A 57,671-nucleotide genomic window follows, 5' to 3' on the forward strand; every position below is an offset into this window, starting at 1 on the left:
ATGTCCCGGCGGTTAACCGGAGAATCAACATCGACGTGGCGCACCACCCCAACAAATACGGACATTATCTGTCAGTTATAGATCAGATGCCCTCTCAGAAGCCAGGAACTCGACCAGCCGCACGCCGCCTGCACCCTCATCGGTGATCTTCACCCCACCCGACCGCGGCGGCCGCCTGCTCTGCCCGACCACCGCCGAGCTGGCACCAGCCGCACCCACCTCACCGGCCGCCACACCCAGATCGGCCAACGACAGCGTCTGCACCGGCTTCTTCTTAGCCGCCATGATCCCCTTGAACGACGGATACCGCGGCTCGTTGATCGTGTCCCACACCGACACCACCGCCGGCGCCTGCGCCGCGACCACCTCGACCCCTTCCTCGGTCTGCCGCTCGATCGTCAACAACCCGCCCTCGACGGTCAGCTTCCGCGCACCGGTCAACGCCGCCACCCCCAACCGCTCGGCCAGCATGTGCGCCATCACCTGCACCCGACCATCGGTCGACTCCGCACCACACAACACCAAATCCGGGCCAAGCCTGCCCAACACCGCCGCCAGCACCCTCGACGTGGCCAGCGCGCACGAACCATGCAACCCGTCATCGAGCACATGCACCGCCCGATCCGGACCCATCGACAACGCCTTACGAATCGACTCCGACGCACCCACCGGCCCCATCGTCAAGATCGTGACCTCACCACCATGCGCCTGCTGAACCCGCAACGCCTCCTCAATGGCATACTCATCCATCTCGTTGATGACACTGCTCACCGACCCACGGTCGACCGTATTATCGTCACTACGCAGTGAACGCTCCGCGCTGGAGTCGGGCACCTGCTTGACGAGTACGACGATGTTCATCGCGCTTCCAGGACCTCCTGCTTGGGCTAACGCACGTTAACTGAAAATTACCCACCGTCTAGGTTACTCGCGAGTAATAGTGGGATCCGACACGACTCCCACCGCGGTCTTGACCTTGGCCAGCGCATCTGCTTCCCGGGCGTTCACGCCGTGGATCGCCCTCGCGGCCTGCTCGACGGCGGTCACCACGGCGGCCTGGTAGTTGTCCACCTCGGACGGCGCCTTCTCGCGCAGGATCGCCACCGAGCGCGAGAGCGCCGGCAGCACCAGCGCCTCCACCTCCGCCGCCGAGGCGTGCGGGAGCTTGGGCAGCGGCCCGGTGGTCAGCACCTCCTTGACCAGCCCGGTCGCCCCGGCCAGCGCGCCCGATGCGGCGAAGCTCTCCTTGAGCATGGCGAAGAAGCCCGGGTCGGCGTCGGAGACCAGGTAGACCGCGCCGAACGCGGCCGTCTTCAGCGTGGACTTTTCCTCGGCGTTCAGCTCGGTCACGATCTCAGGTTACGGCCGGCGCCATCGGGATAATGGCAGGCGTGCTGGGCATGATCAGGCGTTGGTTCGACACCGAGGAGGTGCGCCGGGTCGGCACGACCCCCGACTACCGCTTCTCCCTGGCCAACGAGCGCACCTTCCTCGCCTGGATCCGCACCGGCCTCGCGCTCGTCGCGGGGGGTCTGGCCACGGCACAGTTCCTGCCGCCGCTACCGATCGCCCACCTGCGCGAGGTGATCTCGGTCGCGCTGCTGCTGCTCGGCGGGCTGGTGGCCGTCCGCGCGGTGGACCGCTGGGCGCGCACCGAGCGAGCCATGCGCCTCGGCCGCGACCTGCCGGCGTCCCGCTTCCCGGCGCTCCTCGCGATCCTGGTCGGGCTCGGCGCGGTGCTGCTGGTCGTGGCCGTACTCGTGCGGGCGTTCCAGTGAGCGAACCCGGCCTCGCTCGGGAGCGCACCTGGCTGGCCTGGCGGCGCACGCTCCTCGTCGCGGCCGGCGTGGCCGTACTCGCCGCCCGGATGGCCGCCGTCGAGGGTGAGCCGCTGCTCGTCGCGCTGGCGCTGGCCGGCTGGACCGCGCTCTCCGCCGTGGCCTTCCGGCGGTACTTTTCGCGACGCGCCGGCCCTGGCCCCGCCCTCCCCCTGTTCGCGCTGCTCACCGTCGGGTACACGGCCCTCGGCGCGCTGCTCGTGCTGAACCGTTAGCCAGGGTGGCCATATGGGGCCATCATTGCGAGATGGCCCGCCTGTACGTGCTCCTCTTCCTGGTGCAGATCGTCCTCGCCGTGCTCGCGCTGATCAGCTGCCTGTCGGCCGAAGAAGACGAGATCCGCGCGCTCCCGCGCCTCGTCTGGGTGCTGATCATCCTGTTCTTCCCGCTGGTCGGCTCGATCGCCTGGTTCCTGGCGGGCCGGCCGGCCCGGGAGCGAACGGCCGGCGGCGGATGGCGCGTCGGCGGCCACGAGACCAGGCGGCCGGTGGCGCCCGACGACGACCCGGAGTTCCTCAAGTCGCTGGACGCCGGCAAGTCGTCGCAGGACCGGGAGCTCTTCGAGCAGTGGGAGCAGGACCTGCGGCGCCGGGAGGACGAGATGCGCCGCCGCGAGACCGGCGACGAGAGCACTCCCTAGCCGCGCGCACTCGCGGGGGAGAATCGACCTTGTGAAGATCGCGCTGCTGGGTCCGCTCGAGGTGCGCGCCGGCTCCGGCGCGCCCGTCGAGGTGGGTGGCGCGCGCCTGCGTACGCTGCTGATCCGGCTCGCGCTCGACCCCGGCCGGGTGGTCACGACCAGCACGCTGATCGACGCGCTGTGGGACGACGAGCCGCCGGCTGGCGCCGCCAACGCGCTCCAGGCCCTGGTCTCCCGGCTGCGCCGGGCGCTGCCCGAGGGCACGGTCGAGTCGACTCCCGCCGGCTACCGGCTCGCCGTGCCGCCGGAGGCGGTCGACATGTGCCGGTTCGAGCGGGGCGTGACCGCGGGCCGGGCCCGCCTGGCCACCGACCCGGCCGGCGCCGCGGAGCTGCTGGCCGCCGCGCTGGCATTGTGGCGCGGGCCGGCCCTGGCCGACGTCCTGGAGGCCGACTTCGCGCAGGCGCCCGCGGCCCGCCTCAACGAGCTGCGGCTCGCCGCGATCGAAGACCGGGTGGACGCGGCGCTCGCGCTCGGCGACGGCGCCGGGCTCGTACCCGAGCTGGAGTCTCTGGCCCTCGCCCACCCGCTCCGCGAGCGCCTCGCCGGGCAGCTGATCCGGGTCCTGCGCCGCGCCGGGCGGCCGGCCGAGGCCCTCGCCGCGTACGACCGGCTGCGCACCGCGCTCGCCGACTCGCTCGGCACCGACCCCTCGCCCGAGCTGGCCGCCCTGCACCTGGCGCTGCTCAAGGACACCGCCGCCGCGCCGCACGAGCCGCTGCCCGCCACCAACCTGCCGGCGACCCTGACCAGCTTCGTGGGGCGCGACGACGACGTGACCAAGGTCACCAAGGTAGTGGCCGAGTCCCGCCTCACCACGCTTATCGGGCCGGGCGGCGCCGGCAAGACGCGGCTCGCGATGGAGTCCGCGCGGGCGATGGTCGACCAGGCGCCGGACGGGATCTGGCTGGTGGAGTTCGCGCCGGTGACCGATGCCGCCGAGCTGGCCTCGATCGTGCTGGCCACGCTCGGCCTCCGGGAGCACCCGCTGGTCACCACCGGCCGCGGCCGGGTGCCGCAGGAGACCGTCGACCCGCTCACCCGGCTGCACGGCGCGCTGGGCGGCCGCCGCGCGCTGCTCGTCCTGGACAACTGCGAGCACCTGGTCGGCGCCGCCGCCACGCTGGCCGAGAGCCTGCTGGTCCGCTGCCCCCACCTGCGCGTGCTCGCCACCAGCCGGGAGCCGCTGGGCATCACCGGCGAGGCGCTCTTCCCGGTCGAGCCGCTCGCCCTGCCCCCCGACGGCGCGGCCGCCGGCGACGCGCTCGCCTACCCGGCCGTACGCCTCTTCGCCGACCGGGCCGCGGCGGTGCGCCCCGGGTTCGCGGTCACCGACTCGGTGGTCCGCATCTGCCGCGCCCTCGACGGCATGCCACTCGCCATCGAGCTGGCGGCCGCCCGGCTGCGCGCGCTCACGCCCGACCAGGTGGCCGACCGCCTCACCGACCGCTTCCGGCTGCTCACCGCCGGCAGCCGCACCGCGCTCCCCCGCCACCAGACGCTCCGGGCGGTCATCGACTGGAGCTGGGAGCTGCTCGACGACGCCGAGCGCACGCTGTGGCGGCGGCTGGCGGTCTTCTCCGGCCCGGCGACCCTGGAGGCCGTCGAGGAGGTCTGCGGCGGCGAGGCGCTCGACGAGCTGGCCGCCCTGGTCGACAAGTCGCTCGTGGTCGCCGACCCGGACGGCCGGTACCGGATGCTGGAGACCATCAAGGCGTACGGGCTGGAGCGGCTCGACGAGTCCGGCACGACCCGCGCCACGCGTCAGGCGCACGCACGGTACTTCCTGCGCCTGGCCCGCCGCGCGGACCGCGAGCTGCGCGGCCGCGAGCAGCTGGAGTGGCTGGCCCGCCTCGACGCCGACCACGACAACCTGCACGCGGCGGCGCGGTGGGCGATCACCGCCGGCGAGGCGCGGCTCGCGGTGGGTTTCGCGTCGGCCCTCGGCTGGTACTGGTGGCTGAGCGGCCGCCGGGCCGAAGGCGCCGAGCTCGCCCTGGAGGCGCTGGCGCTGCCGGCCACCGCGATCCCGCGGCCGGCTCTCGCCCTGGCGAAGTCGGTCGCCGCGCTCAACGTCGTGGCCGGGCTCTTCCAGCTGGAACGGGGACAGGAGCTGCTCCGCGAGGCGGCCGAGCTGGCCCGCGGCTACGAAGACCGGCACCCCATCCTCGCCCTGATCAGGCCGATCTGCGACCTCATCGCCGGCCCGCCGGCGGACAAGCAGGCGCTGCCCGCCCTGGCCGGCCTCTTCACCCACACCGACCCCTGGATACGCGGTGTGGCCCGGCTCATGTACGGCCACTCCGAAGTCAACTCCGGCCACTCCGACCGCCACTCCGAGGAACACTTCACGGCGGCGCTGGCGGAGTTCCGCGCGCTGGGCGACCGGTGGGGCACCGCCACCACGCTCGGCGGCCTGGCCCACATGACCACCACCGAGGGCGACCACGCGCGGGCGGCGGCCTACTTCGAGCAGGCGCTGGAGGAGATGCTCCCGCTCGGCGCGGCCGAGGACGTACCGGAGATGCAGGCGCGGTACGCGTACGAGCTGTGGATGCTCGGCGAGACGGAGCGGGCGTTCGCGACGCTCGACGAGGCGCGGCGGGCCGCCGAGCGGGTCGGCACCGACGAGGGCCGCGCGGCGGTGGCGTACCACCACGGCGAGATCCTGCGGGCGATGGGCGAGTTCACCAGTGCCCGCGCGGAGCTGGCGCGGGCCGAGGCGGTGGCGAACGGGTTCGGCTCGGCGCAGCAGTGGGTCGCCCTCATCGGCGCCGCGATCGGGCAGATCGACGCCGCCGAGGGCGACCTGGCGGCGGCCCGGGCCCGCCACGACGCGGCGCTGGAGCTCGCCACCTCCTCGCGCGACATGCCGGTGGTCGGGCTGGTCGTGATGGCGTACGCCGACCTCGCCCTCCACAGTGGAGAGCCGGAGAAGGTGGCGGCGTTCCTCGGTGCCGCGCACGGGGTTCGCGGCGGGCCGGACCGGTCCACGATGGACACCCGCCGGCTCGAGGCGGCAGCGCGCGAACGCCTCGGCGAAGAGCGCTTCACCGAGGCGTTCGAGCGGGGCCGGACGACCGCGAAGGCCGTCGACGTGCGCGAGGCCGTCCGCGTCATACTCGCCGCTTGAACGTGCGGACCGCGATCGGGGCGAAGACCGCCGCGATCGCTACCGCCCACAGCAGCGACTGGCCCACCTGGGTCGCCGCGGCACCGCCGGAGAGCAGCCCGCGCACGGCGTCGGCCAGGATCGTCACCGGGTTGACGTCGACCCACGCCTGCAGCCAGCCCGGCATGGTGTCGGCCGGCACGAACGCGTTGCTGGTGAAGGTGAGCGGGAAGACCACCACGAAGGCGAAGATCTGCACCTTCTCCGGGTCGGCGGCGAGCAGCCCCACCAGCACCGCGATCCAGGACACGGCCAGGCTGAAGACGAGCAGCAGCACGAACGCGGCGAGCACGCCCTGCACGCCGCCGTGTACCCGGAAGCCCAGGATCACGCCGAGGCCGAGGATCAGCGCGATCGACCACGCCTGCTTGACGGTGTCGGCGATGATCCGGCCGGCCAGCGGCGCGGAACGGGCGATCGGCAGCGAGCGGAGCCGGTCGAAGACCCCCTTGGTGAGGTCGGTGTTGAGCCCGACGCCGGTCGTGACCGAGGCGAAGAGCGCGTTCTGCACGACGATGCCGGGCAGCGCGAACGTCAGGTAGTCGCCGGTGCTGCCGGAGATCGCGCCGCCGAAGACGTACGTGAAGAGCACCACGAACATGATCGGCTGGACGCTGAGGTCGAGCAGTTCCAGCGGGTTGTGCTTGAGCTGCACGAGGCTGCGCCAGGCGAGCGTGAACGTGTGTCGCAACCCCTCGACCGGGTTGACCCGGCGCGGCAGCGCTACTGCGGCGCCCGTTGCGGCGGTCGCGGCGGCTGTCATTTGGGGGCCCCGCGGAAATGTGGAGCGCAGCGGAGCATTTTCGTGGGGTTTCTCATGCGAGGATCCTCTCGGGCTGGTTCTGGTCTTCGGTCTCGTCCTCGGCCCGGTGGCCGGTGAGCGCCAGGAACACCTCGTCGAGGCTGGAGCCGCGGAGCGCGAGCTCGCCGATCGCCACCTCGGCCTCCTCCAGGCGGCGTACCACGGCCGGCAGCACCGCCGGGTCGGTCACCGGCACGGTGAGCAGCCCGCCCTGCGCCTCGGGCGCGCGGCCGGCCACCTGCGCCACGATCGACTCCACGATCGGGGTGTCGACGGGGTACCGGGCGCGCACCGCGAGGGTCTGCGCGCCGACCCGGCCCTTCAGCTCGTCCGGGGTACCGGTGGCGATGACCCGGCCGTGGTCGATCACCACGATCTCCTCGGCCAGCAGGTCGGCCTCTTCCAGGTACTGGGTGGTGAGCAGCACGGTCACGCCGCCCGAGACGAGGTCGCGGACGATGTCCCACATCTCGTTGCGGCTACGCGGGTCGAGGCCGGTGGTCGGCTCGTCCAGGTAGAGCACCTGCGGGCGGCCGACCAGGCTCGCGGCCAGGTCGAGGCGGCGGCGCATGCCACCGGAGTACGCCTTGGCGGCCTTGTTGGCCGCGTCCTCCAGCCGGAACTCGGCGAGCAGCTCGCGCCCCCGGCCGCGCGCTTCGGGGCGGGAGAGGCCGAGCAGGCGGCCGATGAGGATGAGGTTTTCCAGGCCGGTGAGGGTCTCGTCGACCGAGGCGTACTGCCCGGTGAGCCCGATCAGCCGGCGCACCTGGTGGGCGTCGTGGACGACGTCGTACCCGCCGACGGTGGCCCGCCCGCTGTCCGGCCGCAGCAGCGTGGCCAGGATGCGGACGGCGGTGGTCTTGCCCGCCCCGTTCGGGCCGAGCAGACCGAGCACGGTGCCACGGCGCACGGCGAGGTCGACCCCGTCCAGCGCGGTGGTGTCGCCGAAGCGCTTGACCAGCCCTTCGGCGAGTATCGCGTGGGTGGTCTGTTCGTCGCGGGGGCCCCGGGGAAACGTGGAGCGCAGCGGAGCGTTTTCTTGGGGTGCTTTCATGCCACCACCGTGCGGCACGGCGCTGACGCCCCCCTGACAGCAACGCGGGGCCACTGACAAACCGCTGACAGCTCCCCCGGCGCTGTGATCAAAGCTCCCGTCAAGTAGCTAGAACTACTTGACGGGAGCTTTGATCACGAACGCTGCTCAGGTGGTGGCGGTGCAGGTCGCGGCGGGTACGGCGTTGCTGCCGGTCGACGAGCCGATCAGCCCGAACGTGGTGCTCGCCCCGGCGCCGAGGCTGCCGTTGTAGGCGACGTTCGTGGCGGTCACGCTCGACCCGCTGGAGGTCACGGTGGCGCCCCACGACTGGGCGACGGTCTGCCCGTTCGCGTACGTCCACCGCACCGTCCAGCCGCGGATCGGCGCCGAGCCGGCGGTCACCCGTACGTCGGCCTGGAAGCCGCCGTTCCACTGACCCACGATCGAGTACGCCACGGAGCAGCTGCCGTTGCCCGGCGCCGGCGTGCTCGGCGGCGGGGTCGTGGGCGGCGCGGTGGTCGGCGGAGGCGTCGTGGGCGGCGCGGTGGTCGGCGGCGGCGTGGTCGGGTCCGGTACGCCGCCGAAGTTCACGTCGCTGCAGAAGTAGTAGTTCTGGTCGGCGTGGCTCGCCTTCCAGATCGCGTACACGATGTGCCGCCCGCTGCGGCCCGGCGCGGTGATGTTGGCGGAGATGGTGACGCCGTTGAGCACCGGGTCGGTCTCGCGGGTGCCGACGCCGGGCAGGATCTTGCCGGTGTCGTGCCGCAGTTCGAGGTCGGACCAGCGCAGGCGCTGGGTGAGCGGGTTGTAGCCCTGCCGGGTGACGTAGATCCGGATGTAGTCCGCCCCGTGCAGCGCCTGGTCGTGCATCCGCCACGTGAACGAGGTGCCCACGTTGGTGGCCCGCCAGTTGCCGGGGTTGTCCAGCGCGGCGTAGCGGGTGCCGCCGGTCTCCCCGGCGCTGCACAGCTGGCCGTCCGGCACGTGCCCCTGGTGGTCACCGGCGACGTTCTCGCGGTAGAGCGAGTTCCAGTTCCACATCGCGTTCGGATCGGCCTGCCAGGCCTGCCAGCACATCGGGTCCTGGGTGGCCATGGCCGGGTTCTGGAAGTCGTTGCCCCAACGCTTCCAGCAGCCGTAGTTGCGCGACTCGGGGCCGATCGCCGAGCCGTGGGCGGAGGCGGTGCCAGGGGCGCTCACGAGTGCGGTCGTGAGCAGGATGAGTGCGGCAAACACGACCGTCGCGGTGCGGCGCGCGTGCTTGACTGTCGACATGGGACCTCCACAGTAGAACGATGCGCGGGAAGTTGCCCTGCTCCCCACGATGACTACGCTTCGGCTCCCTTTGTCACGATAGTTTGACGTATCGACAAACTCAAGTACGTAACTACGCCAGGTTGGATGACCTCGGGTAGGCGTCGGCCGGGTCGGTGAGGACGTTGACCAGGTATGGCACGCCCGCGTCGAACGCACGGGCCAGCGCCGGCCCCAGGTCGCTCGCCTTCGCCACGGTCTCGCCCGCGCCGCCCAGTGCCTTCACCACGTCGTCGTACCGCAGCTCGGGCTGGAGGTCGGCGGCCACGTCGTAGCCGTACATCGCGCGCATCGGGTGCTTTTCCAGGCCCCAGATGCCGTTGTTGCCGACCACGACGACCACCGGCAGGCCCTGGCGGGCCAGCGACTCGGCGTCCATCAGCGAGAAGCCGGCGGCGCCGTCGCCCATCAGCACGCAGACCTGGCGCCCCGGGTACGTGATCCGGGCGCCCATCGCGTAGCCCATGCCGGTGCCGAGGCAGCCGTACGGGCCGGGGTCGAGCCAGGTGCCGGGCTCGGCGGGCTCCAGGTACTTGCCGGCGTACGACACGAAGTCACCGCCGTCGCCGATCGTCACCGCGTCGCGGGCGAGTACCTTGCGCAGCTCGCCGTAGACCCGGGCCGGGCGGATCGGGTCGGTCTCGGCGGCCATCTCCTCGGCGTCGCGGGCCTTGGCGGCGTCCTCGGCCACGCGGAGGCCGGCGATCCACTCGGCGTGGTCCTCGCGGACGCCCTCGTAGTCGGCGAGCGCGGAGAGGATCAGCCGCAGGTCGCCGGCGGGGGCGGCGGCCGGCGTGACGTGCGCGGCCCGCTGGGTGGGGGCGTCCACGATGTGCACGACCTGGGCGCCGCCGAAGTCGCCGAAGCTGAGCCGGAAGTCGAGCGGCGTGCCGATCACGACGATCACGTCGGCGCCCTTGAGCGCGGTGCGGCGCGACTTGGCGAAGGCGAGCTGGTGCTCGGGCGGCAGAGCGCCGCGCCCCATGCCGTTGGTGAAGACCGGCACGTGCAGGGTCTCCGCCGCCTCGCGGAGGGCGGCGACCGCGTCCCCGGCGTACACGTCGGAGCCGGCGATGATGACCGGACGCTCGGCGGAGGCGATCAGCTGCGCGGCCCGCGCGACCTCGTCGGGGTCGGGCTCCATCACGGGTACGTCCGGCGTGGCGGGAGCGTCCGCGTCGGCGGCCGAGAAGATCACTTCGAGCGGCAGGTCGAGGAAGGCCGGCCCCCGGTGCGCGGTGAGCGCGGCGGTCAGCGCGGCGGCGACGGCACCCGGGATCTCCTCGCCCGAGCCGACCGTGGCCGCGTACTTGGTGACCGGCGCGACCAGCGGCAGGTGGTCGATCTCCTGCAGGCTCCCCGCGCCCCAGCGGAACGCGGGTGCCCGGCCACCGATCACGAGCACCGGCGACCCGTTGAAGTACGCGCTGGTCAGCCCGGAGATGCCGTTGGTGACACCCGGCCCGGCGGTGAGCACGGCGAGCGCCGGCCGGCGCTGGAGCTTGGCGACCGCCTCGGCCGCGAAGACCGCCGACTGCTCGTGCCGCACGTCGAAGATGGGAAAGCCGCTCTTGTGGGCCGCGTCGTAGAGCGGGAAGACGTGGCCGCCGGAGAGGGTGAACATCTCCGCGACGCCGTACGCCCGCAGTGCCGCCAGCGCCAGCTCGCCGCCGTGTCCTTCGAGCCGCTCGGGTGAAGTCATGGGCGTAGGTTACCGCCCAGTCACCCCGTATCGACCGAGCCCTCGGCCGCGAACCGGATCCTGCCCGAGAGCTACGCCCCGGCCTGGTCCTGGATCCAGTCGACGATGTTTCCCACGACCTCGGCGGGAGCCTGGTCGCGGGCGGCGGCGAAGGCGAAGACGCCGGCGGCGACCGGCACGACGACGAGCAGCGCCGTGATCACCAGTGCCCGGATCGCCCGCACCACGAACCCGGGACGCCGGCGGACCCTCGCCTCCCATGCGGCCGGCTGCGGGCCGCGCGGCGCGGCCAGCGGCACCTGCGGCGGGGCGGGCTGGGTCCGGGGCGCGGTGGGCGGGGGCGAGTAGCGCGGCTGGCCGGCGGCCGGGTAGCGCGGTAGCTCCGATGGCGGCGGGTAGGGCGAGTGCGGCGCGTTCGGCGGCGGGTGGGCCTGGCCCGGCGCCGCGTAACCACCGGCAGTCGAGGCAGGCGGGTAGCCACCGGGCGCCGGATACCCACCGGCGGGCGAGGCGGGCGGCGAAGCGGGCGGCGCGTAACCGCCGGCGGGCGAGGTCGGCGGCGCGGGCGGCGGGTAGGCGCCGCCGGGTGCGGTGGGCGGCGCGGTCGGCTCCTCGAAGCGCGGCATCGGCTTGGTGGCGGACGGCGGCGGCACCTGGGCGCGCGGGCGCCCGGACGGCGGCTGCGCCCCCGGCACGATCACCCGCCCGACGGTCCGCGGCGGCGTGCCCGGCGCGCTACCGGGAGCCGGCGGCACCGCACCGCCGGCAGAGCCGGTCGAGTCGGCCGGGGCGGGGGGCGCGACGCCCGCGGTCCCGGACCCCGACCCGCCGGGCGTGGTGCCCGCGGATCCCGGGGCGAAGCCACCCGACGGCGTCGAACCGGACGAGCCCTGACCCCCGCGGGCGAGACCACCCCCGGGAGCGGAACCCGGTGCCAACGCCGACGGCACGGACCCGATGGGCGGCGCGTTGGACGGGATCTCCTCCGGCGGCAGCACGCGCGTCGACCCGGGTGGCACCCCGACAGCCGGCGGCGCCGAAGTGGGGGGCGGGATAGCCGGCGAAACCGGGCGTCCGGACAGGTCGCCGAGCCGCATCTGCGAGGTGGCCGGGCCGGGCGCGGGCGGCGCGCTCGCCAGCAGCGCCGCGCCGGCCAGGATGCTCCCCTCGGCCACCACGAGCTCGGGCTGCTCGATCACCTCGGGCGCCTCGCCCAGCGCGCGGTGCAGCAGCGTCGCCATCAGCGGCATCCGGCTGGAGCCGCCGACCAGGAACACCCCGGCGACCTGCCCCTCGGGCAGTTTCGCCCAGCGCATGACGCCCTGCGTCACCCGTACGGTCTGCTCCAGGATCGGCGTCGCCAACTGCTCCAGCTCGACCCGGGTGAGGTGCACCTCCAGGTCGAGCAGGGGCAGCATCAGATCGGCGGAGGGGCTGCGGGACAGGCGCTCCTTGGCCACCCGTACGTCGTCCCAGAGCTGCCGCTTGGCCCGCCGCTCCTCCGCGGTGGACGGGTTTTCCAGCCGCGCCCAGGCGGTCCGGTCGCGGTCCGCGTACGTCTTTTCGAGGTGCGCGATGATCGCCGCGTCGACGTCGAGCCCGCCGATGTCGTCGCGGCCGTCGACCGCCAGCACCTCGAAGCCGGTCGCCTTGCGCGCCACCACGCTCGCGTCGAACGTACCGGCCCCGAAGTCGTGCACCACCACGACCGACCCGATCGGCACCTCGCGCCCGAGCACCTTCGCGAAGTAGGTGGCGGCGGCGACCGGCTCGGCCACCAGCCGTACCCCCTCGAAGCCGGCCCGGGCGGCGGCGTCGGCCAGCAGCCGGCGGCGGGTGGCCCCCCACGTGGCCGGGCAGGTCAGCGTGACCTCCGGGCGGACCCGACCGACGGTGCGCTCCCACTCCTCGGCCACCCGCGCGAGCACGGCCGAGACCAGGTCGCCGACCGGCACCTCGCGGTCGCCGAGCAGCAGCGTGCCGTCGTCGATGCGGCGCTTGGGGTTGGGCTCGAAGCGGGCCGGGTCGAGGCGGGCGCTGTGCACCGCGTCGCGCCCCACGATCAGGGCGCCGCCGGGCTCGGCGTAGACGGCGGAGGGCAGCAGCGGCGAGCCGTCGAGCAGCAGCGGGCGCCCCCGCCCGTCCGGCCACCGCACGACCGCCACGGTGTGTGACGTCCCGAAGTCGATCCCCAGGGCATGCCCCGAGGTCGGCGTCCGGTCCGCTGGCATGGCGATCAGCCTACAAGCAGGCCACTACGCTCAGCGCCCGGTGAAACGCGGCTTTCGCTTCTCCACGAAAGCGGCCATACCCTCCCGCTTGTCCTCCGTGGCGAAGAGCGCCGCGAAGTGCTGGCTCTCCCAGGCCAGGCCCGAGGCGAGGTCCATGTCCAGGCCGCCGTCGACCGCCAGCTTTCCGGCGCGCAGGGCCTGGGCCGGACCCTCCGTGTACGGGCGGACGAGCGCGACGGCCGCGTCGTACACCTCGGCGGCCGGCACGACCCGGTCGGCGAGGCCGATGCGGAGCGCCTCCTCGGCGTCCACCATGCGGCCGGAGAGCACGAGGTCCTTGGCGCGGGCCGGGCCGACCAGGCGGGCCAGCCGCTGAGTGCCGCCGGCGCCGGGGATGACGCCGAGCTTGATCTCCGGCTGGCCGAGCTTGGCGTCGTCGGCGACCACCCGCCAGTCGCAGGCCAGGGCGAGCTCGCAGCCGCCGCCCAGCGCGTACCCGGTGATCGCGGCGACCACCGGCTTGGGGATGCGGGCGAACGCGTCGATCGCCGCGGAGATCTGGGGAGCGCGGGCGGCCATGTCGACGTACGACATGTCCGCCATTTCCTTGATGTCCGCGCCGGCCGCGAAGACCTTCTCCCCGCCGTACACGACGACCGCCCGGACCTCGGGGTCGGCGGCGGCCTCCGTGGCGGCGGCGCGCAGTTCCTCCTGCACCTGGATGTTCAACGCGTTCATCGGCGGGCGGTCCAGCCGGATGGTGCCGATGCCGTCCTTGATCTCCACGCGCACAAAATCAGCCATGGCAGCTAGGCTAGTTGGACCATGGTCACCTACTACAGCGACAAGTCGGTGCAGATCACCTCGGATGCCATCCGCATCGGTGGTCGCCGATACCCGCTGGGTGAGCTGGCCCGGGTGTGGCACTCCAAGGGCGCCCGCTCGTGGCGCGCGATCGCGGGGCGCGGGGCCATCGGCGCGGCGCTGCTCGGCCCGCTCGTGGCGGCGGCGCTCGGCATCGTCGTCGCGGTCACCGTGCACGCCTCGCTCAGCGTGACGATCGCCATCGTCGGCGTCTCCTGCCTCGTCGGGCTCGGCGTCGGCCCGCTCGCCGACTTCCTGCTGGAGCACATGGACCGGTCGTACGCGCGGGGCTCCCGTTCGCTGGAGATCTGGGCGACCTGGCGCGGGCAGCCGGTGCTGCTCCTGCAGACGGGTGACGCGCTCCGGTTCGGGCAGATCTACCGGGCACTCCAACGGGCGCTGGAAAGCACCGCCGTTCGCTGAGCCGCGTCACACTGGGCGAGTGGCCGTTTACTATCGCGACGACACGGTGCGCGTGACGTCGTCGTGGGTGCAGGCGTACGGGCTCACCTACCCGCTCTCCGAGCTTTCCTACGTCTGGCACCGGCGCACCCGGCGCGACCTGCGCGTGGGTGGCCGGATCGCCGGCCGGTGGGCGCTGGTCACGCTGCTCGCCCTGCCGGCCGCGGTGGGCCTGCTCTGGTTCCTCACCGGCTGGGGCAGTGAGATCGGCCTGGCGCTGGTCGGGCTCGCGGTCCTGCTCGGCCTGATCTTCACGCTCACGCCGCTGTCGGAGTTTCCGCTCATGGCGCTCGAACGGTCATACGACCGCGGCTCGGCGGTGCACGAGATCTGGGTACAGTGCCGCGGCATGGACGTGCTGCTCCTGCGCACCAATGACGCCCTGCGTTTCGGGCAGATTTACCGCGCGTTACAGCGCGCCCTGGAGCAGAGTGAGTAGTTCCACCCCTTGGGCGTGACATGATGTGGACCCCCATGATCCAGGAGGTCCCGCATCCGATGAGCCGTGGCATCGCGCTCGTGCGGCAGCCCAGCAGCCGCCTCGCCGAAGGGCTGGTTACCCACATCGAGCGGTCGACTGTGGACGTCGACCTCGCCCGGCGCCAGCACGACGCGTACTGCGCCGCCCTCGCCGACGCCGGCTGGAGCGTGCTCGACGTGGTACCCGCCGACCACTGCCCCGACTCCGTCTTCGTGGAGGACACCGTCGTGGTGAGCGGCACCCGGGCCATCCTCGCCCGCCCCGGCGCCTCCCAGCGCCGCCCCGAGGTGGCCGGCACCGAATCGGCCGTACGCGCGGTCGGGCTGGAGGTCGACAAGATCAGCTCGCCCGGCACGCTGGATGGCGGCGACATCCTCCAGATCGGCGACACCGTCTACGTTGGACAGGGCGGCCGCACCAACGGCGCCGCGATCCGCCAGCTACGCGGCCTGCTCGCCGACCGCCGCGTGGTGGCCGTGCCACTCGGCCGGGTCCTGCACCTCAAGTCGGCCGTGACCGCCCTACCGGACGGCACCGTGGTCGCCTCGCCCGGCCTGGTCGACGTCGGCATCTTCCCCGCCGTCCGCACGGTCGAGGAGGACGCCGGCTGCCACGTCGTCTGCCTCGGCGGCGACAAGGTGATGATCAGCGCATCCGCGCCCAAGACCACCTCGCTGCTGGAAGACCTCGGCTTCACGCCGGTGGTGGTCGACGTGAGCGAGTTCGAAAAGCTCGAAGGCTGCGTCACCTGCCTCAGCGTGCTCGTGCCCGGCGTCAGCGGCCCGCAACACTAGAAACCCCAACCCAGACAAAGACTTCGAGCTACCGCGATGCCCGTCGTGGTCCAGACCGTCGCGGGGCCCCCGGGGAAACGTGGAGTGCAGCGGAGCGTTTTCTTGGGGTGCATTTCCCGCGGCCTCACCCTCCGCGCCTCCGCGATCTCACCCCGGCCCGCCCGGCGCACGGACGGTGGGGACGCGGAAGCAACGTCACGGTCTTTCGGCGTAGCGGGCGGCTAGCTCGACCACGCGGCGGGCGGCGCCCAGCATGGCGCGGTCGGCGAAGCGGCCGTCCGGCAGGATCAGCGGGCCGTCGCCGGACGACGCGAGGCCGGCGAGCAGCGCCTCCGCGCGTGCCACCTCCTCGGGCTCCGGGCGAAAGGCGGCCACGATCACCGGGAGCTGGCGGGGGTGGATCGCCGCGCGGCCGAGGAAGCCGAGCCGGCGGCCGGCGCGGCAGGAGGCCGCTAGGCCGTCCACATCGGACACGCTCGGGTAGACGGACATCGCCGGCGGCGGGAGGCCCGCGGCGCGGGCGGCCACGACCAGCCGGCCGCGCGGCCAGGCCAGGGCGGCCTCGTCGGTCACGCCCAGGTCGGAGCGGAGGTCGGCCTCGCCGAGCCCGATGCCGGCCACCGCCGGGTGGGCGGTCGCGATCTGGTACGCGTTCTCCACGCCGAGCGCCGACTCGATGATCGGATGCAGCTCCGCGCCGGCCAGCGCGGCCACCGCCCGCACCTGCTCGGCGGACTCGACCTTGGGCAGGCGCAGTCCGGCCGCGCCCTGGGCGGCGGGCAGGTCGAGCACGGAGGCGATCCGGACGTACACCGGCACCTCGTGCGGGTCGGCGAGAAACTCGGCGACGGCCGCCCGCGCGTACGCCTTGCGGGGCGCGGCGACCGCGTCCTCCAGGTCGAGGATCACCGCGTCCGCGCCGGAGGCGACCGCCTTGGCGAAGCGGTCCGGCCGGTCGCCGGGCACGTACAGCCAGGTGAGCAGCATCAGATCACCCCGCCCTCGCGCAGCCCCTCGATCTCCTCGGCGGTGTAGCCGAGCGACCGGAGCACGTCCACCGTGTCGTGCCCGTGCGCCCGCCCGGCGTGCCGGATGGCACCGGGCGTGGCGGACATGCGGAAGGGGACGTTCTGCATCCGTACGGTGCCGAAGTCGCCGTCCGGCACCGGGACGGCGGTGCCGAGCGCGGTGTACTGCGGGTCGGCCAGGATGTCCCGCACGTCGTACACCGGGGCGACCGCGGCCTGTGCCGCCTCGAAGGCGGCCACCACCTCGTCCCGGTCCCGGGCGGCGACCCAGGCGGCCACGGCCGAGTCCAGCTCGTCGGCGTGCGCCGCCCGCCCCGACCCGGTGGCGAACCACGGCTGCTCGACCAGGTCCGGGCGCCCGACGAGGCGTACCACCCGCTCGGCGATGCTCAGCGCGCTCGTCGAGACGGCGACCCAGCGGCCGTCGGCGCACCGGTACGTGTTGCGGGGCGCGTTGTTGTCCGACCGGTTGCCGCGCCGGGGCTGGACGTAGCCGAGCTGGTCGTACCAGGTGATCTGCGGCCCCAGCATCGCCATGATCGGCTCGATGATGGCGAGGTCGATCACCTGCCCGGCGCCGGTGCGCTGGCGGGCGTGCAGGGCGAGCATCACCGCGTACGCGGTGGCGAGCGCGGTCACCGAGTCGGCCAGCCCGAACGGGGGCAGCGTCGGCGGCCCGTCCGGCTCGCCGGTGGCGGCGGCGAAGCCGCTCATCGCCTCGGCGAGCGTGCCGAAGCCGGGCCGCCGGGCGTACGGGCCGATCTGGCCGAAGCCGGAGATCCGCGCGACCACCAGGCCGGGGTTGGCTTCGTGCAGCACCTCCGGCCCGATCCCCCACCGCTCCAGCGTGCCCGGGCGGAAGTTTTCGACGAGCACGTCCGCTCCGGCGACCAGCCTCTTGAGCACGGCAGCGCCGAGCGGCGACGACAGGTCGAGTGTGACCGTGCGCTTGTTTCGGCCGAGCACCTTCCACCACAGCCCCTGGCCGTCCTTGGCCGGGCCGTGGCCGCGCGACGGGTCCGGCTTGGTGGGGTGCTCGACCTTCACCACATCGGCCCCGAAGTCACCGAGGAACGCCGCGGCAAGCGGGCCGGCGAAGAGTGTCGCCGTCTCGATCACGCGTACGCCGTTGAGCGCCGGGTTCACGGCGTGACCTCGGTCAGGAAGACGTCGCCGCTGGTCAGGCCGGTCACGAGGAGCCGGTCGCCGGAGCGGACCGCGTAGAGGTTCTCCTCGCCGAACTCGTCCACGCCGTCGTCGCGGGCGGTGCCGAGCTGGGCCGCGGACTGTTGCCGGCCCCGGCCGTCGAGGCGCAGCGCGAAGACGTCCGCGCCGCCGGCCGGTACGCCGAACGTGCTGCCGGTGAAGCCGACCACCGCGACCGCGCCGCCGGGCAGCGCGACCACCTCGGCGCCCGCGTCGTCGCCCCGGCCGCCGCTGACCGTGCGCCACCGCTGGGCGCCACCGCTCGTGTAGGCGGTGGTGAGCGCGTCGCCGCCGGCCGCGCCGGTCGCCACCACCACGCCCGCGGTGGTGACGGCCACGCCGCCGAAGAGGTCGCCGTCGGCCTTGACCCACCGCGGCGCACCGTCCACAGTGAACGCAGCCACGAACCCGTCGGTGCCGCCGAGGTAGGGCGCGCCGGGCAGCCCGGCCGACGTCACGCCCGCGACGTAGGCCCCGCCGGCGTCGGCTGCCACCGCGTAGCCCTTGTCCTCGCCGGCGCCGCCGAGCTGCCGGGTCCAGGCGACCGTGCCGTCCGGGCCGATCCGGGCCAGGATCACGTCCTTGTCGCCCGCGCTCGGGCCGGCCAGCGCGCCGCTGGTGTAGCCGGCGACGTACACGCCGCCGTCCGGCGCGGCGGTCAGGCCGTAGAAGCGATCCGCCTTGGTGGCGTCGCCGAGCTGGGTCAGCCAGGCCAGCTCGCCGGTCGCCGTGAAGCGGGCCACGAACCCGTCGTCGGCCGGGCTCCCCGGATGCTCGCCGTCCAGGTCGCCGCGCGTGTACCCGGCGACGATCACACCACCGTCCGCCGTGGACACCGCACCGTAGAGGCGGTCGTTGGACGGTGTGCCAAGCTGCTTCGTCCACTGTGGTGCCTGCACGACGGCGTCCAGCCCGCCCGCGTACGGCTGCCCGTCCACCGGGCCGGAGGCTGAGAAGGCGACGGTGCCGCCGGGCGTGACGCCACCCGCCCAGTCGGTGCCGGGCGTGCCTCTCAGCGGTCCGGGAATGCCGGTCGGCGGGGTGGCACTGAGCGTGGAGCTCAGCTCGGTCAGCCCGGCCACGAACGCGGGCCGCCACACGTCCCAGTCGTGCCCGCCGTCGAGCACCCGGAACTGCGCGGCGACCGCGTCCGAGCGGCGCACGTTGTTGTAGAGCGTCGCCGCCTCGTAGTCGAGGTCGTGCCTGGCGTCGGCCGGGTCGGGGTTGGCCCACTCGTCGTCGCCGACCGCGATGAACATCCTGACCGGCAGGTCAGCGTCCAAAGCGGGCAGCAGGGCCGGGTAGGTGAGCCGCTGGTACACCTCGTCGACGAAGCGCTCGCCGCCCTGGCCGAACCCGCCGTACTCGCGGGCGGAGGAGTCGGCCGGCGGCAGCGGGTTGTAGACGGCCGGGCTGAGCACGAGCGCGTTGGCGAAGAGGTCCTGGTGGGCGAGGGCGTAGCGGAGCGCGCCGTAGCCGCCCATCGAGTAGCCGCCGATCAGCCGGGCCCCGCGGTGCGCCGCCGTGCGGTACGTGGTGTCCACATGCGACACGAGGTCGCCGGTGAGCATCGTCTCGACCGCGCTGCCGCCCTCGTACGCCGAGTCGACGTACCAGCTTCCCCGCTCGCTCCACGGGGCGTCGGGCAGCACGGCGATGACCGGTGCGATCGTGCCGTCGTCGATGAGCTTGTCGAGGTCGGCCTTGATCTGGGTCCACGCCCGCATGGTGTCGCCGCGCCCGTGCAGCAGGTAGAGCGCCGGGTAGCGGAGCTTGGCGTTCTTGCGCGCACCGTACCCGTAGGGCAGGTAGACCGTGTAGTCGATCGGGCCGGCCTTCGCGGTGGTGAGCGTGCCGGCGCGGGTGCCGCCGGCCGACGCCGCGCTCGATACGCCGACGGTCAGCAGGATCAGCACGGCGACGAGTACCTTCCTCATTGGACCCCTCCGGTGAGGTCAGCGGCGCAGCGAAAGCCGACGCTCGGCGAGCGGCCCAGCCCAGCGCCGGCGGTCAGCAGCTTGACGGAGACCTCGGGTGGCTGCGGGCCGCCGTCGAGGTACCAGTCGGAACCCTCGGCGCGAAAGTCCGCGCCACCCTTGAGAATCACAAACCGCGTGCGGCCGTCGGTGTGCTCGCTCTCGGTCAGCTCCCACACCAGCGGCGCGGTGCGGCGCAGCAGTCCCGCCTCGGCGGCCACCTGCCACTCGTCTTCGGTCGGCAGCCGCAGGCGAGCCCAGGCCGCGTACGCCCGCGCATCGGCCAGGTCCACATTGGTCACCGGGTGATCGACCGGCCCCTGCCCGGCGGTGAAACGCTCCGGACGCACCGGCCGGTAGCCGGTGGCGGCCAGGAACGCCGCGTACTCGCCGTGCGTCACCTCGCGCTCCGCGATCGCGAACGGCCTCAGCGTCACCGCCCGGAGCAGCGTGCCGGCGCTGTGCAGCCGGGGCGGGAGCGGCTTCCACTCGTCCACATAGGGCGCCTCGCCGTAGAGCCCGGTCTCCCGGATCCGGTGCCGCACAAGCAGATCCCGTCGCCCTCCGTCGAGGGCCAGCATCCCTTCCGGTACGGCGTCTCGGGGCGCGACGGGCACCGGAGCGCGGACCGCGGCACGGGCCGGAAAGCCCGGGTCACCGCCGGGCGGCGCGTGCCGGCTTTCCGGTCCGCCCACGGCGACCGCGGCTATCCCGCCCGCCGCCAGCCGGCCACCCACGGCCACCTTGCCGCCCTCGACCGGCGTCACGGTGAGCGCCTCGCCGGTCAGCAGGTCGACGAAGCCCGGCGCCGGCTCGGTCACCAGCCACGGGCCGTCGACGTCGCCGCCCCGGTTGACTACCGTCCACAGTGGCGTGCCGGCGTGCACCCAGCGGGACGCGTACACCTGGCCACCGGCGTGGTCGGCGAGCGGGGTCCAGTCTTCCGACCGCAGCCAGTCGGCGTGGCCGCGGTGCACCCGCCGCATCGCGCGCAGCAGGGAGCGGTCCCGCTCGCTCCAGCCGACCCAGACGCCGAAGACGCTCTCCCACACCAGGATGCCGGTGCCGTTGAGCCAGGCGGAGTGCAGCTCGTCCAGGTGGCCGCGGTGCCAGCGGCGGGTGTGGTGCAGCACGTGCCGGCGCTCGAACCACTTGGCCCGCAGCACACCCGGTACGTCCGAGTCGGCGAACCACTGCGCCCACGACATCGCGTGGTCCTCGATGCGGGCGAGCGGTACCCGCGACTCGCCGGCCAGCACCACGTGCGGCGGGAGCGCGGCGCGCAGCTTGCCGGCACCCTCCTTGAGCGTGTCGAGGAAGACGCCGTCCGCGCCCAGCCAGGTGACGATCGCGGCCACGGCCTCCTCGTCGCCGGCCGCCTCACGCCGGGTGCCGGTGTCCCACGGGTTGTAGTCGACGAAGACGCGTACGCCCCGGGCGTGGAAGGCGCGGACCACGTCGGGCAGCTCCAGCACGTCGCGGTAGAAGTCGAACTGGTTGCGGTCGTCCAGCCCGATGACCGGGTACGCGTGCCAGAGCACCACCCCGTCGAAGCCGCCGAAGTCACGCTCCGCCCCGTCCAGGAACGCGTCCACGGTGAACTCCCCCCGCTCGTGGTCGTACAGCGTCTCGTCCCAGAGCCAGGCGAGGCAGACGCTGAGGCAGTCGCCGGGCACCTCGTCGTAGTGCCGGCCGTCGTAGCCGAGGCGCCGCCGCGCGTCCGCCCGCCACGCGGCGAGCCGTTCCCGCCAGGCCGGCCAGAACGCGGGGTCGGCGGGCGCCGCGAAGATCTTCGCCTCGTCCAGCTCGGCCAGGTCGGCGCCGCCGTCCAGTGACACCTCGGTCGGCAGGTCGATCGGGCGCGGCACGTACGGGTTGAAGCTCATAGGGCCGCCTCGATCTCCGCGCGGGTGGGCAGTGAGCTGGAGGCGCCCGGCCGGGTGGCGCAGACGGCACCGGCCGCGCAGGCCCAGCGGAGCGCCTCCCCGACCGGCCGCCCCTCGGCCCAGGCGACGGCGAGCGCCCCGGTGAACGCGTCGCCGGCGGCGGTCGTGTCCACCGCCTCCACCGCCGGCGCGGCCACGTCGAGCCGCAGCCCGTCGCGGTCGGCGTAGGCGGCGCCCCGGGCACCGAGGGTCATCACCACGCGGGGCACCAGGTCGAGCAGGTCGGCCGGCTGGGCGGGATGCCCGGCGAGCACCTCGGCCTCACCCTCGTTGACCACGAGCAGGTCCACCGTGGACAGCAGCTCCGCCGGGAGGCGGCGGGCAGGCGCCGCGTTGAGCACGGCGACGGTACCGGCCGCGCGGGCGGTCGCGGCCGCCTCGGCGACCGCTTCGAGGGGGATCTCCAGCTGGCAGAGCAGCACGTCGGCACCGGCGACCGCGGCCCGGTCCTCGGCCGAGAGGCCGGTGAGCGCCGCGTTGGCGCCGGGCGCGACCACGATGAGGTTTTCCGCGTGCCGGTCCACCGCGATCAGCGCCACGCCGGACGGGCCGGGCACGGTGCGCAGCCGGGTCACGTCGACGCCCGCCGCGGCGAGGTTGTCCCGCTGTGGGCGGGCGAAGTCGTCACCGCCGACCGCGCCGACGAACGCCACCTCGCCACCGGCCCGCGCGGCGGCGACGGCCTGGTTGGCGCCCTTGCCGCCCGGGACGGTGGTGAACTCGCCGCCGAGCACCGTCTCCCCCGGCCGGGGCAGGGCCGGCGCGGTCACCACGAGGTCGAGGTTGGCGCTGCCCACGACGACGACCCGGGCCGTCATAACGCCACCTGCGCCGTACGCCGGGCCAGTTCCTCGAACGTCACCCCGTCGAAGCCGCCGACGCTGCTGCGCAGCCGCCCCTTGAGCGGTGCGGTCCACTGTGGGCCGATCGCTGAGGCGCCACTCAGCGCGCCGAGGATCGAGCCGACCGTCGCGCCGTTGGAGTCGGTGTCCCAGCCGCCGCTCACCACCGCGCAGATCCCCCGGTCGAAGTCGCCGCCGCTGTACGCGAGCGCGGCGGCCACGAGCGCGGCGTTGTTGCGGGCGTGCACCCAGTGCAGGTGCCCGTGGCGCCTCTCGATCGCGTCGACGACCGGCTCCCAGTCGCCGTCCAGCGCCCGCGCCTGCTTGACGGCGGCGGCGAACGGGCCCTCCGGCAGCACCGACTCACCGGCGTCCAGCACCTCGTCCACCGTGGACGCCACGACGGCGGTGGCGGTCATCGCGGCCACCCACATCGCGCCCGCGACGCCGTCGCCGACGTGGCTGACCACCGCGTCCCGGTACGCCAATGCGGCCGCCGCCTTCGGCCGGCCCGGCGAGGCCCAGCCGTACGCGTCGGTGCGGATCTGGGCGCCGATCCACTCCCGGAACGGGTTGTGGTGCAGCGCGGTCTCCGGCGGGGTCAGGCCGAGCAGCAGGTTGCGGTACGCCACCCGTTCGGCGGTGAAGACCCGCCCGGCCGGCAGCCAGTCCAGCCACGCCTGGGCCACGTCGGCGCTGGTGAGCTCGGTCCCGTGCGCCTCCAGCAGGCGGAGCGCGAGGAGCGCGAAGTTGAGGTCGTCGTCCTCGGGGGTGCCGTCGATGTTCTCGGCGAGGCTGTCGACCGCGCTGCGGCGGTTCCACGGCCAGCGCTCGGCCACGCTGGGCGGGAGCCCTTCGGCGGTGAAGTACCCCGACAGGGGCCACCGCCCGGTCGCGCTGAGGATCTCCCGGATCCCCTCGCGCGGGATCTTCTCCACGGGCTTGCCGAGCACGCAGCCGACCGCCCGCCCGGTCCAGGCCCCGAGGAGCCGCTCCGCATCGGGGCGCGGCCCGGGACCCGGCTCCGGCGCGATGCCGAGCGGCGGGGTCCGCGGCACCGGTACCGCGTCGAGCAGCTCCAGCGCCAGCCCGCGCAGCGCCGGGTCGCCGGGCACGGAGGCACCGGCGATCGGTGCGGCCAGCGGACCGCCGGCGGCCGCCCAGCGGGCCTCCACATCGGACACGTCGGGGCCTTCGTCGCGGAGCGCCATCAGCTCGTACGGCAGCAGCTCCTCCGGCGCCGTCCAGGTAAACCTCACGCCAGCCCCTTGAAGCGGTCGGCGCGCGCGGCGAAGCGGGCGGCGTCGGCGGCGTACACCTCGGCGGCGACCGCGGCCAGCACCCGTGCCGGCTCGGCGAGGTCCACTCTGGACGCCTCGGCCACGGCGGAGGCCCATTGGGCGGGGACGGCCGGCGCGCCGCCCAGCGCGCCGGCGATCGCCCCCGCCATGGTGGCGGTCGAGTCGGCGTCCCGGCCGTAGTTGACCGCCCCCAACACCGCTTCCCGGTACCCCCCGTTGGCGATGACGAGCATGCCGAGCGCGATCGGCAGCTCCTCTATGGAGTGCAGCCGGCTCGGCCGCCTCGCCCCGAGCCCCGGGTTGCGGTAGTCCTCGCCCACGGTGTCGTACGGCGCCACCGCGGCACGCAGCGCCGGGATGGCGTTACGCGTCTCCTCGTACCCGCTGGCCCGCTGGACCACAGCGGCGATCGCGGCGCGCGTCCCGTCTCTGGCCAGGTCGAGCGCCGCGTCGACGACGTCGCGGCAGGTCGCGCCCGGCGCCATCGCGGCGGCGACCGAGGCGGCGAAGACCGCGGCCGCCTCGCGGCCGTAACTGTGCTGGTGGGCGCCGCCGATCTCGACGGCCTCGGCGTACGCGCCGGCGGGGTCGCCGGCGTTGACGATGCCGACCGGCGCCATGTACATCGCGGCGCCGCAGTTGACGATGTTGCCCACGCCCGCCTCGCGCGGGTCGGCGTGCGCGTGGTGCAGCCGGGTGACCAGCCACCGTTCGGCGGCCGCGAGGCGGTGGAAGGCCACCGCCTCGCGCTCCAGGTCCGGGATCCAGACCTCCCGCTCGATGAGGTCGGGCACGAGCAGCTCGGCGACGTCGTACGCGTCGAGGTGGTCGCGCTTCTTCGCGTAGGCCCGGACCAGCGCGTGGGTCATCAACGTGTCGTCGGTGATGTGCCCGTCGCCCTTGTGGTACGGGGCGAGCGGCCGGTTCGTGGCCCAGTTCTCGTGGAACGGGGGCACGATGCCGTCCACCCAGCCGCCGTACCGCGTCCGGATCTCCTCGGGAAGGGCGGTCTCGGTGGCACCGCCGAGGGCATCGCCCACCGCGGCGCCGACGAGGCAGCCGACCGACTTGTCGAGCAAGAGACTCCCAGGCAGCGCCTGCCACGCTCCGTCGCTCGGCGCTCGTCCGCCGTCGTGGTCAGGGCCCGTAGCCTCACGACTCCCGCTCATTCTAGCGAAGAACCTGCTTCCCACCGTCGACCAGCTGCGTGCCGAGCTGGTCCAGCGTTATCTTGTTGGCGAAGTACTGCTGCAGAGCCGGCGTGGCGTACTTGGTCTTCCACTCCGGATATCCACTGACCGTCTGAAATGGAGCGATCGTCAGGTCGGCCGCGCTCGCCACCGCCACGTCCCAGCCCTGCTTGCCGCCGGTCGCCTTGACCAGCTCCTCGCCCGCCTTCCTGCCGGTCGGCACGAGCCAGTCGCCCTGCGCGAGGCGGGCCTGGTTGGCCGGGTTGAGGAAGTACTCGACGAACTGCGCCGCCTGCTTCTTGCCCGCCGAATCCTCCGAAATGGAGAGTGTCTGCGGGTTGGCCGCCTGGTTGGCCGTGGTGCCCTTGACGGGCGGCAGCGTCACCCACTCGAAGCCGGCCGGCGCCTGCTCCACCATCTGCTGGCGGAGGAAGACCCCGCCGGGCAGCATCGCGTACTTGCCGGCGAAGAAGCCGGGCAGCGGGTCGGTGCCGCCCATGCCGACCGCGTCCGGGGAGGCCGTCTTGGAAACGTAGATCATGTCGTGGATGCGGCGCGGGATCTCCTTCTCCGCGTCGCCGACCTTCACCTCGGTCTTGCCGCCCTCGGTGTAGAAGAACTTGCCGTCGAAGTTGAGCGACAGGTTCATCACCCGGTTGGTCGGCGACTTGAGCGCCCAGGCGACGCCGTACGTGCCGCCCTTGGTGAGTTTCTGCGCGTTGGCCTGGAACTCGTCCCAGGTCCACGCCTGCCCGGCCGCCGGCACGGTCACGCCGGCCGCGTCGAGCAGCTTCTTGTTGGCGATGACGACCTGCGACTCCAGCAGGAACGGCGCGCCGGCCACCTTGCCGTCGACCGTGACCGTGTCCCAGATGCCCTGGCTGATCTCCGACTTGAAGTCGTCACTCAGCAGCCCGGAGAGGTCGGCGAGGTACCCCTGCTCGGCGAACTCGCCGATCGACGCGCTCTCGTACTGGAAGACGTCCGGCGCGTCCCCGCCCTCGAACGAGGTGAGCAACTGGTCGTGCACGGAGTTCCAGTCACCCTGGACGTACTCGACCTGGATGTCGGGGTGCTCGGCGTTCCACTTGTCGACCAGCTCACGGTTGGCGGCCAGCGACTCCTTCTGCCACGCGAGGCTGAGGAAGCGGAGCTTGACCGGGCCTTCGGAGGTTTCCTCGTCGCCTCCGCCACCGCAGCCGGACAGTCCAATGAGGAGCGCCGCGGACACGGCGACCAACTTTCTCAACATGGGGGTGTACTCCTTAACCCTTGGCGGCACCAGCGAGTTAGCCCTTGACGGCGCCAGCGAGCGACCCGGAGGTCAGCCGGCGCTGCAGGAATGCGAAGAAGAGAAGGCTCGGGACGGTCGCCAGCAGCGAGCCGGCGGCGAGGGGTCCGAGCCGCGCGATCCCCTCGACGCCCACGAACCTGGCCAGCGTCACCGGCAGGGTCGCGAGGTCGGGGCTCTTGAGCAGTACGAGCGCGAAGAAGAACTCGTTCCACGCGGAGATGAAGGCGAACAGGGACGTGGCCACCACACCGGGGGCGAGCAGCGGGGCGACCACCCGACGCAGCGTCTGCAACCGGGTGGCACCGTCGACGGCGGCGGCCTCCTCCAGCTCGCGCGGGATGTTGCGGACGAAGCCCTGCAGCATCCACAGCGCGAACGGCAGTGCCCACACGACGTAGACCAGGACGAGGCCGGCGTGGGTGTTGACCAGGTCGACCTGTCGGAGGATGAGAAACAGCGGAATCACCAGCAGCACGAACGGAAACAGCTGGGACAGCAGCACCCAGCCGAGCGCGACCGTGCCGAGCCGGGTCTTGAAGCGGGCCAGCGCGTACGCGGCGGGCAGCGCCACGAGCACGGTCAGCACCGCCGTCGCCAGCGAGACCTGGAGGCTGTTGAGCGCGGCCCGGCCGAGCTCCTGCTCCGTGAACGCCTCGACGTAGTTGTCGAACGTCGGGTTGTGCGGGACGAGCGTGGGATGTATCTCCACCATCTCCCGCGGCGGCTTGAAGCTCGTCGAGAGCATCCAGACGAGCGGGAAGCCGAGGAACACCATGTATCCCAGGAGCGCGACGTACTGGAGTGCCTTTGTGGTGCGACGCGCCTTCATGCGTTCGCCTCCCGCAGCCTTCTGCGTAGGTACACGGCGAGGAGCGCGACGATGATGACCACCATCACGTTGCCGAGCGCGGCGGCGTAGCCGTAGTTGCCGTACCGGAACGCCTCCTCGTACGCGAAGAGCATCGGCAGCATCGTGCGGCCGCCCGGCCCGCCCGCGGTGAGCACGTAGACGAGGCCGAACGAGTTGAAGTTCCAGATGAAGTCGAGGGACGTGATGGCGATGACGACCGGCATCAGGTTGGGGATGGTGACGCTGCGGAAGCGTTGCCACGCCGACGCTCCGTCCACCGCGGCCGCCTCGTGCAGCTCGCGCGGCACCCCTTGCAGGCCGGCGAGGAGCACGATGGTGGTCTGCGGCATGCCGGCCCAGATGCCGACCAGGATGACGGCGGGCAGCGCGGTGCTGAAGTCGCCGAGCCAGTTGTGCCGCAACCCTTCCGCGCCGCCCCGGTAGAGCATCTCGTTGAGCAGCCCGGCGTCCGGGTGGTAGACCAGCCGCCACATGATGCCGACGATCACCGGTGGCATCGCCCACGGCACCAGCGCCATCACCCGCGCGAAGCCGCGGAAGCGCAGCGGCTGGTCGAGCAGCAGCGCCAGCCCGAGCGCGAGCACGAACTGCAGGATCGTCACCCCGAACGCCCACACCAGCCCGATCCGGAACGCGCTCCAGAACAGGTCGTCGCTGAGCAGCTCGCGATAGTTGTCGATACCGGTGAAGCTGGTGTCGACGTCGCGGCCGGCGCGGGCGTCGGTGAAGCCGAGATAGATTCCGCGCAGCAGCGGCACCACCGACAGGACGAGCACCGGCAGGAGCGCGGGCAGCAGCAGGAGGTAGACCGTGGTCCGGTCCGACCGCGCTCGGGCCCGCGCGACTGTCGTCATTGGACGCCGCCGCTCGAGGTCCGGACCACCAGGCTGGGCGCGACGTGCTCGCGCCGGGGTACCAGCGTGCCGTCCGCGATACGGTCGAGCAGCAGGCGGGCGGCGAGCTTGCCACGCTCGGCCGAGCCGAGCGAAACCGAGGAGATCTGCGGAAACGACATCTGCGCGAGCTCGGTGTCGTCCATGCCCACCAGGGCCACGTCCTCGGGCACGCGCCGGCCGGTCACCAGGAGCGCGTGCAGGGCACCGACCGCGATGAGGTCGTTGGCGCAGACGATGGCGTCGGGCTCGGCCCGGGCGAGCAGCCGCTGGGCGGCGGCCCGCCCCGCGGCGTACTGGAAGTCGCCGACCTCCACCATCGCCGGCTCCACGGCCAGCCCGTGACGCGCCATCGCCGCGCGAAAGCCGGCATCGCGGGCGGCTCCCGGCACCGTGTCCAGCGGGCCGTTGACAAACCCGATCCGGGTACGCCCGGCGGCTACCAGATGGTCGACGGCGAGGGCGACGCCGGTGCGCGAGTCGGCCCGCACGTTGTCGACGGGCACGTCCTCGGGGAGCTGGCCGACCACGACCACCGGCACCGGGCTGGCCGTGAGCGCCGCCACGTGCGCCTCGGTGACGCGGATCGGGGAAATGATCATGCCATCGACGTAGCGGTGGGCCAGCCGCCGCAGTAACGCGGTCTCGCCGGCCACGTTCCCGCCCGTCGCGTGTACGAGCAGCTGATGTCCCGACTCGGCGACCACGGCCTCGATCGCCCGCATCATCGCCACGTACACCGGGTTGCCGATGTCCTCGACGGCGAGCGCGATGAGCCCGGTCCGCTGCGACTGGAGGGAGCGCGCGATCGCGTTCGGCACGTACCCGACCGCGGCGGCCGCCTCCCGCACCCGCCGGACGGTCTCGGCGCTGCCGCCGAGACCGTTGAGCACCCGCGAGGCAGACGCGATCGACACCCCCGCCCGGGCCGCGACGGTGTGCACCGTCGGCCGCCCGTCGACAGCATCCTGTAAACGTTTACGACCCACAGGCCGTACCTCCGGAACTCATCTGTAAACGTTTCCAAGGAGCCTGCCCCGTGATCGTCTCCGCGTCAACCCCTCGTTACGATCTCGTTTCCAACCCCGCTCCGGAGGACCTACTGGGTCGCTCCCGCCTGACCGCGCCCTCTCCGCGCCCCGCCCGCCGGACACGACGACGCGGGCCGCGCCTGGCGGCGCGGCCCGCGTTCACCCGATCGCTACCGAGCGTGCGCTGCCGTGGGCTGGCCGCGCACCGGCGCCTCTTGCCGCGCCCGGCGGCCGCGGCGGGCCCTGCGGGCGGTGGCGAGCAGTCGCTCACGGTCGGCCTCGGCGATCAGCTCACGCTGACGGTCGTTCGCCTGGGCCAGGACGAGGTCCGGGTGCATCAACATGGCTCTGTCTCCTTTGGTCGTTCCCGGTGAACCGCTGATGTGTCCATCCTCGGCCGGTAAGGGAACGACCACATCGGGAGCGCTTACCTATCTTGGCCGCCCACCCGCCTTACGCAGGGCCGCCAGTGCCTTAGCCAAGCCCCCGCCACGGCCTAGGTATACCTAGAGAGCCTTCGCACCCCGCCCCCCACGTATGTGATCGAAGCTCCCCTCAAGTCGCTCTAGCGACTTGAGGGGAGCTTCGATCACAGGCCATCACCCGACTCCGAAAGCTCCAGACGCCATCGCGCTCGGACGCGGCGGTCGCACGCCTCAAGATCCCGACAAGTCAGGGATTTTGCTGCTACCTCAGAGCGGGCCCCGGCCCTGGTCGGTCCGCGTGGGTTGCGAAACGCGGAGGGTGTGGCCGCAGGGAGCAAGGGTCCGGACCCAATGCCACTCACGCTAATCGATGTCGACGACCTCGCGGCCAAGCGGCCAGAAGGCGGCCGGGACCAGCTTGAAGTTGGCGATGCCGAACGGGATGCCGATGATGGTTACGCACTGGGCGATCCCGGCGGCGATGTGGGTCAGGGCCAGCCACCAGCCGGCGACGATGACCCAGATGACGTTCGCGATGCCCGAGGCGAGGCCGGCGCTGGGCTTGGTGACCAGCGTGCGACCGAAGGGCCACAGCGAGTAGTAGGCCAGCCGCAGCGAGGCTACGCCGAACGGGATGGTCACGATCAGAGCGAAGCAGATCAGTGCGGCCAGGCCGTATCCGATGGCCAGCACGATCCCGCTCCCGAAGATCAACCACAGCAGGTTGAGGATGAGGCGGAGCATGCCTCCAGGATGACCCAACAGATCAAGCTCGCCGAGCCGAACCCCCGACCAGAAGGCCGAGAGCCGAAACACGGACCCGATCAGGGAGCCGAGCCGAAAAGGGCGTCGATCTCGGCGCGCTGGGGCAGTGACACCGAGGCGCCCAGGCGCCGGGCGCAGGCGGCGCCGGCCGCGCAGGCCCAGCGGACCGCCTCGACCATGTCGCGGCCCTCGCCCCAGGCCACGGCCAGCGCGCCGGTGAACGCGTCACCGGCCGCCGTCGAGTCGACCGTCTCCACCTTGAACCCAGGCACGTGCACCGCCGTGCCGGCGCGGTCGCCGTACCAGGCGCCCTCGTCGCCCATCGTGACCACCGCACGTGGCACCACGGAGAGCAACGCACCCGGGTCTTCGCGCCCGCGGCCGCTGATGGTGCGCGCCTCGCCCTCGTTGACCACCAGCAGGTCGACCGCGTCGAGCAGTTCGGCGGGGATCGTGCGGGCCGGCGCGGCGTTGAGCAGCACCCGCACGCCGGCCGCCCGGGCCGCGAGTGCCGCCTCGGTCACCGTCTCGATCGGGATCTCCAGCTGGGCGACGAGCACGTCCGCCCCGCGTACCGCCGAAAGCTCCGCCTCGGTGAGCGAGGTGAACGCCGCGTTCGCGCCCGGCGTGACGACGACGCTGTTTTCGCCCTCGCGGTCGACCACGACCAGCGCGACGCCGGACGAGCCGTACACCACCCTCGCGTGTGCACTGTCCACTCCGGACGCCGCGAGGCGGGCCTTGAGCGTCACGCCGAACGAGTCCGAGCCGATCGCGCCGAGGAACGCGCACGAGGCGCCCGCGCGGGCCGCCGCGATCGCCTGGTTGGCGCCCTTGCCGCCGGGCACCATCGTGAAGTCGTTGCCGAGCACGGTCTCACCGGGCCGGGGCAGCACCGGCGCGGTGGCGACGAGGTCCATGTTCGCGCTGCCGGCCACGACCACCCGAGGCGCACGCATGGGCAAAGCTAAGCAGCCCGCGCCGCGAAGCGCGAGCCCGCGCGCTCCAGCGTCAGCGGCACGTCGAACGTCTTCGACAGGTTTTCCCCGGTCACCGTGTCGCCGATCAGCCCCTGCGCCACCACGGCGCCGTCGCGCAGCAGCAGGGCGTGCGTGAAGCCGGGCGGGATCTCCTCGACGTGGTGGGTGACGAGCACGAGCGCCGGGGCGTCCGGGTCGTACGCCAGCTCGGCCAGCCGCCCCACCAGATCCTCCCGGGCGCCGAGGTCGAGGCCGGCCGCCGGCTCGTCGAGCAGCAGCAGCTCGGGGTCGGTCATCAGCGCGCGGGCGATCTGCACCCGCTTGCGCTCGCCCTCGGAGAGCGTCCCGTACGCCCGGTCGGCCAGCCCGGCCACGCCGAACTGCTCGAGCAGCGCCCGCGCCCGTACCTCGTCCATCGCCTCGTACCGCTCGCGCCACCGGCCGACCACACCCCACGACGCGGTCATCACGACGTCGACGACCCGCTCCTCGCCGGGGATCCGCTCGGCCAGCGCGGCGCTGGCGATGCCGATGCGGGTGCGCAACTCGTTGACGTCGGTGCGACCGAGCCGCTCGCCGAGCACGTGTGCGGTGCCGGTGCTGGGGTAGAGGCGGGCGGCGGCGATGCTGAGGAGCGTGGTCTTGCCGGCGCCGTTCGGCCCGAGGACGACCCACCGTTCGTCCAGCTCGACCTTCCAGGTGAGATCGTGCAGCAGGTGCGAGCCGGTGCGGACGACACCGACGCTGTCGAGGTCGACCACGAGATCTTCGGACGAGGCCACGTGACCATCCAACCACGTCCGAACAGCCGCCCCCCACGGATGTGACCAGCACCGTATGGTCTGGCCCATGACGGCCGTCATCCAGATCGAGGGGCTGCGCAAGACGTTCCGCACATTGCGGGGCGGCGCCCGGGTCGCCCTCAACGGCTTCGACATGACGGTCGAGGCGGGCCAGATCCACGGGTTCCTCGGCCCCAATGGCTCCGGCAAGACCACCACGTTGCGCACGCTGCTCGGCCTGGTCCGCGCCGACGACGGTCGGATGTCGATCCTCGGCCGGACCGCGCCGGAGGCACTGCCGGAGGTCGCCCCGCAGGTGGGCGCGATCGTGGAGAGCCCGCAGTTCTTCGGCAACTTCTCCGGCCGCCGTACGCTGCGGCTGCTCGCCCGGGCCGGCGGCGTGCCCGCCGAGCGGGTCGAGGCGGTGCTGACCCAGGTGGGGCTCCGCGACCGGGGCGACGAGCGGGTCAAGGGGTACTCGCTGGGCATGAAGCAGCGCCTCGCGGTGGCCTCGGCGCTGCTCAAGCAGCCCGAGCTGCTGATCCTCGACGAGCCGGCCAACGGCCTCGACCCGGCCGGCATCCGGGAGATGCGCGACCTGATGCGGCAGCTCTCGTCGGCCGGCATCACGGTGCTCGTCTCCAGCCACATCCTGGCCGAGATCCAGCTGATCTGCGACCACGTGACGATCGTCTCGCGGGGGCAGCGGGTGGCGACCGGGCCGGTGGCGGCGGTGCTGTCCGGCTTCGACAAGGGCGAGTACCGGGTGCGGGTGGGCGACCTCGACCGCGCCGCCGACGTGCTCGGCACCGCCGGCCTGCCGGTGACGAAGAACGAGGACCACCTCGTGGTGGCCGACGTGGGCGACCCGGCGTGGATCACCGAGCAGCTCGGGCGGCGCGGCATGTGGGTCTCCGAGCTGACCCCGCTCACCCCGGACCTCGAGAGCGTCTTCCTCCAGCTGACCGCCACAACACCCGATCCGGGCGCGCCCAAGCAGGTGGACGAGGCGATCCAGCCCGGCACGATCGACCTGGGGGTCCAGTCGTGAACCTCGCCCTCGCCGAGCTGAGCCGGCTGGTGGCCCGCCGGTTCGTCCTGCTGATGACGGTGTTGCTGGTCGCGGCGTTCGGCGTGACGGTGGCGACCACCGTGGCCAGCTCGCACCGGCCCACCGCGGCGGAGGTGGCGGAGGCCGAGCGGGAGGTCCTGTTCGCACAGGCCCGGATCGAGCAGATCCGGGAGGACTGCGAGCGGCAGCGGGTGAGCCCCGAGTTCTGCGAGGTGTACACCGAGCGCGAGCCACGGATCGAGGACTACCTCTACGGCGTCTTCGTCTTCTCGCAGGAGATCACCGACCTGGTCTACTTCATGATCGCGTTCCTGGCCCTGTTCGCGTTCCTGGTCGCGGCCTCGTTCGTCGGGGCGGAGCTGACCTCGGGCGGCATGACCAACCTGCTGCTGTGGCGGCCGCAGCGGGTCACCGTGCTCGGCACCAAGCTCGCCACGGTACTGGCCGCGGTGGTCGCCCTGTCGGCCGTCGCGAGCGTCCTCTACATCGGCGCGTTCTACGCGATCGCCGAGGTGGGCGGCGTGCCGGGCGTCCTCGACGGGGAGTTCTGGCGCGACCTCGTGCTGACCGTCGGGCGCGACCTCGGGATGGTCGCCTTCGCCGCGGCGATCGGCTTCGGCGCGGCCACGCTCGGCCGGCACACCGCGGCGGCGCTGGGGCTGGTCGCCACGTACGCGATCGTGTGGGAGATCGGCGCCCGCATCGTCTTCGAGGTGATCGAGGCGGCCACCCCCGACCGCTACATGCTGTCCAGCTACATCGGCGCCTGGATGGCCGGCGAGGTGTCGTTCTGGGACCAGTACGGCGACCGCCAGTACGAGCTGACCTGGATGCACGCCGCCGCCGTCTTCGCGGTCGCGCTGGCGGCTATCGTCGGCGGCGCGTTCGCCACCTTCCGCCACCGCGACCTGGCCTGACGCGTGGCCCCGGGACAGATCCGAATTTCCCGGGACAGATCCGAGCTACCGCGACGTCCGCGGTGGTCCGGACCGTTGCTCCCGCAGCCTCACCCTCCGCGGTTTCACAACCGGCCCCGCCCTGCCCGTCGATCAGGGACTTGATGGAGTGGCGCGGCGAACGACACGCCCACGAAGTCCCTGATCAACGCGACGGAGGGGGCCGGGGTCACACGGTCGAGCCGAAGATCTCGTCGCGGACCGCGTTGAGGGCGGTGCGCAGCGCGCCGGTGAGCACCGGGTCGCCGCTCACCTCGGTGGCGACCACCCGGGGCGAGACCAGCGAGATCGCGGCGACCTCGTGCTGCACCCGCTCGGCCAGCGCGGTGCCGCCGGCCTGGCCGACCTCGCCGGCGAGCACCACGAGCGGCGGGTCGAGCACCACGCAGGTGCTGGCCACACCGAGCGCCAGCCGCCGGGCGATCTCGTCGAGCAGTGGCCCGCCCTGCGTACCGGCGGCGATCGCGGCCTTGACCGCGTCGGCGGCCTTGCCCCGGAAGCCGTGCTCGCGGGCCACGGCCCGGATCGCCTCGGCGCCCGCCACCTGCTGGAAGGCCCCCTCCAGCTTTAGCGTCCCCTTGGAGCGGCGGTGGGTGTCGCGCGGGATGGGCGCGCCGGGCACCGGCAGGTAGCCGATCTCGCCGGCGGCACCGGTGCTCCCCTCGTGCAGCCGCCCGCCGAGCATCACCGCGAGGCCCATGCCGCCGCCGGCCCAGATCAGCACGAAGTCGTCGACGCCCTTCGCCGCGCCCTCGTGCGCCTCGGCCACGGCCGCGAGGTTGACGTCGTTGCCGAAGACGACCGGGATGCTGAGGTCTTCGCGGAGCGCCGCGAGCAGGCCGCGGTGCCAGCGTGGCAGGTTCCACGCGAACGTCATGTCGCCCGTGTTCGGATCGACCACGCCGGGCGTGCCGAGCACCACCCGCCGTACCAGGGAGAGGTCGGCCGCCGCGCTTTCGGCGGCCTGCACGACCGCGCTGTGTACGACCTTGACCGGCTCGTCGTTGTCCTTGGTGGACAGTTCGGCGCTGCCGATGACGCTGCCGGTGATGTCGGCGCAGGAGGCGACGACGCGGTCGGCCTCGACCACCGCGCCGATCACGTAGGCGCTGCCCGGGGTGACGGCGTAGAGCTGCGCGTTGGGCCCCCGGCCACCGGCCTGCTCGCCCACGCGGGTGACGAGTCCGCGCTCCTCCAGCCGTTCCACCAGCTGGGACGCGGTCACCTTGCTGAGCCCGGTCAGCTCGCCAAGCTGGGCACGGGTGAGGGGCCCGCGCGAGAGCAGGAGCTCGAGCGCGGCGCGGTCGTTGAGCGCGCGCAGGAGCCGCGGCGTGCCGGGTAGGCGTGGAGACCCCATCTACCGTCCTCTAGTATTTAGGAGACTTAACAGTTAAACCTTACTCACTTAACCGGGTAGGCGTAGCGTAATCGTCTAGGGCCGCTCCAGCGGTCAGCCGGCTGGACAGAAGGGGTTCCCACCATGTCGCTCGATCCTGGGTTGCGCCGGCTTGCCCTGCGTACGCTGCTCGCCGCCTTCCCCGGCACCAGCGCACCGGACTGGGCAACGGATCTGGTCGGCGACGGGCTCGCCGGTTACACACTGTTCGGATACAACATCGCCGAGCCTACGCAGGTCGCCGCCATAGCCGCCGCCCTTCGCGCCACCCGCGGCGACGTGCTGATCGCGATCGATGAAGAGGGAGGCGACGTCACCCGGCTGGCGCACGCGACCGGCAGCCCGTACCCGGGGAACGCCGCCCTCGGCGCGGTGGGTGACGCCTCGCTGACCCAGCGCGTGTACGAGGCGATCGGCTGGGAGCTCGCCGCGCTCGGCGTCAACCTCAACCTGGCGCCCACGGTGGACGTCAACACCGCCGACGAAAACCCGATCATCGGTACCCGCTCGTTCGGCGCCGACCCCAGGCAGGTCGCCGCCCACGCCGCCGCGGCGGTCGCCGGCCTCCAGGACGCCGGGGTGGCCGCCTGCGCCAAGCACTTCCCCGGCCACGGCGCGACGGTCGCCGACTCGCACCTCGAACTCCCCACAGTGGACGCCCCGCTCGACCTGCTGCGCGCCCGCGACCTGCCGCCGTTCGCCGCGGTGGTCGAGGCCGGCGCCAAGGCGATCATGACGGCGCACATCCGGGTGCCCGAGCTCACCGGCGACGGGCCGGCCACGTTCAGCCGCGCCGCGCTGGTCGACCTGCTCCGCGGCGAGCTCGGCTTCACCGGCGCGGTCATCACCGACGCGCTGGAGATGAAGGGCGCCGCGCTGGCGGCGGGTGGCACCGCACGCGCCGCCGTCCCCGCGCTCGCCGCCGGCGCCGACCTGCTCTGCATCGGCGCCCGGGTGAACGCCGCGCTGGTCGAGGAGGTCGCCGCCGAGATCGTGGGGGCGATCTCCGGCGGGCGCCTCCCGCTCGCCCGGGTCGAGGAGGCCGCCGGCCGCGTCGACGCGCTCTCCGCGTGGACGGCACGCTCCGCGCCGGTCACGGTCTCCACCACCGACCTCGGGTACGCGGCCGCGCGGCGCGCCGTCCAGGTGGAGGGGAGCCTCGACGGGCTCGGTGTGCCGCTGGTCGTGCAGCTCGTCGCCACGTCGACGATCGCCGAGGGGCCGGTGCCGTGGGGCCTCGGCCCGCACATCAACGGCACCGAGCAGGTACGCGTGGCGGTTGCCGAGGCGGTCGCGGCCGACCTGCTCACCCGCGCCGGGGCCCGGCCGATCGTGGTGGTCGGCCGGCACGCCCATCGGATGCCCGAGGCGCGTGCCCTGATCGAGACGCTGGCCGCCAACCACCCGGTCACCGTGGTCGAGATGGGCTGGCCGTCCCGGTGGCGGCCGGTGGGCGCGCGGGCGTTCGTCACCACGTACGGGGCGAGCCACGCCAACGGCCGCGCCGCCGCCGAGGCACTCGGTCTCGCGTAACTCTCCGTAGTCGCGCGCTAGTCGGCCGAACGGACTATTTCCGCCCTTCTCCTCTTGAAAGCGCATTTACTCGTCCCATAGCGTTTCAGTCACAGCACAAGCCACGACCTGGGGAGTCAAAACGAACCGCGGGCCCGGGGATCCCCCGACCGGACCCGCGGTTCGTCTTTGCGCTGAAGTAGGGTGCCTCGCATGCGGCTGGGGAATCAGGGCGGACGGCTCGTCATCGTGACGGGTGACGAGGTCGTCGACGTGGCTACGGCGAGTGAGGGCCGGTTCGGGCCCGACCCGCAGTCGGCGTACGAGGCGTGGGACGGCTTCACGGCCTGGGCGGCGCAGGGGCCCACACCCACCGGCAAGCTCGACGAGGCCGCGCTCGGCCCGGTGTCGCCCCGCCCGCGGCAGATCTTCGCGGTCGGCCTCAACTACGCCGACCACGCCGCCGAGTCCGGTCACCCGCTGCCCCAGCACCCGATGATCTTCACGAAGTTCGTCACCTCGCTCACCGGACCGTTCGGCGACATCGTGCTGCCCAGCGCCACTGTGGACTGGGAGGTGGAGCTCGTCGCGGTGATCGGCCGGGCCGCCACCGGCGTACGCCAGGAGGACGCCTGGAGTCACGTGGCCGGGCTCACCATCGGGCAGGACATCTCCGAGCGCGAGGTGCAGCGGCGCGGCCAGCCACCGCAGTTCAGCCTCGCCAAGTCGTACCCCGGCTTCGGTCCCGTCGGTCCCTGGCTGGTCACGCTCGACGAGGCCGGCGACCCGGGCGACCTCGCGTTGGGCTGCACCGTCAACGGCGAGGTCGTGCAGGACGGCAACACCAGCTCGATGATCTTCTCGATCCCCGAGCTGATCGCGTACCTCTCCGGCGTCTGCACGCTCCTCCCCGGCGACCTCATCTTCACCGGCACCCCGCCGGGGGTGGGCATGGGCCGCAAGCCGCCGCGCTACCTGGCGCCGGGCGACGTGCTGGAGACCACGATCGAGGGTCTCGGCACGATGCGACACCGGTTGATCTCCCCGTCGCAGTGACCGCGGAACGCGTTGGGGTCGACTGCGGGACACCTTCGCGACACTGCTGTTGACAGCACTCCGTAACCATGGGATTCCGGAGTGCATGGCGGAACTGCAAACACGTCAACGTACGGTCCGCCGCTCCAAGCGGGTGGGCGGCTGGCGGGAGATCGTGCTGGCCCGGGCCGCGCTCATCCACGCCCAGCTCGACGCGACCCGGCAGGACACCGCCGCCTGGCGTTCCACCGAGGCGTCGGCGCACGCGCACCTGGAGGCCGCGATCACGGCGGCGAGCCAGCGCCGCGGCACCGGGCTGCGTGACTGGCTGACCGGTGCGCAGATCGACGCGGCCTGGACCAACCTGCACAACGCCGAGCTCGTGCTCGTCTCGGTGGTGTCCGAGGAGGATCTGACCGCGGGCCGGCAGGCGGTGGTCGGGCTGGTGGAGCAGACGCTGACCAAGGGCGACCCGCGCTGCGTCGAGGCGCGCGAGCAGCTGGTCGAAAAGTGGCCGGCCGAGGGGCCCGGCGCACTGCAGCGGGCCGCCTACCGGGCAGCGCTGCAATGGGGCTTCGTCGCGGCCGACGAGCAGTACGCCCGGGTGCGCAGCCTGCGTAACCTGATCCTCGGCTCAGCGCTCTTCATGCTGGTCCTCGCGGTCGGCATGGGCGTGCTCGGCACACTCCGCCCACACCTGGTGAGCCTCTGCTTCGACAACGTCGTGGCCGGCGGCGCCGAGCGGCGCAGCTGCCCCGCCGGCGCGAGCGGGCCCGGGCGCTGGGACATCCTCCTGGTCGAGCTGCTCGGCCTGCTCGGCGGCTCGCTCAGCGCGATGGTGGCGATCCGCGGGATGCGCGGCACCTCCACGCCGTACGGCGTGCCCGTGGCGCTCGCCCTGCTCAAGCTCCCGGCCGGCGCGCTGGTCTCGCTGAGCGCCCTGCTGCTGCTCGGCGGCGAGTTCTTTCCCGGTCTGTCCGGGCTGGACAGTCCACAGCAGATCGTCGCGTACGCGCTCGTGCTCGGCTACGCCCAGCAGCTCGTCACCCGCCTGGTCGACCGGCAGGCCAACACCGTGCTCGACAAGGTGCCCAGCTCCGAACCGGCCCAGCGCGAGCAGCCGAGCGCCGCCACATCCGCCCAGCGCACACAGACCGACTCCTTGGCCGCCGCGACCACCTGAGCCTCGTCGTGATCGAAGCTCCTCTCACGCCGTTCTAGCGACGTGGGGGAGCTTCGATCGCGAGCAGGCTAGACGCCGTAGACGGTCCAGCCGCGCTCGGGGAAACCGGCCGCCTCGGCCACCTTCGCCGACGCGGTGTTGTCGGGCGCGTGCAGGTATGTGGGAACGGCGCCCTCGTCGAGCACCCGCCGGGCGGCCTGCGCCACGAGCCGGCGGGCCAGGCCACGGCCGCGGGCCGCCTCCTCGGTGCCGACCGACAGCTCGTTGCCGTACGCGTCGTGGCGTTTGATACCAACGCCGGCCAGATACGCCCCGGTGTCCGGGTCGCGGGCGACGAGCACGTCACCGCCGAACGGCCACAGCCACTCCGGCACCGTCGGATCGTCGTGTGGCAACCACTCGCCGGCCTCCGGCATGGGCACGGGGGCGAGCGAGTAGCGGAACACACCCCGGTAGGCCCGTCGCCCGGCGTCGAGACCGAGCGCGGTGGGCAGCTTGGCGAGCACGTCGTCGAGGGGCTGGTCGGCGAGCACCCGCGCGGCGGCGGCCCGGGGCGGGGGCACCGAAATCACCGTGCCGCTCGGGGCACCGACACCCACCATCGGGTAGACCCGGCCATCCCATGCCGGCTGGGTGCGCCGGTCGGAACCGACCACAGCCAGCGGCTGACCCGCGGGCCACTGGCCCAGCCAGGTCACCAGATGGTGGTACAGCCGCTTGTCGAGCATCGCCATGACCTTACCTCTATGCCGCGCTGAGCATCCGTCTGGTCGGCCGCCACCAGATCACCGACCGAAGCACTTGGCAGCCAATGTGCAAGTGCCCAACAAGGACTGAAAGCGACGGTCGGACCCTGGCGGCGGTCGATGGGCCGTACACCATCACCTCGGCTTGCGCGCGGTCAAGGCCGCCGGCCCGTCACCCCGCAACCCGTCAGCAGCGTCGGGAGAGGCCTATCCAGCTCGGAGCCGTACGCAAGGCCCCAGAAAGGAGCCGCACGAAGAATTGGAGACAACCAGCAAGGGAGGCTGCAGATGGACCTCAACGACATCATCGACGGCAACGTGCTGGCCGCCGCCGTCGCCCTCATCACCCTGGGCCGCTACGCCGTTCGCTCGTGGCAGCGTCACCCGCCACGCCGATCCGCCCGGAGCGACGCCACCCGCGGCAAGCCGGAGCCAGTGACTGGCCAGGCTTCCCTGGTCGTCGTGATCGTCATTCGGGAACCTCTCCAGCAACCTCCCGAGCCGCCGCCGCCCCCGGACTTCTGGCTCCCGGAAGACGACGCCGCGTAAGTGGGTCACGCCGCGGGCGCGGACCGGTGCAGGTACATCCGGAAATGTGCGCCGCCGAGCTTGGACTGCTCCTCCAACAGTTCCACCGCCCCACCGAGCATGCCGACCAGACCCCGCGTGTGATAGAGCCCGTGGCCGTGACCCTCGCCGCGGGTGCTGAACCCGGAGTCCCACACGCGCTGCCGGTGGTCCTGGGGAATGCCCGGCCCGGAGTCCTCGACGTCCAGCATGACGATGTGCCGGCGCCGGCCGTTCCAGTCCCGCTCGACGCTGGTGGCCGACAGCCGAAGCTCGCCCCCGCCGTCCGCGTCGAGCATCGCCTGCACGGCGTTTCGCACCAGGTTTCCCACCGCCTCGCGCAGCAGGTACTCGCTGGCCTCCACGAACAGGGCTGGGTCGATGTCGTGCCAGATCACGACCCGGTCGTAGTAGTCCCGCTCCACGGTACGGGTGACGATGCGAACGACCTCCCCGAGCCGCAGCCGGGCCTGCTCGCTGACGTTGACGCTCAGGCGCATGACCTCGCCCATGATCTGGCCTAGACGGTCGACCGAGGACCTGATCTGGTCGAGGTCACGGCGTGCCCGGGCCGGCAGCGCGGCGCCCTGCCCATCCAGATCCTCCGCCAGGGAATCCGCGGCGAGCTTGGCCAGCCCGGCCTCGTTACCGACGGTGTGCAGCACGGACTCGATGATGACGTGCCGGATCCGCTCGGTCTCCTCGTACCGCTGGCGCTTCTGCTCACGCGCGAGCCCGGCCATCACGATGGCGACCGCGGCATAGCTGCTGAAGGGTTGGATCAGCTCTCTGTCGTCGTCGCTGAGCGGCTCGGCCCCCCGGAAGAACATGATGAGCACGCCGCGCGGCTCGGTGCCGATGTGCAGCGGCGCGGTGACCACGGAGTGATAGCCGCCGTCGCCGTCATCGACGATCGGGCGGCCGTCCGTCAGCACTTCCACCGTGTTGGACGAGATCGTCTTCTGGATCAGGTCGGTCTCCGCTACGCGTGGCGGCTGGGGCAGCTCGTCGGAGCCCGTCGCCAGCCAGGGCTCCTCCACCTCCTCCAGCATCCATACCCGGCACAGCGCGTCGCTGAGCAGCAGCATGTCCCGCAAGCCGTCGCCGACCGCCTGCACGACCCGGTCCAGCCCTCGTTCGTCGGGGCGGCTGAGCGATGCGATCGCCTCGTTGAGCACTTGCAAGGCGCGGACGATCTTGAGCTGATGCCGCGCGTCGCCGCCGTGCAGGAGGGCCAGCTGCCGGGAGCGGTCGAGCTGGTGACTGAGCTGCTCCAGGTAGGAGATGTCGATGCCTACCTCGGCGTGGAGGTATCGCCCTCGGGTCTCGTCCCATACCCGGAACGAGTTGCCGAGAACGGTCAGCGTCCGGCCGTCCTTCGCCACGTCGTCGGCGGCATAGTTCCAGCCGTACGCCTCACCCGACTCGACGATTCGCCGGTGCGAGTCGATCGCCTGCTGCCGCTCGTTCGGGTTGACGAAGAGGGAGAGGTAGTTTCGTCCCAGTGCCTCGGAGCGTTTGAACCCGTAGATGCGCTCTGCGCCCTGGTTCCAGAGTCGGATCGCGTAGTCGGCGTCGGAGTTGTCCGCTACCCACACCGCGAGCTTCGCCTGCCGTAGCACGTCTATCAGCAGATTGGCATCGGCGTCGTCCACATCCGCCTGTGGCCTGCTGCGCGCCAAACCGCTACCAGCCGCCCCGCTGTCGGCCTTTCCGCTCATTTCCTCCTCCCTCCTTTCGCGCACCTTGTCGGGTAGACATCAGGCTTCCTTCCGCACGAGCAGCTCGATGGTGTGCGCCCGATCGGGAAAGCGCTCCGCCCCCCACCGCCCCGGGCGCCAGAGCCACGGCCACTCGACAACCCCCGAGAAGAGATTCATCCCGGTCATCCACTCGACCTTCAGGTGGGCCGCCGCGCACAACTGGCGCACGCCCTCGACCGTGTGCAGTCGGACGGGAACGTTTTCCGGCCTGTCGTCGCCTCGGGTCCGATAGAAATCGCGACGGTCCCGACTCCGCGCGCGACTCAACGCACGCTCGCTGAGCACCGAAAGGTACGCGTACCCCTCTGGCGCCAAGAGCCGCGAGACCTCGCGGAATACGCCGGCCGTGTCGCAGGCGTACGATATCGAGGAGAAGAGCGAAAGGACAACGTTAAAAGACTTGTCGTCCAGAAAGTGGAGATCGTCCATGGACGCCTCGTAAAGCTCGTCCGCTCCGTCGACGTCGAGGGTGGCGAGCATTTGCGGCGAGACGTCGACGCCCACGTAGCGAGCGTACGGGTTGAGATTCTGGACCATTTTCAGGCCGAGGCCCGTGCCGCATCCGAGGTCCAGGACGCTGGGCGCGGGCACGACGCCGAGGAAGGCCGACAACCTCTCCTCTACCCAGCTGTTTTCTCGCCTGCTCCATCTGCCGGCGTAGAACTGGTCGTAGCGGTCGGAGATGCCGTCCCAATAGCGCTGCTGCTTGTCTCTCCAGCTGGCAGCCGTATCGGTGTCGCAGCCGACGACAGGGGTCATCAGGCGGCCCCCGCGGACTCGGAGCCGATCGGCCATCGGGCCACGAACTCAGAAATCAGACGATCGAGATCCGTTATAGTCGCAGCAGAAAGGTTCTGTCGCATTTCCTCACTGTCCCGTTCGAAAGCTACCAGTCGTGCCATGCACCGGTCCAGCTCAGTGTATGATGTGCGCTCGGAACGAATGCCACGGCGCGCCGCTATCGTGCGCTGCATGAGGTCGCGTTGTATTTGCACGGCATGCGACTCGAATTTGGACTTCGCTCGGCGGCGAGAGGCTTCCTCGGATTCGTTGAACATGAACCCGACGACATCCCGGACTCCGGCGGCGCTGTATCCGTCGGCCCCTTTGATGAGCGCATCCATAATGCCGTAGGTGCGCCGAAGCTGCTCGAGTGAGCCTGACGGCGGGCTCGCGGTGATCAGGAGCCGGGGAAGGTCCGGACGCCGATCGCGGATATAGGAAAGGACCTCGAGCCCGGCGGAGTCCATCCGCCGCTCCGTGAGGTGCAGATCTATCAGGGCGCCGTCGAACTCCGCCAACTGCTCGGTGAGCACCTGCATGGCCTCCTCGAGGCTGACCGCGATTGTCGTGTGGTAGTCGTACAAGATCGACGCCAGCATCTTCGCCACGTTGATCTCGTCTTCGACGATCAACAGCCGACGCTGGCGCCGCAGCGTAGAAATGGCCGGAGGAAGTGCTGCGTCCGCTATCTCCGGAAGGACGTCGCTGATCGTCTCCAGGCTCGTGCCCAGCTCTCGCCGATCGGCTGCCGACAGCCGCCGCAGGTGCTCGGAAAACCGGCCGATCGCCCGGGACAGGCCGTCCCACTCCGCCACGGGCAGCTCGCCGAAAATCACCCGGGGGTCTCCCCGCCACATGCGGAGCAGGCGCTGTATCTCGCGCAGGTCGAGACGGTCTCCGCGGACCACGTCGACGAATTCGAGCGCGTCGACCTGGTGCCGAGCCAGATCCAGCCGGTAAAAACTGTTTCCCCGCCTCGGCGGAATAGGCATCCCCAATTTTCCCCGAAGCCTGCTCACCGGTGTCTCGAGGCTCTTCGCGTCGCGGTTGATGGAATTGTTTCCCGGCCAGACGGCCGCAATGAGCTCGTCGGTACGGCGAGGCTTTCCGGCTCGAAGCGCCATTACTACGAGGAGTCGCTGCATCACGTGGTCGACCGGCAACGTCATCGCCTCGCCCGCCGCAGAAAAGACCTGCAGCTCGCCTAGAAGCTTGACCCGGTGTGGGCTGGCCGCATGATCCATGGCGTCCTCCGCGTTCGTGCCCGACCCGGCAGCGATGGGCGGCACTAACGTTACAGTTCTACTGTGCTCAACGGGCGAGGCACTTGCACCGCACTTGCACTAGGCGATCAAAGTGCGGCCCTCCAGCACGCCACGGCGGACTGCCGGCGAGGGCGCCGTGGCTCCGCGTCCGTACCGCTTGCAGGACGCTGGATCGGCTACCGCGCGGCAAGCTCCGCGGCCCGAAGCCCGGTGGTCACCACAAACTTGAAGCCATGTCCCGAACACGCGCTGAGCAGGACCGTGCCGGGCAGTCCGGGGCAGTGCGTCACCACGAAGTCACCGTCAGCGGTGCTCGTGTAGTGGCAGATACGGCTGGACACGGGCTCGACGCGCACGGCGCCGAGGCGGCGCTGAAATGCCAGCGCCTGGACGTGAGCAGCATCGTGATCTGCCGCGTGGCCGGTGATTTCCGCAGGATTCACCGCTGGTCCGGGCGCGTGGCTGCCGACGACATGCAGTCCACTCGCGGTATTGACGATCCCGTAGCCGTCGTCGTTTACCAGGTCTGTCCAGATCAACTGCCGGCCGTCGCCGATCGGCTTATCGGTGGCGAAGATGACCTGTTGTTGTCGGGTGACGCTAAGTGGAATGGGTGGCTCGGGAACGAGGTCGTGCACCCAAGGGCCTGCCGCGACTATGACCCGGTCCGCCAGAAAGGTCCGATCCCCGGTCTCGACCCGCAGTCCGGCCGCGCTTTCGACAATCGAGCGTGCCTGGACACCTTCGAATATCCGTACGCCACTCGCCCGGGCGGCCAGCGACAGTGCGGCGAGTGCGGCCTTGGGTTCGATTACCGCGGCTCCGATTTCCAGCACAGCCCGCTCGTCCGGCGCCAGATTTATGCCGAGCCGGTCCAGGTGTGAGTCACCCTGCCGAAGGACCTCATAGTCACGACCCGTGGCCTCCAGAGAGGCGACGATCGACGCCATCCGCTTCGATCCCGACCGGCCGATGTTGAGCCCGTCGCAGCGACGGAGGAGGGAAACGCCCGTCCCCTCCTCCAGCATTCGCCATAGCTCTTCGGCCTCGACGAGCAGGCGGGAGAACTTCTCGTCCTCGTACGCATACCGCAGGATCTTGACCAGCCCATTGGAACTGGCGGCCGGATGCCCGATCCTGCGCGCCTCTAAGCAGACAACCGAGAATCCCATTAAGGAAGCGGCCCACGCCGCGGATAACCCGGCCGCCCCAGCCCCGACCACGATCAGGTCGCCCATCGATCTTTGCGATCCGCCCATCGTGGGTCCTCCCACGACGAGTATACGGGCGTCCGTGCGCCGCATATCAAGAGCGCAAACGGCTCACGGCCCGCAGATTCGATGACCGAAATGTGGCTGATGTCAGGGGCGCACAAGCCATTCTGTCATCGACACATCCCCTCAGGATGAAGGCCGAACACAAAGATCACCAATCGACAGTCGAGATACCGACTTTTCTCGCCCGCGTCATTGTGCCGAGCGGCACGGACCACGCCCTGTCACGCCGCGGCGGTGCGGACGAGGGTGCGGATCTGGCGTAGCAGCACCGAGAGCGCCGCCAGGTCGGCCGCCGAATCGGCGAACTCCCCGATCGCGTTGCGGGTACGGGCGATCGACGAGGTATTCGCCTCCTCCCAGGCCCGTACCCGTTGCGGCGCCGCCAGGTCGGTGGGCGTGGAGTTGAGCACCTCGGCGGTGAGCGCGGCCAGCGCGGCGTACAGGTCGTAGCGGAGCGCCATCCGGGCCAGCGTCTGCCACCGGTCTTCGCGCGGCAGCAGCGAGATCTTCGACAGCAGCTCGTCCACCCGAAACTGTTCGGACAGGACGAAGTAGACCTCCGCCACCTGATCCAGCTGGTGGCCGGTCTTGTTGGCGACCTCCACGACGTCGAGCAGCCCGAAGCCGTACACCAGGCGGGTGGCCCGCCCGGCGAGCTCCTCGGGCAGGCCGTGCGAGGCGAGTCCGGCCGCGTGGGCGCGCACGGTTTCCCGTTCGCTGCCGCGGAAGAGCGTCTCCAGCTTGGGCATGAGGTGGGCGATGCCGGGGCGGAGCCGCTCGATCTCGCCGGGTACGTCCAATGGGGACCGTCGAGATGAGACCAACCAGCGGACCGCCCGATCGAGCAGGCGCCGGGTCTCCAGGTAGATCATCGTCTGCGCGGACGTCGGCACCTTGTTGTCGAGCGCCTCCACGGCGGCCCAGACGTCGCGCAGGCCGAAGACGTCGCGCACCACCACGTACGCCCGGATGATGTCGGCGGCCGACGCGCCGGACTCCTCGATGGCGCGAAACACAAAGGACGTACCGCCGCGGTTGACGACCTCGTTGGCGAGCTGGGTGACCACGATCTCGCGGCGCAGCCGGTGCTCGCCCATCCGCTCGGAGCAGCGTTCGCGCAGCGGTGTCGGGAAATACTCGGCGAGCACCTCGGCCGCCCACTGCTCGTCGGCGAGCGGGTCGGCCAGCAGCTCCTTCTCCAGCACGATCTTCACGTACGCCAGCAGCACCGCGAACTCGGGCGTGGTCAGCCCGGCCGCCCGCGCGTCCAGCTCCTCGTCGCTGGGGAGGGCCTCGATCTCGCGCTTGAGCGCGCCGGAGCGCTCCAGGTCGGTCAGCATCCGCCGGTGCACGGGCAGCAGCGAGTCGGCCTGCGCCCGCGCGTTGCCGAGCGCGCACGCCTGGTCGTAGTTGTCGCGGAGCACGAGCTTGCCGACCTCGCCGGTCATCTCGGCGAGCAGCGCGTCCCGTTCCGGGATGGTCATCTCGCCGTCGGCGACCGCGCCGCCGAGCAGGATCTTGATGTTGACCTCGTGGTCGGAGCAGTCGACGCCGGCCGAGTTGTCGATGGAGTCGGTGTAGATGCGGCCGCCCCTGTGCGCGAACTCCACCCGCCCCCGCTGGGTCAGGCCGAGGTTTCCGCCCTCGCCGACCACCCTGGCGCGGAGCTGCCCGCCGTTGACCCGGATCGCGTCGTTCGCCTTGTCGCCGACGTCCACGTTGGACTCACTGGCCGCCTTGACATAGGTGCCGATCCCGCCGTTCCACAGTAGATCGACGGGCGCCAGCAGGATCGCGCGCATCAGCTCCAGGGGCGAAAGGGCTTGCACATCCTCGTCGAGGCCGAGCGCCGCGCGCATCTGCGGCGTGATCGGGATGGATTTGAGGGTACGCGGGAAGACGCCCCCGCCAGCGGAGATGAGCTTTTCGTCGTAGTCGGCCCACGACGAGCGGGGCAGCTCGAAGAGTCGCTGCCGCTCCACATAGGAGGTTTCCGGGTCGGGTGTCGGGTCGACGAAGATGTGCCGGTGGTCGAAGGCGGCCACCAGCTTGATGTGGCGGGACAGCAGCATCCCGTTGCCGAAGACGTCGCCGGACATGTCGCCGACCCCGACGGTGGTGAAGTCTTCGGTCTGCGTGTCGACCCCGAGGTCACGGAAGTGGCGTTTCACCGACTCCCAGGCGCCCCGGGCGGTGATGCCCATCTTCTTGTGGTCGTAGCCGGCCGAGCCGCCGGAGGCGAACGCGTCACCGAGCCAGAAGCCGCGCCGCACCGAGATCTCGTTGGCGATGTCGGAGAACGTCGCGGTGCCCTTGTCGGCGGCCACCACCAGGTAGGTGTCGTCCGGGTCGTGGCGCACCACGTCGCGGGGCGGGGTCACCTTGCCGCCGACGATATTGTCGGTGACGTCGAGCAGCGCGCCGATGAAGCGTTTGTAGCACTCCACCGCCTCGTCCCGATCGCCTGGCTTCTTCTTCAGCACGAAGCCGCCCTTGGCCCCCACCGGCACGATCACCGCGTTCTTCACGGTCTGCGCCTTGACCAGGCCGAGCACCTCGGTGCGGAAGTCTTCGCGCCGGTCGGACCAGCGCAGCCCGCCGCGCGCGACCGGGCCGAAGCGCAGGTGTACGCCCTCGAAGCGGGGCGAGTACACGAAGATCTCGAACTTGGGTCGGGGCGCCGGCAGGTCCGGGATCGCCTGCGGGTCGAGCTTGAAGGCGACGTACGACTTGGGCCGCCCGTCGCCGCCGCGCTGGAAGAACGAGGTGCGGAGGGTGGCCTGGATGAGCGTCAGGTACGAGCGCAGGATCCGGTCCTGGTCGAGGCTCTCCACGGCGTCGAGCTGCCTGTGGATCTCCTCGATCAGCTCGGCGCCGCGCTCCTCCCGCTGCTGCGCGGTCAGCGCCGGGCGGGGCGCGAAGCGGGTCTCGAACAGGCGCACCAGCAGCCCCGCGATCACCGGGTTTTCGGTGAACGTGGTCTCCATGTACCGCTGCGAGAAGAACGTGCCCGCCTGGCGCAGGTACTTCGCGTAAGCCCGGAGCACCACCACCTGCCGCCAGGTGAGCCCGGCCCGCAGCACCAGCTCGTTGAGGCCGTCGACCTCCGCCTCACCCCGCCAGGCGGCGGCGAACGCGTTCTCCACGTGCGCCCGCACCTCGGCCAGGTCGCGGTGCGCCTCGGGCAGCTGGAGGCCGAAGTCGTACAGGTAGACGGCGGCTTCGGGGCGGCGCAGCTCGTACGGCCGCTCGTCCATCGCCTTCACACCGAGGGAGTGGAGCACCGGCAGGACGGCGGAGAGGACCATCGGCTCGCCGTACCGGTAGATCTTGAACCGGACGTTGGTAGGGTCCTGGTCCTTGCGAAACAGGTGCATCTCCAGCTGGCCCGGCTCGTCGAGCAGCTCCAGCTTGGCGAGGTCTTTGACCGCCTCGAACGGGGCGTGCTCGTCCTTGTACCCCTCCGGGAACGCCTCCGCGTACCGGTGGTAGAGGCGCTTGGCCTGCTCGTCGCCGAGCTTGCGTTCCAGCACCAGCCGGAAGTCGTCCTCCCAGAGCCGGGTGGCGTCGGCCAGCTCCTCGGCGAGGCCGTCCGGGTCGATCTCGCCCGGCGGGTTGCCCGGCTCGGTGCGCACGATGAAGTGGACGCGGGCCAGCGTCGACTCGGTCACCCGGGTGGTGTAGTCGACGCCGATGCCGTTGAGCTCACGGAGCAGGATCTCCTGCATCTTGAGCCGGTTTTGCGTGGTGAAGCGGTCGCGGGGCAGGTAGATGAGGCAGGAGATGAACCGCCCGTACCCGTCCCGGCGCAGGAACAGGCGCAGCTGGCGGCGGCCCGCCATGCGCAGCACCCCGATGACCGCCTGGTACAGGTCGTCGGTCTTGATCTGAAAGAGCTCGTCCCGCGGGTACGTCTCCAGGATCTGCAGCAGGTCCTTGCCGGAGTGGCTGCGCGGCGAGAGGCCGGAGCGGTCGAGCACCTCGGCGACCTTGCGGCGCACCACGGGCAGGTCGCGCACGCTCGTGCGGTACGCGGCGGTGGAGAAAAGCCCCAGGAAGCGCCGCTCGCCGACCACGTCACCGGCCGCGTCGAACATCTTGATGCCGATGTAGTCCAGGTACGCCGAACGGTGGACGGTGGCCCGCGAGTTGGCCTTCGTGATGATCAGGAGGCGCTTTTCCAGCACCTTCTCGTAGGCCTCCGGCGTCATCGAGGAGATCACCCGGGGCGCCGTCTGGTCCTGGCGCAGGATGCCGAGGCCGGTGCCGAGCACCGCCTCCAGCAGCCGCTCCCCGCCTTCGCCCTCGACGAGCTTGTACTCCCGGTACCCGAGGAATGTGAAATGGTCGTCGGCCAACCACCGCAACAGTTCGACGGAGTCCGTGATGTCCTTTTCTGGCACCGGCGGGCGGTCCGGGGTGTTACGCCCGGCGGCGAGCTGGTCGGCGATGGCCGTCGCCCGGCGGCGCATCTTGGGCCAGTCTTCGACGGCCTCGCGCACGTCGGTGAGGACCCGCTGCAGCTCGCGGCGGAGCTGGTCGCGGGCGACCGCGTCGCGGACCGGGTCGACCTCGACGTGCATCCAGCTCTCGACGATGTCGCCGTCGATCGCGTCGTCCGCCTCGACCTCGGCGGCGACCTCGGTGAGCTTTCCGAGCGGCTCGCGGCGCACCACGATCAGCGGGTGCACCAGCACGTGTACGTCGAGGTGGTGGGCGGTGAGCAGGGCGGTCACCGAGTCGACCAGGAACGGCATGTCGTCGGTGACGATCTCGATCGCCGTGTGGTCGTCGGCCGTACCCGGCTCGCTGATCCGCAGCTTGAGCTGGCCCGGCACCCGCTGCTCGGCGAGCTCGCGGTGGCTGCGGGCGGCGGCGAGCATCTCCTCCGCCGTGTAGCCGATCAGCTCCTCGTCCGGCGCGAACCGCCAGAACCGGTCGACCAGCGCCGCCGCGTCGAGGTCGTCACCGGCCAGCGCCACAGCCTGCGCGACCAGGCGCTCGGTGCTCGGGACGGGCTCGTCGATCTCGGCGTCCTCCACCTCGTCGACGCTCGGCAGATCAGGAAGCGTGCCGTCCGCGATGGTGTCGACGCTGGCGCCGGCGCCCATCCGGTCCTCCGACGCTGAGCCTCGGCCACGCCCACCGGGCACGATGTCCGCACGCCGGACCATGGGTGCACACTCCCCCCTCGCCCACCACGCTGTGGGCGGTCTCCGTAAAGACTAGGCCCTTCCCGAGTACCCGGGCCCAGCCGGGATAGGCACGGTGCGGGGCGTCGATGAGCAGGGCGGGCGTACTACCGTCACGGCATGCGTGTGACTTACGGGGTGGCGGCGATTGTGCTGGCCGCGGGCGTTTTGACCGCCTGCGGCAGCGATGACGGGCCGGAAAAGAGCGTCGACGCGTTCCTGTCCGGGTGGCGTTCGGGCAATCTCGACGCGGTGGGCTTCATCGACCCGGGCGGGCAGAAGATCCCGGCCGCCGACGTGGTGACCGAGATCAAGGCTCTCTCCGGCGAGCTGGCGGCGACACCCCCAGCACTCGCCGTCGAGGGTGAGCCGTCGATCACCGAAAACATCGCCACCAGCACGGTCAAGGTGGACTGGACACTGCCCGGCGGGGCGCACTGGACGTACCCGACCACGGTCCGGCTCAACAAGGGCTCCGACGACAAGTGGCAGGTGATCTGGGAGCCGAAGATCGTTCAGGAGAAGCTCACGGCGGGTGACGAGTTCGCGATCGAGCGGGAGACCGCCGACCGGGCGCCGATCCTCGACGCCGCCGGCAAGCCGATCGTGGAGTCCCGCCCGGTGGTCGTGGTCGGCGTCGAGCCCGGCAAGGTCGCCGGCATGCAACAGCTGGTCAAGGACCTGGACGCGGCGTTCAAGTCGGTCGGCGTCGAGGTGGGTCTCGCCGACCTGCCGGCCCGGGCGGCCGCCGCCGACCCGACCCACTTCGTCGAGGTGGTCACGCTCCGCAAGGAGGTGTACCTGAAGATCCGCCAGCGGCTGCAGGACCTCCCGGGCACCCACTACCGCGAGGAGACCCGGTACCTGGCGCCGACCCGCGAATTCGCCCGCGCGCTGCTCGGCACCGTCGACCCGGTACAGAAAGAGGACATCGACAACAACCCGGGCAAGTACGTCGTGGGTGACGTTGTCGGGCACGGCGGGCTCCAGGAGCGGTACGACGACCAGCTGCGCGGCGGTGTCGGGCAGATCGTGAAGATCGTGCGCAAGACCGGCGAGGGCACCGAAAAGACCACGGAAGAGGTGGCGGAGGTGTTTCGGGCCGAGCCCAAGCCGGGCGCCCCGCTGAAGACCACGCTCGACACCAAGATCCAGCAGGCGGCCGACGGCGCGCTGCGCGGTGTGGGCGGCGGCACGCCCCGGACGGCCGCACTGGTGGCGGTGCGCGTGCACGACGGTACGGTGGCCGCCGTCGCCAACACCGGCGACGTCAACCTCGCCTTCAACGCGTCGGTACCGCCCGGCTCGACGTTCAAGATGGTCTCCGCACTGGCCCTGCTCGACAAGGGCGCGGTCACGCTCGACACGAAGGTGAACTGCCCGAAGAACGCCACGGTCGACGGCCGCTCGTACAAGAACTCGCACGACATGGCCCTCGGCAGCGTCCCGTTCCGGGTCGACTTCGCCCGCTCGTGCAACACCGCGTTCATCGGCCTCGCCCCGAAGCTCGGCGACGACGGGCTGGCCACGGCCGGACGCTCGCTGGGGCTGGAGGGCACGTGGAACCTGGGCGTGGACGCGTTCAGCGGCAAGGTCTCCACGGGCGGCTCGGCCACCGAGCGCGCGTCCGCGTCGTTCGGCCAGGGCACGACGGTGGTCAGCCCGCTGGCCATGGCCGCCGCGACGGCCGCGGTGGCGCGCGGCCAGTGGCAGCAGCCGACGATCCTGACCGAACCCGCGCCGGCGCAGAAGGCGGCGCCCGGCCCCGAGCTCAACGCCGGCTCCGCGGAGGCCGTCCGCACGATGATGCGCGAGGTGGTCACGAGCGGTACCGGGTCCGCGCTGAAGGACGTGCCGGGCCAGCCGGTGTACGGCAAGACCGGCACCGCCGAGTTCGACAACAACCCCGCCAACACACACGCCTGGTGGGTGGGGTGGCAGGGCGACATCGCGTTCGCCGTCTTCGTCGAGAAGGGCGGCGACAGCGGTACGAGTTCGGTCCCGGTCGCGGAGAAGTTCCTGCGCGGCTTGCGCTGATCCCGGCCCCGGCCTCATCGGGCCGGGCCGGCGTCTTGACCGGCGCTCGGAGATCGCCTTCCTGGAGCGGCTTCGCGGCTCAGCCGATCCCGCCGGGTGGGGCCTTCCTGGAGCGGCTTCCGGGTTAGGCGATCTCGCCGGGTGGGGTCTTCTTGGGGCGGCGCAAGCGGCCGGGTCCGGCTTTGGCGGGCGGCCCGAACGGCTCGAACGCCGGCACCGGCAGCGACCCACGCCTTCCCCGGCCGCCGTCCGGTCCTTCACCGCTGCCGCGCGAATCGGACGGTTCCGCGCCGTTCTCGTGCGGGGCCGGCTCGGCCTCGTCTGCCTCGTCGCCGTCGCGGGCAGGCGGCTTCGGCTCGTCTTCCTTCCACGCCGCCTCGGCCTCGCCGCCACGGCGGAGCTTGGCCGGCCCAGAGTCGGCGACCCGCCGGATGCCAGCCTGCCCCGACGCGGCCCGACGCGCGGCCCGCTCCGCCGGCGTCCCGCGCCGCGCGGCCAGGTCGGCGGCGACGTCCATCCAGGCCGACTCGGCCTTGCGGCGTAGGGCCGATTCCGGCTCGCCCTTGGCCCGCCGGGACGCGGCCGTCTCCCCCTTGCGATCCGCGCCGCGCCCGGCCTCCCCCGTGCCCCGCTCGGACGCGGGCTGGCCGCTCTCGCCTGCGGCCCCGGCACGCTCGGCCTCCGCCCCGCCAAGCTCCGATCCAAGCTCGCCACGCCCGGCTTCGGCTCCACCACGCTCGGCCCCGCCGCGCCCGGCTTCGTCCTTGCCCTGCTCAGAGCCGCTCCGCCCGGCTTCGGCCCCGTTTCGCTCGGGCCTTGACCCGCCGCGCCCGGCTTCGTCCTTGCCCTGCTCAGAGCCACTCCGCCCGGCTTCGGCCCCGTTTCGCCCGGGCCCCGACCCGCCGCGCCCGGCTTCGCCTTTGCCACGCTTGAGCTCGGGCCCGCCGCGCTCGGCCTCGACCCTGCCTTGCTCCAGTCCGGCCGCCGCGCGGCCCGAGGCCGGCGCGGCCGGATCCGGGTCTGGCTTCGCGCGTTCCAGCGTCCCTCGTCCGGCGCCCTTGGGATCCAGCTTCCGGGTCTCGTCCCGACTCCGCTTGGTGGGGTCGGCCTTCCCGCGCCCGTCCCGGGCAAGCCCGGCCGCGCCAGCCATCCCGCGCTCGCCGCCGGCGCCCGCCTTCTTGGTGGCGTCGCCCCTTCCACGCTCGTCCCCGGCAAGCTCGGCAGCGCCAGCCGTCCCGCGCTCGTCGCCGGCGAGTCCGGTGGCGTCCACCCTCCAGCGATCGTCACCAGCAAGCCCGGTGGCGTCCGCCTTCCCACGCCCATCCCGGGCGAGCTCGCCGGCATCCGGCTTCCCGCGCTCGTCGCGCGCGGGTTTGGTGACGGCAGCGGACCGTGGCCGTGGGGCGTCGTCCGGGGCCTTGCGCGCGCTCGGCGGCTTCCGGATGCCGGCAGCTGCCGCGGCAGCGGCCAAAACCTCGGCCGCCGCGCTGTCGCCCAGGAGCGGTGGCGGCGCGGCACCGTCCCTTGTGGATCCAGCCGGGACACCAGGCCGGCCGGAGGTCGTGCTGGTCGCGGACCCCGACGCCGCGCGGGCTCCCGACGCCGCGCTGGTCGCCATGCCCGCGCCGGACTCCGCGTCGAGCGGCTTGCGCGCCGCCGGTGCGACCGGGCCCGGCCTCCCCTCCGCCGGCTCCGGCGCGGACTCGCCGACCTCCAGCGCGGACTCGCCAGACGCCGCCCCCGAGCCAACGCCAAAAGGCGCGGACTCGCCAGACGCCGCCCCCGAGCCAACGCCAAAGGGCGCGGACCCGCCGACCTCCAGCACGGACTCACCAGACCCCGACACCGAGCCAACGCCAAAAGGCGCGGACCCGCCGACCTCCAGCACAGACTCACCAGACGCCGCCCCCGAGCCAATGCCACCGGCCTCCGGCGCAGGCTCACCAGCCCCTGAGACCGGGCCGACGCCCGAAGCCGACCCAGAGCCGACGCCCGAGGCGGACCCAGGCCCCGACCCAGAGGCGGCATCCAAAGCGCCCCCAGATCCAGAGCTGGCCTCCAAAGCAGGCAGGGACTCCGCCCCAGAGCCACCATCCAAGACAGGCAGAGGCTCCGGCACGGAGCCACCACCCACGGCGGACACGGCGCCGTCGCCCGAAGAAGACGCGGGCCCTGACAAAGACCCGCCACCCACAGTGGACACCGGACCCGACCCGGGGCCGAGGTCCAAAGCGGACACAGCGCCCGGCACGGCACCACCGCCAGAGGCCGGCGGCGGCGAAACGTCGCGGTCCGATGCCGGTGTCACGTCCGAGGTCGACCCGCGCTCGCCCATGTCCTCGGCAGCCGGCAGCGGCGGCGGCACGCTATCCGGGGTCTCGTCCGCCCAACCCTCCGATCCCGCCGAAGGCCCCACCACGTCCGCAGAAGGGTCCGGTCCGAGGCGGGAGGATGAGGATAAGGCCGCAGCCCCCGGCGAGGAGTCCGGGTCCGCGCGTTCAGCCACCCACGGGACAGCGTCCGGCGGGCCGGAGTCATGCGCGCCCGTGGCAGAGGGTGCGGGGGGCGAAGCGGCCATGCGGACCGGGGCCAGGCCGGCCACCACGGTCTCGACGATCTCGGCGGCGTACGAGCCGTCCGGGTCGTAGTCGGGGTCGAAGACCGTGATCTCCACGCCCATGCAGCGCGGGTTGTCGACCAGGCCGGACAGCAGCAGCTCCAGCTCCCCGAACGCGATGCCGCCCGGGTCCGGGGCGTCCACCGCGGGCATCACGGCCGGGTCCAGGACGTCCACGTCGACGTGTACCCAGTAGCCGGCGCAGTCGCTGAGCTGGTCGCGGGCCCACTGCGCGGTGCGGGCCGCACCCTCCACGCGCAGGGCGGGCACCGGGCGGGTGATGATGCCGGCGGCCTGGAGGTCGAGCCGGTACTCGTCCTGGGCGCGGATGCCCAGCACCACCACGTCGACGTCGCGGAAGTACGGCCGGCGGCCCTCGATGCCGGCCAGGTCGGCTTGACCGCGCCCGGTGGCCAGGGCCAGGTCCTCGCCGGCGGCGGCACCCACGTACGAGGCGTTGCCGGGGTGGCGGAAGTCGGAGTGGCCATCGACGAACACCAGCCCGATCCGGCCGCCCACCACCTCGCCCTGCCGGTGCATGGCCAGGGCGGAGCCGAGCAGGATGGAGCAGTCGCCACCGAGTACGACCGGGAACTCGCCGGCGTCGATGATCGAGCCGATGCGGTCGGCCAGGGCGAGCGAGTACGCCGCGATCTGCTCGGCGTGGCACACCCCGTCGCCGGGCCGCCAGTCGCCCGGGTCGTACCGCGGTGGGGTCAGGCAGCCCGCGTCGCGGGCGGCGAGGCGGGCTACCAGGTCGTGGTCGCGCAGCGCGCCGGGCGCCTTCGCACAGCCTGGCACCGACGTCTCGGTCGGCGGGCGCAGGCCGAGGTTGGACGGTGCGTCGAGGATGGCGATGCGGCGCATGGGCGGCCGCTAGAAGAGCGCGCTCGCGAGGGCCCGCCGTGCGCTGGAGACCGCCGGGTCGTCGGGTCCGGCGATGGTGAACAGCGACAGCAGATGCTTGCGGATCTCCTCGCGCTCGTCGCCGAAGGTGCGGCGGACCAGGTCGACCAGCCGCTTGTACGCCTCGTCGGCGAGCCCACTGAGCACCTCGACGTCGGCCGCGAGCAGCTGGGCGGGCACGTCGTCGGGCTTGGCCTCGGCGGCGGCGAGCGCGGACCGCGGGTCGACGCCCACCACGCGGCGGGCCAGGGCGACGTGCGCCAGCCCGGCCTCGGCGGCCATGTCGGCCGGCGACTCGGCGAGGATCTTCTTGTACGCCCGCTCGGCCGTGTCGAGGTCACCGGTCATCAGCGCGTCGTCGGCCTCGACCAGCCGCGGGTCCTCGGGCGCGGCCGGGGCCTGCACGCCGCCCGCCTTGAGCACCGCGTCGATCCACTGGCGCAGCTGCGCCTCGGGCACCACGCCGGTGAACGCGTCGACCGGCTGGCCACCGACCACCGCGTACACCATCGGGATGCCCTGGACCCGAAACATCTGCGCGAGCCGCGGGTTGGAGTCGACGTCGACCTTGGCGAGCACCCAGGAGCCGCCACCCTCGACGGCGAGCTTTTCCAGGATCGGCGAGAGCTGCTTGCACGGCTGGCACCACTCGGCCCAGAAGTCGATGACGACGGGTGTGGTGAGCGACCGCTCCAGCACCTCGCTCTGGAACGTAGCCTCGGTGACGTCGATCACAGTGACACCGCCGCCGCCGGGCGGCCCCCCGGGTGCACCGGGCTGGGCCGATGCCTCGCCGCTGGTGGGTGCGGGTGCGGGAGTGCGCAGCGCGCTGAGGTCGACCGCGCCGCGGGTGAAAATCGACGGAGTGGTCCGTGGGTCGCTCATGGTTCCCTAGTCTCGCACGCGCGACGCGCACAGGAACCCACCCAGCGCGGTGGTCACCTCACCGAAACGGTGCCACCCCGACCCGACCCCGGCCAGCACAAGCCTCACCCGCCGGAGCCGCGCGAGCCCGAAGCCCCAGAGCCGCGCGGAGCCGAAGCCCCAGAGCCGCGCGAACCCGAAGCCCCAGAGCCGCGCGGGGCCGGAACCGCGGAGCGGCGTAGAGCCGAAGCCGCTGACCCGCGCGGGGCCGAAGCCGCGGAGCGGCGCAGCGCCATCGACGCGCCCACCGCAGCGGCGGTGAAGCCGAGCGCGGCGAGCGCCGCGGGCAGCGCCGCGGCCGAGGGCGACGGCCAGCGTGGCAGTGCGAGCACGAGCGAGTCGTCCACGAAGACGGGCAGGTAGCCGCCGGCCAGCCACCAGGCCACGACGGCCGCCACCGCGCCGGTGACCAGCGCGGCCACGACCACCGGCAGGTAGGTCCAGAGCGCGGCCCGGCCGACCACCCGCGCCGGCAGCCCCTGGAGGCGGAGCGCGCGCATGTCCTCGGTGGTAC

At 72.2% G+C, this 57,671-nt stretch carries 46 protein-coding genes and 1 pseudogene (1 of these 47 running past the window's edge); 14 read left to right on the forward strand and 33 right to left on the reverse strand.

Annotated elements, in window-relative coordinates; genetic code table 11:
• Positions 1-75: 75 nt before the first annotated feature.
• Entirely contained in the window at positions 76-861 is a 786-nt protein-coding gene (locus RB614_RS35435) for an electron transfer flavoprotein subunit beta/FixA family protein (protein WP_308717060.1), read from the reverse strand.
• Positions 862-924: 63 nt separating this feature from the next.
• Positions 925-1,350 (reverse strand): hypothetical protein, encoded by a 426-nt coding sequence (locus tag RB614_RS35440; protein ID WP_428983172.1) that lies wholly within the window; start codon positions 1,348-1,350, stop codon positions 925-927.
• Between the two features lie 50 nt (positions 1,351-1,400).
• Here RB614_RS35440 and RB614_RS35445 point away from each other — a divergent pair, with 50 nt between their 5' ends.
• Genes RB614_RS35445 through RB614_RS35460 form a run of 4 tightly spaced genes read left to right on the forward strand, consistent with a single transcriptional unit; the run spans position 1,401 to position 5,671 of the window.
• Entirely contained in the window at positions 1,401-1,778 is a 378-nt protein-coding gene (locus RB614_RS35445) for a YidH family protein (RefSeq protein ID WP_308717061.1), read from the forward strand.
• Complete coding sequence (locus RB614_RS35450) at positions 1,775-2,053, forward strand: DUF202 domain-containing protein (RefSeq protein WP_308717062.1); 279 nt, start codon at positions 1,775-1,777, stop codon at positions 2,051-2,053. Before RB614_RS35445 ends, RB614_RS35450 begins: the two co-directional genes overlap by 4 nt.
• 32 nt (positions 2,054-2,085) lie before the next feature.
• A complete protein-coding gene (locus RB614_RS35455; RefSeq protein WP_308717063.1) occupies positions 2,086-2,478 on the forward strand; it encodes a PLD nuclease N-terminal domain-containing protein in 393 nt (130 codons plus the stop codon).
• A gap of 31 nt (positions 2,479-2,509) precedes the next feature.
• Positions 2,510-5,671 (forward strand): AfsR/SARP family transcriptional regulator, encoded by a 3,162-nt coding sequence (locus tag RB614_RS35460; RefSeq protein WP_308717064.1) that lies wholly within the window; start codon positions 2,510-2,512, stop codon positions 5,669-5,671.
• Here the strand turns inward: RB614_RS35460 and RB614_RS35465 are convergent.
• From RB614_RS35465 to RB614_RS35490, 6 genes are all read right to left on the reverse strand, one after another.
• A complete protein-coding gene (locus RB614_RS35465) occupies positions 5,655-6,473 on the reverse strand; it encodes an ABC transporter permease (protein ID WP_308717065.1) in 819 nt (272 codons plus the stop codon). The two genes, RB614_RS35460 and RB614_RS35465, sit on opposite strands and share 17 nt — an antisense overlap.
• Positions 6,474-6,525: 52 nt before the next feature.
• A complete protein-coding gene (locus RB614_RS35470) occupies positions 6,526-7,566 on the reverse strand; it encodes an ATP-binding cassette domain-containing protein (RefSeq protein ID WP_308717066.1) in 1,041 nt (346 codons plus the stop codon).
• A gap of 147 nt (positions 7,567-7,713) precedes the next feature.
• Positions 7,714-8,823, reverse strand: coding sequence for a lytic polysaccharide monooxygenase auxiliary activity family 9 protein (locus RB614_RS35475; RefSeq protein WP_308717067.1), 1,110 nt, complete (start codon positions 8,821-8,823; stop codon positions 7,714-7,716).
• 112 nt (positions 8,824-8,935) lie between these two features.
• Positions 8,936-10,564: an acetolactate synthase gene (locus RB614_RS35480; protein ID WP_308717068.1), complete on the reverse strand. Its 1,629-nt coding sequence runs from the start codon at positions 10,562-10,564 to the stop codon at positions 8,936-8,938.
• Positions 10,565-10,635: 71 nt separating this feature from the next.
• Positions 10,636-12,795 (reverse strand): Hsp70 family protein, encoded by a 2,160-nt coding sequence (locus RB614_RS35485; RefSeq protein ID WP_308717069.1) that lies wholly within the window; start codon positions 12,793-12,795, stop codon positions 10,636-10,638.
• 30 nt (positions 12,796-12,825) lie between these two features.
• Positions 12,826-13,599 carry an enoyl-CoA hydratase/isomerase family protein gene (locus tag RB614_RS35490; protein ID WP_308717070.1) on the reverse strand — a complete coding sequence of 258 codons (774 nt, stop codon included), beginning with the start codon at positions 13,597-13,599 and terminating at the stop codon, positions 12,826-12,828.
• Positions 13,600-13,620: 21 nt separating this feature from the next.
• Between RB614_RS35490 and RB614_RS35495 the strand changes: the two genes are divergently transcribed.
• The 3 genes from RB614_RS35495 to ddaH are packed head-to-tail and all read left to right on the forward strand — an operon-like array spanning position 13,621 to position 15,396.
• Positions 13,621-14,082 (forward strand): DUF6232 family protein, encoded by a 462-nt coding sequence (locus tag RB614_RS35495; RefSeq protein ID WP_308717071.1) that lies wholly within the window; start codon positions 13,621-13,623, stop codon positions 14,080-14,082.
• 19 nt (positions 14,083-14,101) lie between these two features.
• A complete protein-coding gene (locus RB614_RS35500; protein ID WP_308717072.1) occupies positions 14,102-14,560 on the forward strand; it encodes a DUF6232 family protein in 459 nt (152 codons plus the stop codon).
• Between the two features lie 35 nt (positions 14,561-14,595).
• Positions 14,596-15,396: a dimethylargininase gene (gene ddaH, locus RB614_RS35505; protein ID WP_308717073.1), complete on the forward strand. Its 801-nt coding sequence runs from the start codon at positions 14,596-14,598 to the stop codon at positions 15,394-15,396.
• A 195-nt stretch (positions 15,397-15,591) separates the two neighbouring features.
• On the opposite strand, the gene RB614_RS35510 is transcribed toward ddaH, so the two are convergent.
• The 15 genes from RB614_RS35510 to RB614_RS35580 form a co-directional block, all read right to left on the reverse strand.
• Positions 15,592-16,383 carry an HpcH/HpaI aldolase/citrate lyase family protein gene (locus tag RB614_RS35510; RefSeq protein WP_308717074.1) on the reverse strand — a complete coding sequence of 264 codons (792 nt, stop codon included), beginning with the start codon at positions 16,381-16,383 and terminating at the stop codon, positions 15,592-15,594.
• Positions 16,383-17,570 (reverse strand): CaiB/BaiF CoA transferase family protein, encoded by a 1,188-nt coding sequence (locus RB614_RS35515; protein ID WP_308717075.1) that lies wholly within the window; start codon positions 17,568-17,570, stop codon positions 16,383-16,385. Before RB614_RS35515 ends, RB614_RS35510 begins: the two co-directional genes overlap by 1 nt.
• Positions 17,567-19,567 carry an alpha/beta hydrolase-fold protein gene (locus tag RB614_RS35520; protein WP_308717076.1) on the reverse strand — a complete coding sequence of 667 codons (2,001 nt, stop codon included), beginning with the start codon at positions 19,565-19,567 and terminating at the stop codon, positions 17,567-17,569. Before RB614_RS35520 ends, RB614_RS35515 begins: the two co-directional genes overlap by 4 nt.
• Entirely contained in the window at positions 19,564-21,492 is a 1,929-nt protein-coding gene (locus RB614_RS35525) for an SUMF1/EgtB/PvdO family nonheme iron enzyme (protein ID WP_308717077.1), read from the reverse strand. The genes RB614_RS35520 and RB614_RS35525 overlap by 4 nt, the downstream gene beginning before the upstream one ends.
• Positions 21,489-22,370, reverse strand: coding sequence for a ribokinase (locus tag RB614_RS35530; RefSeq protein WP_308717078.1), 882 nt, complete (start codon positions 22,368-22,370; stop codon positions 21,489-21,491). The genes RB614_RS35525 and RB614_RS35530 overlap by 4 nt, the downstream gene beginning before the upstream one ends.
• On the reverse strand, positions 22,367-23,653 hold the full coding sequence (locus tag RB614_RS35535; protein WP_308717079.1) for an ADP-ribosylglycohydrolase family protein: 1,287 nt from the start codon (positions 23,651-23,653) through the stop codon (positions 22,367-22,369). The genes RB614_RS35530 and RB614_RS35535 overlap by 4 nt, the downstream gene beginning before the upstream one ends.
• The gene (locus RB614_RS35540; RefSeq protein ID WP_308717080.1) at positions 23,650-24,774 is read right to left on the reverse strand and encodes an ADP-ribosylglycohydrolase family protein; all 1,125 of its coding nucleotides are present in this window, start codon (positions 24,772-24,774) and stop codon (positions 23,650-23,652) included. The genes RB614_RS35535 and RB614_RS35540 overlap by 4 nt, the downstream gene beginning before the upstream one ends.
• A gap of 91 nt (positions 24,775-24,865) precedes the next feature.
• Complete coding sequence (locus RB614_RS35545; RefSeq protein WP_308717081.1) at positions 24,866-26,137, reverse strand: ABC transporter substrate-binding protein; 1,272 nt, start codon at positions 26,135-26,137, stop codon at positions 24,866-24,868.
• Positions 26,138-26,174: 37 nt separating this feature from the next.
• Positions 26,175-27,008 (reverse strand): carbohydrate ABC transporter permease, encoded by an 834-nt coding sequence (locus RB614_RS35550; RefSeq protein ID WP_308717082.1) that lies wholly within the window; start codon positions 27,006-27,008, stop codon positions 26,175-26,177.
• Complete coding sequence (locus RB614_RS35555) at positions 27,005-27,904, reverse strand: carbohydrate ABC transporter permease (RefSeq protein ID WP_308717083.1); 900 nt, start codon at positions 27,902-27,904, stop codon at positions 27,005-27,007. The genes RB614_RS35550 and RB614_RS35555 overlap by 4 nt, the downstream gene beginning before the upstream one ends.
• Positions 27,901-28,887 carry a LacI family DNA-binding transcriptional regulator gene (locus tag RB614_RS35560; RefSeq protein WP_308717084.1) on the reverse strand — a complete coding sequence of 329 codons (987 nt, stop codon included), beginning with the start codon at positions 28,885-28,887 and terminating at the stop codon, positions 27,901-27,903. Before RB614_RS35560 ends, RB614_RS35555 begins: the two co-directional genes overlap by 4 nt.
• Before the next feature lie 257 nt (positions 28,888-29,144).
• The gene (locus tag RB614_RS35565) at positions 29,145-29,318 is read right to left on the reverse strand and encodes a hypothetical protein (protein ID WP_308717085.1); all 174 of its coding nucleotides are present in this window, start codon (positions 29,316-29,318) and stop codon (positions 29,145-29,147) included.
• 444 nt (positions 29,319-29,762) lie between these two features.
• Positions 29,763-30,143 carry a YccF domain-containing protein gene (locus RB614_RS35570; RefSeq protein ID WP_308717086.1) on the reverse strand — a complete coding sequence of 127 codons (381 nt, stop codon included), beginning with the start codon at positions 30,141-30,143 and terminating at the stop codon, positions 29,763-29,765.
• 80 nt (positions 30,144-30,223) lie between these two features.
• On the reverse strand, positions 30,224-31,123 hold the full coding sequence (locus RB614_RS35575) for a ribokinase (RefSeq protein WP_308717087.1): 900 nt from the start codon (positions 31,121-31,123) through the stop codon (positions 30,224-30,226).
• A gap of 8 nt (positions 31,124-31,131) precedes the next feature.
• Positions 31,132-31,995 carry an ABC transporter ATP-binding protein gene (locus tag RB614_RS35580; protein WP_428983173.1) on the reverse strand — a complete coding sequence of 288 codons (864 nt, stop codon included), beginning with the start codon at positions 31,993-31,995 and terminating at the stop codon, positions 31,132-31,134.
• Here RB614_RS35580 and RB614_RS35585 point away from each other — a divergent pair.
• Both RB614_RS35585 and RB614_RS35590 read left to right on the forward strand, forming a co-directional pair.
• A complete protein-coding gene (locus tag RB614_RS35585) occupies positions 31,994-32,977 on the forward strand; it encodes an ABC transporter ATP-binding protein (protein WP_308717089.1) in 984 nt (327 codons plus the stop codon). The two genes, RB614_RS35580 and RB614_RS35585, sit on opposite strands and share 2 nt — an antisense overlap.
• On the forward strand, positions 32,974-33,915 hold the full coding sequence (locus tag RB614_RS35590) for an ABC transporter permease subunit (protein ID WP_308717090.1): 942 nt from the start codon (positions 32,974-32,976) through the stop codon (positions 33,913-33,915). The genes RB614_RS35585 and RB614_RS35590 overlap by 4 nt, the downstream gene beginning before the upstream one ends.
• 208 nt (positions 33,916-34,123) lie before the next feature.
• On the opposite strand, the gene RB614_RS35595 is transcribed toward RB614_RS35590, so the two are convergent.
• The gene (locus tag RB614_RS35595) at positions 34,124-35,311 is read right to left on the reverse strand and encodes an ROK family transcriptional regulator (protein WP_308717091.1); all 1,188 of its coding nucleotides are present in this window, start codon (positions 35,309-35,311) and stop codon (positions 34,124-34,126) included.
• A gap of 123 nt (positions 35,312-35,434) precedes the next feature.
• Here RB614_RS35595 and RB614_RS35600 point away from each other — a divergent pair, with 123 nt between their 5' ends.
• The 3 genes from RB614_RS35600 (at position 35,435) to RB614_RS35610 (ending at position 39,080) form a co-directional block, all read left to right on the forward strand.
• Positions 35,435-36,883, forward strand: a complete 1,449-nt coding sequence (locus tag RB614_RS35600) for a glycoside hydrolase family 3 N-terminal domain-containing protein (protein ID WP_308717092.1) — start codon at positions 35,435-35,437, stop codon at positions 36,881-36,883.
• A gap of 192 nt (positions 36,884-37,075) precedes the next feature.
• Positions 37,076-37,918: a fumarylacetoacetate hydrolase family protein gene (locus RB614_RS35605; protein WP_308717093.1), complete on the forward strand. Its 843-nt coding sequence runs from the start codon at positions 37,076-37,078 to the stop codon at positions 37,916-37,918.
• Positions 37,919-38,003: 85 nt separating this feature from the next.
• Complete coding sequence (locus RB614_RS35610; protein ID WP_308717094.1) at positions 38,004-39,080, forward strand: hypothetical protein; 1,077 nt, start codon at positions 38,004-38,006, stop codon at positions 39,078-39,080.
• A 68-nt stretch (positions 39,081-39,148) separates the two neighbouring features.
• Here the strand turns inward: RB614_RS35610 and RB614_RS35615 are convergent, their stop codons facing one another.
• Positions 39,149-39,808, reverse strand: coding sequence for a GNAT family N-acetyltransferase (locus RB614_RS35615; protein ID WP_308717121.1), 660 nt, complete (start codon positions 39,806-39,808; stop codon positions 39,149-39,151).
• A gap of 306 nt (positions 39,809-40,114) precedes the next feature.
• Here RB614_RS35615 and RB614_RS35620 point away from each other — a divergent pair, with 306 nt between their 5' ends.
• A complete protein-coding gene (locus RB614_RS35620) occupies positions 40,115-40,375 on the forward strand; it encodes a hypothetical protein (RefSeq protein ID WP_308717095.1) in 261 nt (86 codons plus the stop codon).
• Positions 40,376-40,380: 5 nt separating this feature from the next.
• On the opposite strand, the gene RB614_RS35625 is transcribed toward RB614_RS35620, so the two are convergent.
• The 5 genes from RB614_RS35625 to RB614_RS35645 form a co-directional block, all read right to left on the reverse strand.
• On the reverse strand, positions 40,381-42,114 hold the full coding sequence (locus RB614_RS35625; protein WP_308717096.1) for an ATP-binding protein: 1,734 nt from the start codon (positions 42,112-42,114) through the stop codon (positions 40,381-40,383).
• Between the two features lie 39 nt (positions 42,115-42,153).
• Positions 42,154-42,915, reverse strand: a complete 762-nt coding sequence (locus RB614_RS35630; RefSeq protein ID WP_308717097.1) for a class I SAM-dependent DNA methyltransferase — start codon at positions 42,913-42,915, stop codon at positions 42,154-42,156.
• Positions 42,915-44,183, reverse strand: a complete 1,269-nt coding sequence (locus RB614_RS35635) for a response regulator (protein ID WP_308717098.1) — start codon at positions 44,181-44,183, stop codon at positions 42,915-42,917. Before RB614_RS35635 ends, RB614_RS35630 begins: the two co-directional genes overlap by 1 nt.
• A gap of 197 nt (positions 44,184-44,380) precedes the next feature.
• On the reverse strand, positions 44,381-45,442 hold the full coding sequence (locus RB614_RS35640; protein ID WP_308717099.1) for an FAD-dependent oxidoreductase: 1,062 nt from the start codon (positions 45,440-45,442) through the stop codon (positions 44,381-44,383).
• 260 nt (positions 45,443-45,702) lie between these two features.
• A complete protein-coding gene (locus RB614_RS35645) occupies positions 45,703-50,592 on the reverse strand; it encodes an NAD-glutamate dehydrogenase (RefSeq protein ID WP_308717100.1) in 4,890 nt (1,629 codons plus the stop codon).
• Between the two features lie 201 nt (positions 50,593-50,793).
• On the opposite strand from RB614_RS35645, the gene RB614_RS35650 reads away from it, so the two are divergent.
• A complete protein-coding gene (locus tag RB614_RS35650; RefSeq protein WP_308717101.1) occupies positions 50,794-52,710 on the forward strand; it encodes a penicillin-binding transpeptidase domain-containing protein in 1,917 nt (638 codons plus the stop codon).
• 2,553 nt (positions 52,711-55,263) lie between these two features.
• On the opposite strand, the pseudogene RB614_RS35655 reads toward RB614_RS35650, so the two are convergent.
• From RB614_RS35655 to RB614_RS35665, 3 genes and pseudogenes are all read right to left on the reverse strand, one after another.
• Positions 55,264-56,194 (reverse strand): annotated as a pseudogene (locus RB614_RS35655) (arginase family protein); the annotation flags it as partial.
• A 9-nt stretch (positions 56,195-56,203) separates the two neighbouring features.
• Complete coding sequence (locus RB614_RS35660; RefSeq protein ID WP_308717102.1) at positions 56,204-57,118, reverse strand: tetratricopeptide repeat protein; 915 nt, start codon at positions 57,116-57,118, stop codon at positions 56,204-56,206.
• 104 nt (positions 57,119-57,222) lie between these two features.
• A protein-coding gene (locus RB614_RS35665) for a hypothetical protein (protein ID WP_308717103.1) crosses the window boundary here: on the reverse strand, positions 57,223-57,671 show its 3' portion. 2,692 nt of this gene lie beyond the right edge of the window; 449 of the gene's 3,141 nt are visible here — the last part of the coding sequence; its start codon lies off the right edge, out of view; the stop codon is at positions 57,223-57,225.

It is taken from the genome of Phytohabitans maris (genome assembly GCF_031085175.1).
In the GTDB taxonomy this organism is placed as follows: Bacteria; Actinomycetota; Actinomycetes; order Mycobacteriales; family Micromonosporaceae; genus Phytohabitans; species Phytohabitans maris.

Bases quoted from the DNA above. Each gene is read 5' to 3' on its own strand.
- RB614_RS35470 (WP_308717066.1), bottom strand. From the start codon at position 7,566: ATGAAAGCACCCCAAGAAAACGCTCCGCTGCGCTCCACGTTTCCCCGG.
- RB614_RS35610 (WP_308717094.1), top strand. From the start codon at position 38,004: ATGGCGGAACTGCAAACACGTCAACGTACGGTCCGCCGCTCCAAGCGG.
- RB614_RS35575 (WP_308717087.1), bottom strand. From the start codon at position 31,123: ATGCGTGCGCCTCGGGTGGTCGTGGCCGGCAGCGCGAACATGGACCTC.
- RB614_RS35585 (WP_308717089.1), top strand. From the start codon at position 31,994: ATGACGGCCGTCATCCAGATCGAGGGGCTGCGCAAGACGTTCCGCACA.
- ddaH (WP_308717073.1), top strand. From the start codon at position 14,596: ATGATCCAGGAGGTCCCGCATCCGATGAGCCGTGGCATCGCGCTCGTG.
- RB614_RS35485 (WP_308717069.1), bottom strand. From the start codon at position 12,795: ATGCCAGCGGACCGGACGCCGACCTCGGGGCATGCCCTGGGGATCGAC.
- RB614_RS35620 (WP_308717095.1), top strand. From the start codon at position 40,115: ATGGACCTCAACGACATCATCGACGGCAACGTGCTGGCCGCCGCCGTC.
- RB614_RS35640 (WP_308717099.1), bottom strand. From the start codon at position 45,442: ATGGGCGACCTGATCGTGGTCGGGGCTGGGGCGGCCGGGTTATCCGCG.
- RB614_RS35530 (WP_308717078.1), bottom strand. From the start codon at position 22,370: ATGACGGCCCGGGTCGTCGTCGTGGGCAGCGCCAACCTCGACCTCGTG.
- RB614_RS35580 (WP_428983173.1), bottom strand. From the start codon at position 31,995: ATGGGCCAGACCATACGGTGCTGGTCACATCCGTGGGGGGCGGCTGTT.
- RB614_RS35600 (WP_308717092.1), top strand. From the start codon at position 35,435: ATGTCGCTCGATCCTGGGTTGCGCCGGCTTGCCCTGCGTACGCTGCTC.
- RB614_RS35645 (WP_308717100.1), bottom strand. From the start codon at position 50,592: ATGGGCGCCGGCGCCAGCGTCGACACCATCGCGGACGGCACGCTTCCT.
- RB614_RS35510 (WP_308717074.1), bottom strand. From the start codon at position 16,383: ATGCTGCTCACCTGGCTGTACGTGCCCGGCGACCGGCCGGACCGCTTC.
- RB614_RS35445 (WP_308717061.1), top strand. From the start codon at position 1,401: ATGATCAGGCGTTGGTTCGACACCGAGGAGGTGCGCCGGGTCGGCACG.
- RB614_RS35545 (WP_308717081.1), bottom strand. From the start codon at position 26,137: ATGTTGAGAAAGTTGGTCGCCGTGTCCGCGGCGCTCCTCATTGGACTG.
- RB614_RS35520 (WP_308717076.1), bottom strand. From the start codon at position 19,567: ATGAGGAAGGTACTCGTCGCCGTGCTGATCCTGCTGACCGTCGGCGTA.
- RB614_RS35605 (WP_308717093.1), top strand. From the start codon at position 37,076: ATGCGGCTGGGGAATCAGGGCGGACGGCTCGTCATCGTGACGGGTGAC.
- RB614_RS35635 (WP_308717098.1), bottom strand. From the start codon at position 44,183: ATGGATCATGCGGCCAGCCCACACCGGGTCAAGCTTCTAGGCGAGCTG.
- RB614_RS35660 (WP_308717102.1), bottom strand. From the start codon at position 57,118: ATGAGCGACCCACGGACCACTCCGTCGATTTTCACCCGCGGCGCGGTC.
- RB614_RS35465 (WP_308717065.1), bottom strand. From the start codon at position 6,473: ATGACAGCCGCCGCGACCGCCGCAACGGGCGCCGCAGTAGCGCTGCCG.
- RB614_RS35490 (WP_308717070.1), bottom strand. From the start codon at position 13,599: ATGGCTGATTTTGTGCGCGTGGAGATCAAGGACGGCATCGGCACCATC.
- RB614_RS35475 (WP_308717067.1), bottom strand. From the start codon at position 8,823: ATGTCGACAGTCAAGCACGCGCGCCGCACCGCGACGGTCGTGTTTGCC.
- RB614_RS35435 (WP_308717060.1), bottom strand. From the start codon at position 861: ATGAACATCGTCGTACTCGTCAAGCAGGTGCCCGACTCCAGCGCGGAG.
- RB614_RS35565 (WP_308717085.1), bottom strand. From the start codon at position 29,318: ATGTTGATGCACCCGGACCTCGTCCTGGCCCAGGCGAACGACCGTCAG.
- RB614_RS35615 (WP_308717121.1), bottom strand. From the start codon at position 39,808: ATGCTCGACAAGCGGCTGTACCACCATCTGGTGACCTGGCTGGGCCAG.
- RB614_RS35555 (WP_308717083.1), bottom strand. From the start codon at position 27,904: ATGACGACAGTCGCGCGGGCCCGAGCGCGGTCGGACCGGACCACGGTC.
- RB614_RS35595 (WP_308717091.1), bottom strand. From the start codon at position 35,311: ATGGGGTCTCCACGCCTACCCGGCACGCCGCGGCTCCTGCGCGCGCTC.
- RB614_RS35455 (WP_308717063.1), top strand. From the start codon at position 2,086: ATGGCCCGCCTGTACGTGCTCCTCTTCCTGGTGCAGATCGTCCTCGCC.
- RB614_RS35650 (WP_308717101.1), top strand. From the start codon at position 50,794: ATGCGTGTGACTTACGGGGTGGCGGCGATTGTGCTGGCCGCGGGCGTT.
- RB614_RS35570 (WP_308717086.1), bottom strand. From the start codon at position 30,143: ATGCTCCGCCTCATCCTCAACCTGCTGTGGTTGATCTTCGGGAGCGGG.
- RB614_RS35495 (WP_308717071.1), top strand. From the start codon at position 13,621: ATGGTCACCTACTACAGCGACAAGTCGGTGCAGATCACCTCGGATGCC.
- RB614_RS35480 (WP_308717068.1), bottom strand. From the start codon at position 10,564: ATGACTTCACCCGAGCGGCTCGAAGGACACGGCGGCGAGCTGGCGCTG.
- RB614_RS35625 (WP_308717096.1), bottom strand. From the start codon at position 42,114: ATGAGCGGAAAGGCCGACAGCGGGGCGGCTGGTAGCGGTTTGGCGCGC.
- RB614_RS35630 (WP_308717097.1), bottom strand. From the start codon at position 42,915: ATGACCCCTGTCGTCGGCTGCGACACCGATACGGCTGCCAGCTGGAGA.
- RB614_RS35550 (WP_308717082.1), bottom strand. From the start codon at position 27,008: ATGAAGGCGCGTCGCACCACAAAGGCACTCCAGTACGTCGCGCTCCTG.
- RB614_RS35525 (WP_308717077.1), bottom strand. From the start codon at position 21,492: ATGAGCTTCAACCCGTACGTGCCGCGCCCGATCGACCTGCCGACCGAG.